The following is a 54,586-nucleotide window of genomic DNA, read 5'->3' on the forward strand; positions in this document are numbered from 1 at the left end:
CTCGGGCGGGGGGCCCGTGCCGCGTTAGGGGCCGGATCAGCCCGCCGCCGGGCTCGGCTGCGGCCGGGCGGGCTCGGGCTCCGGCGCGGGTTCCGGCTTCGCCGGCCGGGCCTCCGCGGGTTCCGCGGGTTCCGCGGGCTCACGGGGCTCCGCGGGCTTGGAGGGCTTCGCCGGCTTCGGTTCGGCCGGCTCCCGCTTCGCCGTCGGCTTCGACGGCGACGGCGACGGGGTCGGCGAGGGCTTCGGCAACTCCGGCGCCACCCACGGCGCCGTCGGCTGCACGTTCTCCGGCCCGCCCGGGGGCGGCTGCCCGATCGCCGCCAGCGCCTGCGCGGCCAGCGGCCCCCGCACCGGTGAGAACCGGGGGTTCGTCCGCACCGCCTCCTGAAGGTGCCGCCGCGCCGATGCGTGGTCGCCCAGGCCCTCCTCGATCATCCCGCGGTGGTAGGCGAAGTCCGCGCTCCGCAGCCCCCGGTCCGCAGCCTTCCGCGCGTACTCCAGGGCCGCCGCGTCATCGCCCAGCCGGTGCAGCGCCCACCCCAACGCATCGGCCACCTGCACGTTCTTGTGCCGCGCCCACTCCACCGTCAGCCGCCGCACCGCCGCCGCCGGATCCCCGTGGTCCGCCTCGAACAGGCCGAGGACCACCGATTCGTTCACCCCGCCGCGCCCGCTCGCGGCCGCCGCCGCCCGCAACATGTCGAACGGCGCCTTCGCCTCGTCCCCGCGCCCCAGCGACTCCAGCAGCTCGGCCAGCTCCAGCGCCAACCGCGGCGACTGCGCCCGCCCCAGCGCCAGCCGGTAGTCCCGCACCGCCTCGCCGCCCCGCCCCAGTCCCGCAAGGGCCCGCGCCCGGCCGCCCAGGGCCTCCGCCCGTGCCGGGTCCGCCCGCAGCGCCCCCTCGTACTGGCGCAGCGCCTCCGCCGGCTCGCCCCGCTCCCACAGCAGCTCCCCGCGCCGGTACAGCACGTACGCCTTCTCCGCCGGGGACTTCGCCGCGGCCGCCGCGTGCTCCAGCGCCACCGCCGCGTCCTCGCGCCAGCCGCGGTCCCGGTACACCTGCGAGGTCTTCAGGTACGCCGTCAGCCCCGGCCGGACCTCGTTCAGCCGCTCCATCGCCTTCTCGGCCGCCTTGTAGTCCCCCAGCCCCGAGTACGCGTCCACGAGCACCGGGTACGCCGTCCACTGCTGCGGCGCCTGCGCCCGTACGAGCTCGCCCCACTTGCGACCGGTCCCGTAGTCCCCGCGGGCGTTGGCCAGCGCGCCCATGCCCGTCATCGCGTCGAGGTTGCCCTTCTCCGCCGGGCGGAGCTCCAGCGACCTCTTCAGCGCCTTCTCCGCCTTCGGGTACCAGGTGGGGTCCGCGGTGCGCCGCGCCTGCTCCAGGTACGCCGACCCGAGCACCGCCCACGACGCCTCGTCCCGCGGATGCGCCCCGATCCACTTCTCCCGGTCCGCGATCAGCGCCGACAGGTCCACCGTCGCCGCCGGCGCCCCCATCCGGACCGCCGACGCGGCCCGCTCCATCGGCCTCGGGGGCCGGGCGTCGTCGCCCGTGCGGGCCGGCCGGATCACCAACGCCCCCACGATCAGGACCACCGCGACCGCGGCCGCCACGAGCGTCTTGCGGCCGGTGAACGTCACGGCCGGCGCAGCCTCCTGCGCTTCCTTGTCGATACGGTCCATGCGCTCACTGTGCGTCAATATGAATGGGCCGTCGCAGTGTCCGAAGCCCACCGCGGGCGTGTTCACACCGATGGCCCCCGGTGCCACGCTGAGCCCATGGAACTCAAGGACGACGAGCTCACCGCACGGCTGCGCACGCGCCTCCTCGAAGGGCTGCCGGCCGAGGCCCTCCTCACCGACCCCCGGGTAACCGCCTCCTACGCCACCGACATGGCGAACTTTTGCCCGGCCGGCACCCCGGCGGCCGTGGTCCTGCCCCGCACCGTGGAGCAGGTGCAGCACGTCCTGCGCACGGCCACCGCCCTACGGGTCCCCGTCGTCCCGCAGGGTGCCCGCACCGGCCTGTCCGGCGCGGCCAACGCCACCGACGGCTGCATCTTGCTCTCCCTGGTCAAGATGGACCGCATCCTGGAGGTCAACACCGTCGACCGGACCGCCGTCGTCGAACCGGGCGTCGTCAACGCCGTCCTCTCACGGGCCGTCGCCGAACAGGGCCTGTACTACCCGCCCGACCCCTCCAGCTGGGAGCAGTGCACCATCGGCGGCAACATCGGCACCGGCTCCGGCGGCCTGTGCTGCGTCAAGTACGGGGTCACCGCCGAGTACGTGCTCGGCCTCGACGTGGTCCTCGCCGACGGCCGGCTCCTGCGCACCGGCCGGCGCACCGCCAAGGGCGTCGCCGGATACGACCTCACCCGGCTCATCGTCGGCTCCGAGGGCAGCCTCGGCGTCGTCGTCCAGGCCGTCCTCGCCCTGCGCCCGGCCCCGCCCCGGCAGCTCGCGCTGGCGGCGGAGTTCCCCTCCGCCGGGGCCGCCTGCGCCGCCGTGTGCGCCGTCATGGAGGCCGGGCTGACGCCCTCGCTGCTGGAGCTGATGGACCGTACCACCGTGCGGGCCGTCAACGCGCTGGGGCGGATGGGCCTGCCCGAGACCACCGAGGCCCTGCTGCTCGCCGCGTTCGACACCCCGCACGCGATCGACGACCTCGCGGCCGTCGCCGCCCTGTGCACGGCCGCCGGCGCCACGGCCGTCGTGCCCGCCGACGACGAGGCGGAGTCGGAACTGCTGCTCAAGGCCCGCCGGATGGCGCTGACCGCCCTGGACACCCTGCGCCCGGCCACGATGATCGACGACGTCTGCGTACCGCGCTCGCGCCTCGCCGAGATGATCGACGGGACCGCCCGCATCGCCCGGGCCCACGGCCTCGTCGTCGGGGTCTGCGCCCACGCCGGCGACGGCAACACCCACCCCGTGGTCTGCTTCGACCCCGCGGACGAGGAAGAGACGCGGCGGGCGCGCGCCTCCTTCGACGAGATCATGGCCCTCGGGCTGAGCCTGGGCGGGACCATCACCGGGGAGCACGGGGTCGGCGTCCTGAAGAAGGAATGGCTCGCCCGCGAACTGGGACCGGTGGGGCTGGAGGTGCAGCGGGCGGTCAAGCACGCCTTCGACCCGCTGGGCCTGCTCAACCCCGGCAAGCTCTTCTGACCGCTTCCCCCGCCCCGGCCCGCGGCGGTGCGGCCCGCGGCTGCGGCCGTCCCGCGTCACAGGTCGCCGTCCGTGATCTCGTCCGACGGCCACGCATCGCGCATCCACAGGTCGTCGGCCGGGGTCGGGGCGAGCAGCTCGGCCAGCGCGGCGTCCAAGCCCAGCAGATCGGCCTCGGAGCCGGGCGGGACCACCCGCAGCGTGCGCTCCAGCCACGCCGACACCAAGGCGGCCGGCGCCTGCAGCAGGGCGTCGCCGTCGGGGGAGGTGAGCGCCAGGCACAGCACCGACCGGTCCTCCAGCTTGGCCGGCCAGATCCGGACGTCCCCGTGCCCGCAGGGGCGGAACACCCCTTCGACCAGCAGCTCGCGGGCGAAGGTCCAGTTGACCGGGGCGCTGGAACCGGTGTGGAAGGTGACGTGGACGGCGTACGGGTCGTCCGCGCGGTAGACCAGCCGGGCGGGGACCGGGACGCTGCGGTCGGGGGACAGGACGAGCCTGATCTCCAGCTCGCGTTCGACGACGGGGTGGTGGTGCATGGCGGCCTCGCTTCGGTTCGGTGTGCGGGGCCGGGTCGTCGCCCCACACCCGCAGAGAGCACCGGTGCGCCCGGGTATGACGCGACTTCGCGCACCGGATCGCACTATGGCGTGAATATTTCGGTGGCCGAAAACAACCCTCCGGAGGGATGTTCGCCCGAAGGCTTGGATTCTCCCGTTACCGGACCTCTCGGGGGGCGGTTCTTGGCTATGGTCCTCCCCTTGCACAAGCCTCAAGCCCACGATCGGAGTTGGGGACATGACGGCCTCCCCTGGTGACGGCGAGCACGCGGCCCGCGAGGGCTACTACCCCGATCCGTCCATCCCCGGCTACGTCCGGTACTGGAACGGCCTGTCCTGGGTGCCGGGCACGAGCCGGCCCGCCACCCCGGCCGACCGGCCCGGCCCGGCCCCGCTGGACGAGACCTCCGTGACCGAGGCGCTGCCCGAACCCGAGCCGGAACCCGAGTCCGAGCCCGAGCCCGGGCCGGAGCCGTTGCCGTCGCCCTCGTTGCCGTCGGCGCGTGCCGCCTGGCAGGCCGATCCGCTGCGCCAGTCGGGCTTCGGCGGCCCGCACGACCACCGGGTGTCCTGGGGCGGCGGCCACGACCCCGCCGGGCGGCCCGAGCCGGAACCCGAGCCGGAACCCGACCCGGGGCACGCGCCCGCACGGCCCGCGGGTACCGCCCCGGGCCGCGGCCCGCACCCGCACCCGGAGCCGCCGGGACGCGCAGCCGCAGCCGCAGCCGGGGTGCGGGGCGCGGACAGCGGTGTCGACAGAGGCCCCGGCAGCGGCCCGGACCGGGTGCCGGGCGCTGTGCAGGAGCGCGGGCCGGGCGTCTCCTTCGCCCGTACCCCGGCCGCATCCGCGGCGGCCGCCGAACGGTACCCGGCACAGGGCGTGGGCATCCTGTCCGCCCGCTCCCCGGTCACCGGCACCGCCACCGGTGGCGCCGCCGCGTCGGTGGCCCCGGCCCCGCCCTGGCCCACCGTCCCCGGGAGCGGCGCCGACTCCGGGATGACCTCCTCGTGGCCCGAAGCGACGGAGCGGCGCTCCCCGGCGGCGCCGGCGGCCCCGTCCGCCCCCCGCGCGGAGCCGCGCCCGGGGGCCCGGCCGTCCCCGCCCACCGCCGCGGGCCGTGGAGCCGCCGTGTTCTCCGAAGCTCCCGAGGCCCCCGCACCGCCCGGGCCCACCGCGCCGGCCACCTCCTCCGTGCCGCCGGGCGTACGGGGCTTCCCCGCCGGGGAGACCCCCTCGTCCGTTCCGGCGCAGGCGTCCCGCCCCGTACCCGAGGCCCCCGCTCCGCACGGCGCTCCGGGGCCCCGGCAGACCCCCGTCACCGCGCCCGCCACCGCAGCCCCGGCGGCCCCCGCAGCCCCTGCCGTTCCCCTCGCCCCCCAGCCCCCGGAGCGGGCCACCGACCGGGCCGTCTTCGAGGAGATGGCGGAGCGGGCCGTGCGCCCGGCCGGGCCGGCGCGCCGGTTCGCGGCCCGCGCCCTGGACACCGTGGTGTTCGGCGCCGTCGCCGCGGCCACCGCCCGGCCCCTCGTACCGGCGGCCACCGCCCACCTCCAGTCCAAGGTGGACGCGGCCCGGGGCACCGGCAGGGTCACCACCGTCTGGCTGCTCGACGCGACCATCACCGGATACGCGGGCGTGGTCCTGGGCGTCCTCGTGGTCTTCGGACTGCTCTACGAGGTGCTGCCGACCGCCCGCTGGGGCCGGACCCCGGGCAAGAGGCTCCTCGGCGTCCGCGTCCTGTCCGCCGCGACGTACCGCCCGCCCGGCTTCGGCGCGGCCCTCTCCCGCTGGCTGGTCGGCGCGTTCCTCGGCCCCGTGGGTGCGCTGTGGTGCCTCACGGACCGGCCCCGCCGCCGGGGGCCGCACGACCGGGCCGCCGGGACGTACGTGGCCCGCTGACCCCCCCCTCGGACGGGCCAGCAGGAGGGGCTCCCCCGAACGGACTCCGCGGCGTTGCGGGGGCGGCGGGGCCGGGTTCGACTCGGGGCATGAGCACCGACCAGCCGCCGCCGGAGCAGCCGCCGGAGGACGATCCGTTCCGCAAGAAGCCCCAGGGCCCGCCGCGCCCGTCGAACGGAACGCCCCCCGGTGGAACACCGCCCGGTGGAACACCGCCCCCGGGAGGTCCGCCGCCCCCCGGCGGCCCGTACGGCGGCGGGCCGGGCGGCGCCGGCCATCCGCCCCCGCCACCCCCGTACGGCGGCGACCCCTTCGGCTCGGGCGCCGGCGGCGGTTACGGCATGCCCGACCCGCTCGCGGGCATGCCGCCGCTCGCCGACTTCGGCAGGCGGCTCGCGGCCCGGCTCATCGACGTGATCGTCGTCGCGGTGCCCCTCGTCCTCATCGTCATACTGGTCGTCGACATCGAATGGTTCAGGGCGGAGGGCGACGCAGCCTCCCGCAACGCTCTGGTCACCATCCTGATCGCCATCGCCGCTTTCGTCCTGTACGACTGGTGGTTCCATCAGAAGAGCGGTCAGACGTTGGGCAAGAAGATGTTGGGCCTGCGCGTCGCGATGCTCAATGACGGAAGCGTCCCGAAGGGCAGCCCCGCCCTGGTCCGCGCGGTCATGATCTGGGTGCCCGGGCTGATCTGCTGCTGGCTCAGCCTGATCTTCTGGTCGATCGCGCTGGTCATCTCCGTCGTGGTCGACAAGCCCTACAAGCAGGGTCTGCACGACAAGGCCGCCAGAACGGTGGTGGTCAGGACGTCCTGACCCCTCTTCTCCGGCGCTGGCGGGCGGTCTGCCCCGGCGGAGCCGCCGGTGGTGCCGGGGCCGCGGACGCGGTGCTCTCCCGGCCGACCCTCAGTGGTGGACGGGTTGTTCGGCAGCGACCGCCCGGGGTTCCGGCACCCGGGCGGCCGCCGCCGTGTCTTCTCCGGCGCCCTCGGGCGCCACCAGCGGCGTGACTTCGGTAACAGTCACGGCCTCCGGCCGGCCGCCACCTGCGGACCCGGGACGGGCAGCGTGCCGGCCGCGGCGGCGCGGGGCGGCGGCGGCGAGCGCGACGAGCAGGCCGAGGACGAGGGCGGCCGTGGCGATGACCGCGACACCCGCTCCGGAGCGGGTCTGCGAGAGCAGCAGCATGGCGATCGTCGAGGCGACGACGGCAGCGGACCCGTAGAGGAACTGGGCGGCGGTCGGGCGCGGCATGGCGGTTTCCGTCCTCGGGGCGGGGTGGGGGGAGTCTGCTCAACTGGGTCGCGCGTCAAGCGACTCTACGATCGGACATGCCCGGACGGAACGGGCCGTAAGCGTGACCTGACCCACGGTGCCCGGTGCACGGGGGGCGCACTGGGTCACACCCCGTCCCACATCGTGGGCACGGCGCGTCCTTCGTCCCGTATGGCTGCGTAACGTCCGGATAGCGGAACTCCCCGACCGCATAGTGCAGTTGTAAGGAAGAAGTCAAGGTCTGTCTTTTCTTTAGACTCTCCGGTCAAATGTCGTCACTTGAGACGCGCGCCGCGCGGAACCCCCCACTCCTACGGAGACGTTCCGACCTGTGTCGCGGCCGCGGGAGGGGAACGACATCAAGTGACCAGCAATTCCTACCGCCGGCGTGCGCTGCGCACGGCGGCCATCGGCGTGACCCTGGCCGCCACCGCGGCCTCCGGCGCCTTCTTCACCGCCGCCCAGGCTCACGAGGCGCCCTCGGCCGCGCCCGCCGCGGACCGCCCGGACCCGACCGCTCCGGCGAAGGAGAAGGTCAAGCACGACCTTGAGGGACCGTTCAGCAAGCAGCAGGCGCAGGCGCGCGAGGCTGCCCTTGACCAGGTGCTGGCGGGCAAGAAGGGCGTGGAGCAGCGGGGCGCCTCCAAGGTCGTCAAGCTGGACGACAAGAAGTACGTCGAGCTCGGCCGCGAGAAGACCGACAAGATCTTCACGATCCTCGTCGAGTTCGGCGACCAGGTCGACAACCAGACCATGTTCGACCCGGACGGCCCGGAGGGCCCGAAGCCCCCGGTCGTGAAGTACGGCGGCACCCCCGGCCCGCTGCACAACACGATCGCGCAGCCGGACCGCGCCAACAACAACAGCACCGCCTGGCGCAAGGACTTCAGCCGCGAGTACTTCCAGGAGCTGTACTTCGGTACGGGCCAGGGCAAGCACTCCCTGAAGACCTACTACGAGAAGACCTCCTCGGGCCGGTACTCGGTCGAGGGCGAGGTCTCCGACTGGGTCAAGATCCCGTACAACGAGGCCCGTTACGGCTCGAACTACTGCGGCCAGAGCAACTGCTCCAACGTGTGGGACACCGTCAAGGACGGCGTCACCGCGTGGGTCGAGGCGCAGAAGAAGGCCGGCAAGACCGACGAGCAGATCAAGGCGCAGCTGTCCCAGTACGACCAGTGGGACCGCTACGACTTCGACGGCGACGGCAACTTCAACGAGTCCGACGGCTACATCGACCACTTCCAGATCGTCCACGCGGGCGAGGACGAGTCGGCCGGCGGCGGTGTCCAGGGCAAGGACGCGCTGTGGGCGCACCGCTGGTACGCCTACGGCACCAACGCGGGCAAGACCGGCCCGGAGAACAACAAGGCCGGCGGTACCCAGATCGGCAACTCGGGCATCTGGGTCGGCGACTACACGATGCAGCCGGAGAACGGCGGCCTCGGCGTCTTCGCGCACGAGTACGGCCACGACCTCGGCCTGCCGGACCTGTACGACACCTCCGGCGGCGGCGAGAACGGCGTCGGCTTCTGGTCCCTGATGTCCGCCGGCTCCTGGCTCGGCGAGGGCAAGGACTCCATAGGCGACCTCCCGGGCGACATGACCGCCTGGGACAAGCTCCAGCTGGGCTGGCTGAACTACGACACGGCCAAGGCCGCGACGAAGTCCACCCACAAGCTCGGTGTGGCGGAGTACAACACCAAGGACAAGCAGGCGCTGGTCGTCGAGCTGCCGAAGAAGAAGGTCAAGACCGACATCGTCGCCCCCGCCGAGGGTTCCTCGCAGTGGTGGAGCGGCATGGGTGACGACCTCAAGAACACCCTCACCCGCTCGGTCGACCTGACCGGCAAGACGTCCGCCGCCCTGTCCCTCAAGGGCTGGTGGGACATCGAGAAGGACTACGACTACCTCTACACCGAGGTGTCCACCGACGGCGGCGCCACCTGGACCGCCCTCGCGGGTACCGCGGGCGGCAAGGCCCTCCCGGTCGACGCCGCGGGCGCCCCGGCCCTGACCGACGTCTCCGGCGGCTGGCAGGACCTGAACTTCCCGCTGGACGCCTACGCCGGCAAGAAGTTCGACCTGCGCTTCCGCTACCAGACGGACGGCGGCGCGGGCGGCAAGGGCTTCACGGCCGACGCCGTCACCGTGACCGCCGACGGCTCCGCGCTGTTCACCGACGGCGCCGAGAACGGCGACAACGGCTGGACCGGCAAGGGCTTCTCGCGCATCGGCGCCGGCTTCACCAAGGAGTACGAGCAGTACTACATCGCGGAGAACCGCCGCTACGTGTCGTACGACTCCACCCTCAAGGTGGGCCCGTACAACTTCGGCTGGGCCAACTCCCGCCCGAACTGGGTCGAGCACTACCCGTACCAGGACGGCCTGCTGATCTGGCTGTGGGACAAGTCCCAGAAGGACAACAACACCAGCCAGCACCCGGGCCAGGGCCTGATCCTGCCGATCGACGCCAACGCCAAGCCGATGAAGTGGTCGGACGGCACCCTGCTGCGCAACAAGATCCAGCCGTACGACGCCACCTTCAGCGCGTACTCGACGGACGCGTTCACGCTGCACAACAAGGGCGAGTCGCTGTTCCTGAAGCCGAAGCCCGCAAACCTGGTCTTCGACGACCACAAGGGCAAGTACTACTACGACGAGAACCCGACCGGCTCGGTGAAGGTCACTGACACCAACACCAAGATCAAGATCGTGAAGGAGGCCTACGACGGTCTCCAGATGACGGTCGAGGTCGGCCCGTCCACCAAGTGATTCGGTAAAATCGCTGGTCACAGCATGATCGGCCGTCGCCCTCTAGCGGGCGGCGGCCGATCGCGTTTAGATGCGGAAGCGACCTGTGTTGACCAGCGTTATTGACATCAAGCTGACGGGGGAGACGTACAGCATGCCTGCAGGAGGTTTCACCAGGCTCCCGAACGGGAGCGTCGTCGTCGCACTGACCCTGCCCAGGCCGGCGGGGAGCAGCGACACGGGACCCGTCCGGGTCCTGGTCCACGCGGCGAACCGGGCCCGCGCCCTGACCAGGCTGCGGAACCTCGGCCTGCGCGCGGTGTACCTGCGCGGCAACACGGAGCCGCCGACCCCGGACGAGGTCACGGCCGTCCTGCACCACCCCGACGGCCTCCTGTGGCGGGCCGTCCCCGACCACGCGGGCGAGCTCTGGCACCCGATACGGACCCTGCTGCGCGGAGCCTGAGCCGCCATCGCAGCGCCCGGCCGCAGCGCCCCGCCGCAGCGCCCGCCGGAGGGGCGGAACGGTCGGCCGCGACGTCCGCGCCACGGGCGGCCCTCGGGGGCCCGCCCCCGGGCGGCCTCAGCCGGCCCGGACGACCGGGGTGCCCACCAGGTCGACCCCGGCGGCCCGCAGCTCGTCCAGGGCCCGCTCCGTGGTGTGCGGGGCCACGCCCGCGGTGAGGTCGAGCAGGACGCGGGTGTGCAGGCCCTCCCGGGCGGCGTCCAGGGCCGTGGCCCGCACGCAGTGGTCGGTGGCGATGCCCACGACGTCGACCTCGGTGACGTGCCGCTCGCGCAGCCAGTCGGCCAGCGGGGTGCCGTTCTCGTCGGCGCCCTCGAACCCGCTGTACGCGGCCGCGTAGGCCCCCTTGTCGAAGACGGCGGCGACGGCCCCGGACGCGACGGCGGGCGCGAAGTTCGGGTGGAACCCGACGCCCTCGGTGCCGGCCACGCAGTGGGCGGGCCAGGAGGTCTCGTAGTCCGGGTCGGCCGGCTGCCGCGCGAAGTGGGGGCCCGGGTCGATGTGGTGGTCGCGGGTGGCGACGACGTGGCGGTAGCCGGCGGTGGACTGCCCGATGAGCTCGGTGATGGCGGCGGCGACGTCGGCCCCGCCGGTGACCGCGAGGCTGCCGCCTTCGCAGAAGTCGTTCTGTACGTCGACGACGATCAGTGCGCGGTGCATGTCGCGTGCCCTTCGGCTCGGTGTGGTGTGCGGCGGCGGGCCCTGCGTGGGGCTCTTCCCCCACCCCGCCCCTTCCCGAAACGGGGCCGCGCCCCGTGGCCGCCCCGCCCGCACGGGGTGCGGGTGTTGGCGGCCGGGGGCCGGCCCCGCGTGGTGGCGGGGCCGGGGCCCGTGGCCTCCTAGACGTACTCGGTCGGGATCACGGCGTCGCCCCGCGACAGCTGCGTCGCGGAGATCGGCAGCCCGGCGCGGGCCTCGCGGTGGCGGTCACGGGCGGCCTGCAGCGGCTCGCGGGCGACCACCTCGCCGCCCTTGACCAGCTGGACCAGCAACTGCCGGTTGGCCAGGGCCGCCGGGACCGGCCCGGTCCCGACCACCTCGGCCTCCGCGACGCCGTCCGCGTCCCGTCGGCGGGCGGCCCACTTGCGGCCGCCGATGGAGGTCTTGCCGCCCGTGGCCTTCTTCGCCACCGGCACCAGCGGTGCCTTGGGGTCGGCGGACTCGGCCCGCGCGACCAGCTTGTAGACCATGGAGCAGGTCGGGTGCCCGCTGCCGGTGACCAGCTGCGTCCCCACGCCGTACGCGTCCACCGGGGCGGCCGCCAGCGAGGCGATCGCGTACTCGTCGAGGTCGGAGGTGACCACGATCCGCGTCCCCGTCGCGCCCAGCTCGTCCAGCTGCTGGCGCACCCGGTGCGCGACCAGCAGGAGGTCGCCGGAGTCGATCCGGACGGCCCCCAGCTCCGGGCCGGCGATGTCGACGGCGGCCCGGACCGCCTCCGCCACGTCGTACGTGTCCACCAGCAGGGTGGTGCCGCGGCCCAGCGAAGCCACCTGGGCGGTGAACGCGTCCCGCTCGGCGTCGTGCAGCAGGGTGAAGGCGTGCGCGCTGGTGCCGACGGTGGGGATGCCGTAGCGGAATCCGGCCGCCAGGTCCGAGGTGGAGGCGAAGCCACCGACGTACGCGGCCCGCGAAGCGGCCACCGCGGCCAGTTCGTGGGTGCGGCGCGCGCCCATCTCGATCAGCGGCCGGTCGCCGGCGGCCGAGGCCATCCGGGAGGCCGCGGCCGCGATCGCCGAGTCGTGGTTGAGGATCGACAGGATGACGGTTTCCAGCAGCACGCACTCCGCGAAGCTGCCCTCGACGCGCAGGATCGGCGAGCCGGGGAAGTACACCTCGCCCTCCGGGTAGCCCCAGACGTCACCCGAGAAGCGGTACGAGGAGAGCCAGTCCAGGGTCCGCATGTCGACGACGGCCCGCTCGCGCAGGAACTCCAGCACGGCGGTGTCGAAGCGGAAGTTCTCCACCGCGTCCAGGACGCGGCCGGTGCCGCCCACCACGCCGTAGCGCCGCCCCTCGGGCAGCCGGCGGGTGAACACCTCGAAGACCGAGCGGCGATCGGCGGTGCCGTTCGCCAGGGCGGCCTGCAGCATCGTGAGCTCGTAATGATCCGTGAAGAGCGCTGTCGACGGCACGTCCACCGGCAGGCCCAGGTCCGCAGGGTTCATGCCAGGGATGCTAGCGCACATTTCGTCAGAGTGACGAAATGTGGGTCCTGTTTGTGCGACGGGCCCGTCACAGTGGCAGCATGGGACGGGTGAGTGTTGCTCCCATTGAGATCGAACGCACCGAATCGGCCGAAGAGGCATCCGCGGTCCCCGAACCCGACGTCCCCTGGGTGACTCTGGTGCACAACGACCCGGTCAACCTCATGAGCTACGTGACGTACGTGTTCCAGGCGTACTTCGGCTACTCCAAGGACAAGGCGCACAAACTGATGCTCGACGTCCACCACAAGGGACGGGCTGTCGTGTCCAGCGGCACCCGCGAAGAAATGGAGCGCGACGTGCAGGCCATGCACGGCTACGGCCTGTGGGCGACCCTCTCCCAGGACCGGATGTGATGGGGCGGACCGCCGGAATGTTCGAAGCCCGCAAGGGCGGCGGGGCCGCCATCGCACTCGACGAGATCGAGATCTCCATCCTGCGCTCGCTGGCCGTACAGCTGCTGGAGCTCATCGGTCCCGGACCCGAGTCCGATGCCGATGCCGACCCGCTCGCCGCCCTCTTCGCCGAGGGCCCCACCGAGCGCCCCTCCGACCCCGCCCTCGCCCGGCTCTTCCCCGACGCCTACGGCGGCGGCCCCGGCCCCGCGCAGGAGGGTGCCGACCCGGACGAGCTGGCGGCCCGGTCGGCGGAGTTCCGCCGCTTCACCGAGAACGACCTGCGCGCCCGCAAGCGCCGGGACGCGCTCGCCGTCGTGCACAGCCTGAACGACCTCACCCCGGGCGGCGACGGGGCGGCGGTGCTGGAGCTCACCGGCGAGCTGCCGCTGCAGTGGCTCGGCGCCCTCAACGACCTGCGGCTGACGATCGCGGCCCGGCTGGACATCACCGAGGACGACGAGAGCACCGCCCTCTACCGGCTGCCCGACGACGATCCGCGCAAGCCGATGGTGATGGCGTACCTCTGGCTCGGCGGACTGCAGGAGACCCTCATCGAGACGCTCTGACGCCCCCTCGGTGAACGCGCAGCACACCCGCGGCGCACCGGCGGCGAACCCGCGCCGAACCCTCAGCAGACGCTCAAATCAGGATAACGATCAGATCACCGCCATGCGGTGATCTGATCGTTTTCTTATCTCTTGTCCTGTTTTTATCGGGCACAGTGCCACTTTTGCTCCCTTCGACCGTCCTCGAACCGTGATAGATCTTCACGACTGCCGAAGGGGCGCCACCCATGTCCCCGCCGGCCTGCTTGAACCGGCTGACCGCCGGCGTGCAACTCCATCCGTATCCGGGGGGATCGAGGACCCGATCCGCAGCCGTCAAGGCGCGGGTCGGCGTGGAGAAAGGCGCACCAGAACATGACCTCAGTGCAGGTCGAGCAACACCACGAGGCACCCGGCGAGGGAACCGGGGCCGACGCCGGGGAGGGGTACCACCGCACGCTCGGCGCCCGCCAGATCCAGATGATCGCGATCGGCGGAGCCATCGGAACCGGCCTCTTCCTGGGCGCCGGCAAGGCGATATCGAAGGCCGGACCGAGCCTGATCCTGGCCTACGCCATCGCAGGCCTGGCCATCTTCTTCATCATGCGCGCCCTGGGCGAACTGCTGATGTACCGACCGGTCTCGGGCTCCTTCTCGGACTACGCCCGCGAGTTCCTCGGTCCGTTCTGGGGATACGCGACCGGGTGGACGTACTGGCTCTTCTGGGTGGTCACCGGCATCACCGAGGTCACCGCCGCCGCCAAGTACATGTCGTACTGGACCCACGACAGCTTCCCGCAGTGGGCCTACGCACTGATCTTCACCGTCATCCTCTACGGCGCCAACCTGATCTCCGTGAAGCTCTTCGGCGAGCTGGAGTTCTGGTTCTCCATGGTCAAGGTCACCGCCATCGTCGGCATGATCCTGATCTGCGCCGGCATCCTCACCATCGGCTTCTCCGACGCCGCCGCCGGCGCATCCTTCTCCAACCTGTGGAACGACCGCGGCTTCTTCCCGAACGGCATCGGCGAGACGCTGATGACGCTCCAGATCGTCGTCTTCGCCTTCCTGGCCGTCGAACTGGTCGGCGTCACCGCGGGCGAGTCCAAGGACCCCGAGAAGACCCTGCCCAAGGCCATCAACACCGTGCCGTGGCGCATCGCCGTCTTCTACGTCGGCGCCCTCATCATGATCATGTCGGTCATCCCGTGGTCCAACTTCAAGGCCGGCGAGAGCCCCTTCGTGCTGGCCTTCGAGAAGATGGGCCTCGGCATCGGCGCCGCGATCGTCAACTTCGTCGTCCTGACCGCCGCCCTGTCCTCCTGCAACTCCGGCATGTACTCCACCGGCCGCATGCTGCGCGACCTCGCGCTCAACGGTCAGGGCCCCCGGTTCTTCACCAAGCTCACGAAGAACGGCACGCCGCTGGTCGGCACCACCTTCTCCGCCGGCCTGATGCTCCTCGGCGTCTGGATCAACTACGTCGCCCCCGGCAAGGCCTTCGACTACGTCGTCTCCTTCGCCACCATCTCCGGCATGTGGGCCTGGATCGTCATCCTCGTCTGCCAGATCCGCTACCGGGCCAAGGTGCAGCGCGGCGAACTGCCCGCCTCCCCCTTCCGGACGCCGGGCGCGCCCTGGACGAGCGCCCTCTCCCTCGCCTTCATCGGCACGGTCATCGTGATGATGGGCGTGGACGCCGACGCGCGGGTCTCGCTGTACTGCGCCCCGGTCTGGGCCGCGATCCTCGGCGTCTCCTACCTCGTGCTCAAGCGCCGCAACCCGGCCGGAGCCGCGTTCAACAAGGTCGGCAGCAAGACCTCCTGACCGGCGCCCGACCGGCGGCGACCAGCGCCCTGACCGGCGCGCCGATCGCCGCCCGACCGCGGCCCACGGGCCACCTGTCCAGCATGCGGGCCCCCGCGTACCACACCTCGGTACGCGGGGGCCCGCATGCTTATCCTGTCGCTCATGCTGACCCTCACCCAGGCCCTGTACGACCAGATCGTCGCGCACGCGCGCAAGGACCACCCCGACGAGGCGTGCGGCGTCGTGGCCGGCCCGGCGGGCACCGGTCGCCCCGAGCGGTTCATCCCCATGCTGAACGCGGCCCGCTCGCCCACGTTCTACGAGTTCGACTCCAAGGACCTGCTGAAGCTGTACCGCGAGATGGACGACCGCGACGAGGAACCCGTGATCGTCTATCACTCCCACACCGCCACCGAGGCCTACCCCTCGCGCACCGACGTCACCTACGCCAACGAGCCCGGCGCCCACTACGTCCTCGTGTCCACCGCGGACACCGACGGCCTCGGGGAGTTCCAGTTCCGCTCCTACCGCATCGTCGACGGCGTCATCACCGAGGAAGAGGTCGAGGTCGTCGAGGCCTACTGACCAGGATGTGAGCCGGATATGTCCACGATGCGGGATCACACTCCAAAGGCCGGACCGGGAATCGTTAACATGACCGCATGGTTCCTCCCGACGTGAGCATCGAGACGCCCGGCAGACTGCTGCTCGTGGCGCGGCTGCACGTCGACCTGTGCCGCCTCGCCAGCAGCATCTGTCCTGCCGCCTGAGCACCGCAGCCCCTCGCGCGGGGGCCTTGAGCCGCGCCCCCTCAACCCCTCCCCGCACCACTTCACACTGGAGCCTGCCATGGCCATCGAGGTCCGCATCCCCACCATCCTCCGCACCTACACCGACGGCGAGAAGGCCGTGACCGGTGAGGGCGCCACCCTTTCCGAGCTCTTCGCGGACCTGGAGACCCGGCACAAGGGCATCGAGGAGCGACTCATCGACCAGGCGGCCGGCGGCAAGCTGCGCCGCTTCGTGAACGTCTACCTCAACGACGAGGACGTCCGCTTCCTCGACGGCATCGCGACCCCCCTCAAGGACGGCGACAGCGTCACCATCCTCCCCGCGGTGGCCGGCGGCGCCGCCTGATGCGCTACGACTCCCCGCTCGCCGCGGTCGGCAACACGCCGCTCGTCCGGCTGCCCCGGCTGTCGCCCTCCGAGGGCGTCCGCATCTGGGCCAAGCTGGAGGACCGGAACCCGACCGGCTCGATCAAGGACCGCCCGGCGCTCCACATGGTCGAGCAGGCCGAGAAGGACGGCAGGCTGTACCCGGGCTGCACGATCCTGGAGCCCACCTCCGGCAACACCGGCATCTCGCTGGCCATGGCCGCGAAGCTCAAGGGCTACCGGATCGTCTGCGTCATGCCGGAGAACACCAGCCAGGAGCGTCGCGACCTCCTCACCATGTGGGGAGCCGAGATCATCTCGTCGCCCGCGGCGGGCGGGTCCAACACCGCGGTCCGGGTGGCCAAGGAGCTGGCCGCCGAGCACCCCGACTGGGTGATGCTCTACCAGTACGGCAACCCGGACAACGCCGGTGCCCACTACGCCGGCACCGGCCCGGAGATCCTGCGCGACCTGCCGTCGATCACCCACTTCGTGGCGGGCCTGGGCACCACCGGCACCCTCATGGGCGTCGGCCGGTACCTGCGCGAACACAAGCCGGACGTGAAGATCGTCGCTGCCGAGCCGCGCTACGACGACCTCGTCTACGGCCTGCGCAACCTCGACGAGGGCTTCGTCCCCGAGCTGTACGACGCCTCCGTGCTCACCACCCGCTACTCGGTGGGCTCCGCGGACGCCGTCACGCGCACCCGCGAGCTCCTCCAGCAGGAGGGCATCTTCGCCGGCGTCTCCACCGGGGCCGCACTGCACGCGGCGATCGGCGTGGGCCGCAAGGCGGTGGCCGCCGGCGAACCGGCCGACATCGTGTTCGTCGTCGCCGACGGCGGCTGGAAGTACCTGTCGACCGGCGTCTACACCGCCCCGACGACGGAAGCGGCCATCGAAGCCGTCCAGAACCAGCTCTGGGCCTGACGCCGACCGGCTCCGCCCGCCGCCCGAGCCGCCCGAGCCGCCCGAGCCGCCGGGCCGCGCGACGCCCCGCGCGGCCCGGCCGGACACGCCGGACACGGGGTGCGCGCGCTGCGTCGCTGCGTCGCTGCGGTGCCGGGGTGCGGGCTACCCGGACAGCAAGTCCGCCAGGACCGCCGCGTGGCTCGACTCCGGATCGCGGACCGCGGTCAGCAGCGTCACCGTGCCGCGGGCCGCGAGCCCCCGCAACCGCTCCAGTTCCTCCGCCGCCTCCGGGGCCGCCAGCTCCGCCTCGTACCGCTCCCGGAACTCCTCCGGCGTTCCCCCGCCCCCGTGGTACCAGGTCCGCAGCTCCCCGGACGGGGTCACCGCCTTCGGCCACTCGTCCACCACCGCCGCCGCCTTCGCCAGGCCCCGCGGCCACAGCCGGTCCACCAGCACCCGCACCCCGTCCGCCTCCGGCTCCGGCGGATCGTAGACGCGCCGCACCCGCACCCCGCCCTCTGCCGCTGCCATCAGCCGCCTCCTCCGAGCCCCTTGACCTCGTCCCACACCGCGGGGTCCAGCATCCCCAACCGGGTCCGGAACTCCCACACCCACACCTCCGACGGCCGGTCCGCCTCCAGGTAGCCCACCCGACCCGGCGTCACCCCGACCGTCCCCGGCGGCAGCGGGATCACCCCCGCCCGCCGGTCGTCGTACTTCCCGGTGATCCACGCGACCCGCGCCCGGTGCCCCCGCACGGACGCCGCCGCCAACACCAGGCACGACCGCCCGTCCGCCAGCGTCCACAGCTCACCCGCCCGCGGCCGCGGCGCCGGACCCGGCCCGTGCGGCGGCGGTGCCCGCCGGTCGATCCCCGGCCGACGCCCCGCGACCAGCACCAACAGCATCACGGCGACCACCGCGAGGGCGGCGGGCCACCAGGACGTATCCATAGTCCGACGGTAGCCGCGCCCGCCGCCCACGGCACGCAACCACCCCCGGACGGCCCCGGCACGCCCGTGCACCCCGTCGCTCCCCCGGGTGACAGCACAGGTGATTCCCCCCACAACGGCCTGCCGCGGAGGAGCGACCCGACGTTTCGCGCCTTACGCTCGACCCACGCACGGCCCGCATTCCGTCCACGGACCGTCCCCGGAGGTTCTCGCTCCATGAAGCTCACCGTCGTCGGCTGCTCGGGGTCGTTCCCGTCCGCGGAATCGGCCTGTTCGAGCTACCTCGTCGAGGCCGACGGCTTCCGGCTGCTCCTCGACATGGGCAACGGCGCCCTCGGCGACCTGCAGCGCCACTGCGGCCTCTACGACCTCGACGCGATCTTCCTCAGCCACCTGCACGCCGACCACTGCATCGACATGTGCGCCTACTTCGTGGCCCGCTACTACCGGCACGAGGGCGGCCGCTGCGGCACCATTCCCGTCTACGGCCCCGAGGGCACCGAGAAGCGCCTCACGACCGCGTACGAGGACGTCCCCGACGAGCGCTCGATGAGCGAGGTGTTCGACTTCCGCACGCTCAAGTCCGGCACCTTCGAGATCGGCCCGTTCCAGGTGCGCACCGAGCGCGTCAGCCACCCGGTCGAGGCGTACGGCATCCGCATCGAGCACGGCGGCCGCTCGCTGGCCTACTCCGGCGACACCGGTGTCTGCCCCGAGCTCGCACAGCTCGCCGACGGCGTGGACCTGTTCCTGTGCGAGGCGTCCTTCACGCACGGCAAGGAGGACATCCCCGACCTCCACCTCAACGGCCGCGAAGCGGGGGAGTACGCGCACCGCGGCCGCGTCGGCCGGCTCGTCCTGACCCACATCCCGCCGTGGACGGACCCCCGGCAGAACCTCGCCGACGCCCGCGCCGTCTACGCCGGCCCGGTCGACCTCGCACACGCGGGCGCCGTCTACGAGGTCTGACGCGTCCGACCCCGGCACCGCGGCGGCCCCTGCGGCCCGCACGGCCGCCCCGACGTACGGCGGAGCCCCCGCCCTCCCTTCCGGGAGAGCGGGGGCTCCGCGGTGTACGGCAGCCGGCTGCGCCTACTTGGCCTCGGCCTTCTGCAGCTCGGCCAGTTCCTCGTCGGACTCGCGGCCCGGCGTCGGCAGGTTCCACTTGGTGATCGCGAACCGGAAGATCGCGTAGTACAGGACCGCGAAGCAGAGGCCGACGAGTGCCAGGCCCCACGGGTTGGTCGCGATGCCGAGGTTCAGGAGGTAGTCGACCAGGCCGGCGGAGAAGCCGAAGCCGTCCTTCATGCCGAGCGCCCAGGTCAGGGCCATCGAGACACCGGTGAGCGCCGCGTGGACCGCGTACAGGACCGGCGCGATGAACATGAACGTGAACTCGATGGGCTCGGTCACGCCGGTGACGAAGGAGGTCAGGGCGAGGGAGAACATCATGCCGCCGACGGCCTTGCGGCGCTCGGGCCGGGCGCAGTGGACGATCGCGAGGCAGGCCGCGGGCAGGGCGAACATCATGATCGGGAAGAAGCCGGTCATGAACTGGCCGGCGGTCGGGTCACCGGCGAGGAAGCGGGCGATGTCACCGCTCTTGCCGTTGTACTCGCCCGCCTGGAACCAGGGGAAGGAGTTCAGCAGGTGGTGCATGCCGATCGGGATCAGCGCGCGGTTGGCGACGCCGAAGATGCCCGCGCCGACGGCGCCGGAGCCCACGAGCCACTCGCTGAAGCCGTGCAGACCAGTGCCGAGCACCGGCCAGATGAGGCCGAAGACGATGCCGATCAGCAGGCCGGCGAAGGCGGAGAGGATCGGGACGAGGCGGCGGCCGCCGAAGAAGCCCGCCCAGTCCGGCAGCTTGGTCCGGTAGAACTTCTGGTACAGCAGGGCGACGACGATGCCCATGACGACGCCGCCGAGGACGCCCGCGTTGACCGGGGCCTCGACGTTCACGATCTTGCCGTCGACCACCTTGGCGACCTTCGGCAGGTTCGAGTCGGTGAAGGTGGCGAGGACGTTCTTGAAGACCAGGTAGCCGGTGACCGCGGCCAGCGCGGTGGAACCGTCCGACTTCTTGGCGAAGCCGATGGCGATGCCGACGCAGAACAGCAGGGCCATGTTGCCGAGGATGGCGTCGCCGCCCGCGGCCATGTACCCGCCGAGCTTCTGGACGAGCTCGGGCAGCGACTTGTTGGCCAGCATGTCGTCCTGGCCGAAGCGGACCAGGAGCGCGGCGGCGGGCATCACCGCGACGGGCAGCATGAGGCTGCGGCCGATGCGCTGCATGACAGCCATCGCGCCGGCGCCCTTCTTCTTCTCGGCCGCGGGGGCGGCAGCCGTGGTCACAACTTCCTCCAGGGGGCAAGGCGCCGCCAGAGGACACGGGGACGGCGACGTCTTCGATCGGGGGTGGCGCGGGCCCCGGAAAACTGGCCCGCGCGTGGTCTACACCAATGGCGTGGTGTAGACCAGTTGTAGCACGGTGAGGGTTAGATAAGGAACCTTCGATTTTTTGTGGCGTGCGCCACATCCTCCACGGCTCCCTCCGGGAGCCGCCCCCTCCCCGCCGCCCCGAACCGGAACAAGTCCGAGAGCCTGGATCGGGCCGGCCCGGCCGCCTCCGGGGCAACGGGCGGAACCACCCCCGGGGCCGGTCTACGCCTTCGTGTTCTCCTGCTCCATCCGGTCGATCTCCTCGTCCGACTCCCGCCCGATGGTGGGGAGGTCGAACACCGTGATCGCGAACCGGAAGATCGCGTAATACAGCACCGCGAAACCCAGGCCCACCGGGATGATCAACCACGGCTTCGTCGCCAACCCCCAGTTGATGACGTAATCGATCAGCCCCGCCGAAAACGTGAACCCGTCCTTCGCACCCACCGCCCACGTCACCGCCATCGACACACCCGTCAACAGGGCGTGGACCACGTACAACGCCGGCGCCACGAACAGGAACGAGTACTCCAGCGGCTCCGTGATCCCCGTGACGAACGACGTCAGCGCCACAGACAGCATCAGGCCGCCCACCTCCTTGCGCCGCCGCGGCTTCGCGCAGTGCGTGATGGCCAACGCCGCCGCCGGCAGCGCGAACATCATGATCGGGAAGAAGCCCGTCAGGAACAGCCCCGCCTCCGGGTCCCCGGCCAGGAACATGTTGATGTCACCGTGCACCGTCGTCCCGTCCGGCTTGGTGTAGCTGCCGAACTGGAACCACATCGGCACGTTCAGGAACTGGTGCAGGCCGACCACCAGCAGCGCACGGTTCGCCACCCCGAAGATCCCCGCACCCCACGAACCCAGCCCCACCAGCCAGTCCGAAAAGCCCTCCAGCCCACTACCGACCGGCGGCCAGATCCACAGGCACAGCGCCGCGAACCCGATCGCGACGAACGACATGATGATCGGCACCAGCCGTCGACCGTTGAAGAAGCCCAGCCAGTCGACCAGCTTCACCCGGTGGTACCGCTGCCAGAACCACGCCGACAGCAGACCCATCACGATGCCGCCGAACACCCCCGGATTCTGGTACGTGAACTCCACGAACGTGTCGTTCGGTCCGATGCACCCCGCACCGATGTCCCGCGTGTCCCGCGGGCACTCATCGGGGAACGCGTGCAGCACCCCCCGGTACACCAGGAAACCCGCCACCGCCGCCAGCGCCGTCGAACCGTCCGCCTTCTTCGCCATGCCGATCGCCACGCCGACGCAGAAGAGGAGGGGCAAGCCCAGGTCCGGGTTCAACAGCGCGCCCCCCGCCCCCGCCATCACCCTGGCCACCGCCTGCCAGTCCAGGCCCTCCGCACCGAACACGTCCGGCTGCCCCAGCCGGTTGAGGATCCCCGCCGCGGGCAGGACCGCGATCGGCAACTGCAAACTCCGCCCCATCTTCTGCAGACCCTGGAACAAGCCGTTCCACCCCTGCTGCCGCGGCGCTGCGGCCGCGCTGCTCGCACTCATCGGCTACCTCCCTGGCGGGCCTGTTTGAGGCAGGTGCACCCCGTGCGGCACACTGGTGTAGACCACTTCGGTGCGGTCCCACACGCCCGCACCAGAAGGCAGGTTGCCGCTGACCGTCATCCTTCGGTACGAGCGGCACCCGCGCTCGCGTAGCTGGGCCAACAGTGGGCTACCGTGACAAACCGGAGCGCACTGGCCGGACCAGGGCCGCCGAGACTCGTTCTTCGACAGAACTCAGGGAGAGACACATGGCCACCAAGGCTGAGAAGATCGTCGCCGGGCTCGGCGGCATCGACAACATCGAAGAGGTCGAGGGCTGCATCACCCGCCTGCGCACCGAGGTCGCCGACCCCGGCCTCGTCGACGAAGCCGCCCTGAAGGCCGCCGGCGCCCACGGCGTCGTCAAGATGGGCACCGCCGTCCAGGTCGTCATCGGCACCGACGCCGACCCGATCGCCGCCGAGATCGAAGACATGATGTGAGACCACCCGCCGCGGCCACCCCGCCGCGCCGGACGCGCCGGACGCGCTGACCGCCGCAGACCACCGCAGACCCCGTCCCGAGCACGCCCGCCCGGCCGACGGGGTCTTCGCGTACCCCCGCACCCACTAGGCTCGGACCCATGTCACGCATCGACGGCCGCACGCCCGAACAGCTCCGCCCGGTCACCATCGAACGCGGATGGAGCAAGCACGCCGAGGGCTCCGTCCTCATCTCCTTCGGTGACACCAAGGTCTTCTGCACCGCCTCCTTCACCGAAGGCGTCCCGCGCTGGCGCAAGGGCAGCGGCGAAGGCTGGGTCACCTCCGAATACTCGATGCTCCCCCGCTCCACCAACACCCGCGGCGACCGCGAATCCGTACGCGGCAAGATCGGCGGCCGCACCCACGAGATCTCCCGCCTCATCGGCCGCTCCCTCCGCGCCGTCATCGACTACAAGGCCCTCGGCGAGAACACCATCGTCCTGGACTGCGACGTCCTCCAGGCCGACGGCGGAACCCGAACCGCCGCCATCACCGGCGCCTACGTCGCCCTCGCCGACGCCGTCGCCTGGGGCCAGCGCAAGAAGCTGATCAAGGCCGGCCGCAAGCCCCTCACCGGCACCGTCGCCGCCGTCAGCGTCGGCATCGTCGAAGGCGTCCCGCTCCTCGACCTCTGCTACGAAGAGGACGTACGCGCCGAAACCGACATGAACGTCGTCTGCACCGGCGACGGCCGCTTCGTCGAGGTCCAGGGCACCGCCGAAGGCGAACCCTTCGACCGCAAGGAACTCAACGCCCTCCTCGACCTCGCCGCCGGCGGCTGCGCCGACCTCGAAGCCATCCAGCGCAGCGCCCTGGCCCAGGAGCTCTGACCGGACCCGGGCCGCCGCGCCCAGGCCGCCGCGCGAGCGGCGAGAACCGCGGGCCGCGCTCCTGCGTCCTCGTGATCAACGGGTGCACGGCACTGCCACCGTGCACCCACAGCCAGACCACAGACACACAGACAGCCGTGCATCCACACATCCGTGTTCGTGAGGGGACCCGCATGAAGCTCCGCATAGCCGCCGTCGCCGTGGCCGCCGCACTGACGCTCCCGGCCCTGACGGCCTGCGACGCGATCTCGACGGCCATGGACTGCGCCAACACGGCCGTGGCCATCACCGACGGCGTCGGCGAGCTCCAGCAGTCGGTCTCCAACGCCGGCAACAGCCCGCAGGACGCCCAGAACGCCCTCAACAAGATCGAGCAGAACCTCAAGAAGATCGGCGACCAGACGGACAACACCGACCTGGGCAAGGCGATCGACTCGATGAACACCGCGGTCAAGAACGTCCGCGACTCCATCCAGAGCGGCAACAAGACCCCGGACGTCACCCCCGTCGCCGACGCCGCGAAGGAAATCTCGAAGGTCTGCACCCCCAGCTGACGCCGGCCCGGCCAGGACGAACGGCGGGCGGAAGGGTGCCGTGACGGCGACGCGATAATGGACGCCATGACCTCGACGCCCTCCGCCCCCCGCCTCGTCCTCGCCACCCGCAACGCGGGCAAGGTGGCCGAGCTGCGCCACATCCTGTCCGCCGCCGGCCTGCCGTACGAGCTGGTCGGCACGGACGCGTACCCGCACGTCCCGGACGTCAAGGAGACCGGCGTCACCTTCGCCGAGAACGCCCTCCTCAAGGCCCACGCCCTGGCACAGGCCACCGGCCTGCCCGCCATCGCCGACGACTCCGGCCTCTGCGTGGACGTCCTGAACGGCGCCCCCGGCATCTTCTCCGCCCGCTGGGCCGGCACCCACGGCGACGACAAGGCCAACCTGGACCTGCTCCTCGCCCAGCTCTCGGACATCGCCGACGAGCACCGCGGCGCCCACTTCGCCTGCGCCGCGGCCCTCGCCCTCCCGGACGGCTCCGAACGCGTCGTGGAGGGACGCCTCCAGGGCTTCCTGCGCCACAGCCCGGCCGGCGCGGGCGGCTTCGGCTACGACCCGATCTTCCAGCCCCTGGAGGAGACCCGCACCACCGCGCAGCTCACCCCGGACGAGAAGAACGCCATCTCCCACCGCGGCCAGGCCTTCCGCGCCCTGATCCCGGTTATCCGCGAACTCCTGGGCTGACGGTCGGACCGCGGGAACGCCACGGGCCCCGTGCGCTGGTGCGCACGGGGCCCGTGTGCGTTGTGGTGCGGTCGGGGGGACTCGAACCCCCACGGGTATTACCCCACTGGGACCTAAACCCAGCGCGTATCGCCTATTTCGCCACGACCGCGACAAACTGGCCAATTTGGACATCTGGCCCGGTGTTGCTGCGGCTAGTCTACGGCCCGGACGTTCCGATGGGCGACAGGCCTCCGGCGTCCTCCCCGGCACCAGGTGCTGGTGATCGCATGGCAGTTGGGGCAGAGCAAGCGGAGGTTCTCACGCCGGTCGTCGCTCCAGTCGCCGTTGATGTGGTCGATCTCCAGTGTCATGGGGCGGCCCCGCCATGAGGGTGTCACGCCGCATCGGTCGCAGCGCTCGGGCATGCCGACCTCTCCGAGGGCGCGCCGCAGCAGACCCGTCTGCGTACGCCGCGTCCCGTCGTGCTTCACGAGGATGTTCGCGGCTGGCTTCAGTGGCGTTGGTCCGGGCTTGCCGCGCTGGTGGCCTTGTCCGAGGAAATGCTCGGTCGAGAGGCCGTCCTCACGGATCCACCGCTTGAGGGAGGCGCGCTGACTGCCGGAGACGGCTATCCCCAGCCGCCGTAGCGCCTCCGCCAGTGAGTGCGAGGCGGCAACCGCGTCGCGCAGGGTCGTGCTGTCGGGCCTCGTATGGCGTTGGTGCTTCCGGCGGCCGAAGTGGGAGATGTCGATGCCGAATTTCCGGAACCGCTCTCTGAGGTAGGAGTCGAGCCTGGGGTACCTCTTGGTGCCCAGGAAATCGATCGCTTCGTCCATGCTCGTGCACCGGGTCGCGGCTTCGGCGAGGCGCTCCCGCGTGTAGCCCGCGCCCGTCATGACCGACGCCCCTTGGCGCGACCCCGGTAAGTGTCCGTGGTGGAGTGGCAGTTGGGGCAGAGGAAACGCAGGTTCTCGCGGCGGTTGTTGCGCCAGTCGCCGTCGATGTGGTCGACCTCCAGGGCGAGCGGTTCTCCCAGCCACACGGCCCCGATGCCGCAGTCGGCACAGCGCTCCTCGATGCCGGTCTCCAGCAGGGCGCGCCGCAGGCGTGTGTTCGGCACGCGCCCGGCGTGCAACGAGCGGTCCTCCTGCAGGATCTCGTCCGCGGACCGACGGCGCCGGTTGTCCCGCATGCGTTCGGTGCGGCGGGGCTGGGTGAAGTGTGAGGTGTTGATGCCGAAGGCCTTCACCTTGCGGCTGATGTGGGTGTGGTGACCGCCCACCGGGTCGAGTCCCAGGCGGCGCAGGACCTCGTACATGCTCGTGGACGCGGCGACGGCCCCGGCGAGCACCTCCCGCGTCCACTTCACCCCGTCCCGCTCGAAGTGGGAGGTGTCCACCCCCAGCTTCCGCATGCGGTCGTGGACGTACCGGCGTGTTCCGCCGTGCGGGTCCGCGCCCAGCTTCGCCACCGCCTCGCTCAGTGTCCGCGACGTGCGCGCCGCCTCCGTGAGTCGTTCCCGCGTGTACCGGGTCGCCGGCATGGGTCACCCCGCCCTTTCGCTTCCGCTCTCGTCACCGCCCGTGTGTGCGGCTCCCGGACGGAGTAACGAACCGCTGGGCGAGACGTCACGTCCGATAAGCGGAACGGCCCGCACCGGTTTGGTGCGGGCCGTTCCGGGGCGGACGTCAGATGCCCAGGTCCTTGATGATTTTGGCGACGTGGCCGGTGGCCTTCACGTTGTACAGGGCGCGTTCTACCTTGCCCTCCTCGTCCACGATCACCGTGGAGCGGATGACCCCGGTCACCGTCTTGCCGTACAGCTTCTTCTCGCCGTAGGCCCCGTACGCCTCCAGGACCTGCTTCTCCGGGTCGCCGACGAGGGTGACCTTCAGGTGCTCCTTCTCGCGGAACTTCGCCAGCTTCTCCGGCTTGTCCGGCGACACGCCGATGACCTCGTAGCCGGCGCCGGCCAGCACGTCCAGGTTGTCGGTGAAGTCGCAGGCCTGCTTGGTGCAGCCCGGGGTCAGTGCGGCGGGGTAGAAGTACACGATCACCTTGCGGCCCTTGTGGTCGGCGAGCGAGACCTCGTTGCCGTCCGCATCGGGCAGGGTGAAGGCAGGGGCGGTGTCGCCCGGCTGGAGTCGCTCGCTCATCTCGACAGTCTCCTCGGGAGGTGGATCGCTACGGCACGAGACTAAGCTGACAGACTGTCCATGGCGGATCACGCCCCCATGCGACCAGACCATGGGCACGACCACGACGACGGAGGCAGCGCGGTGCCGGAAGCCAGGACCCCCGCACAGATCGAGGCGGACATCGTCCGCCGCCGCGAGCAGCTGGCCGAGACGCTCGACGAGATCGGTGTGCGCCTGCACCCGAAGACGATCGTCGGGGACGCGAAGGCCAAGGTCGTGTCGACGGTCGACCACACGGCGGGGCGGGCGGTCGTAGTGGTGAACCGCTTCGTCACGGACGTGCGGGACGGCCTGCGGGACGAGGACGGTGCCCCCCGCTTGGACCGGATCGTGCCGGTCGCCCTGCTGGCCGTGGGCGTGGTCGGACTGATCGTGGTGTCGGCGCGCCGCAAGCGCTGACGACCCTGCGGCGGACAGGTCGGGCGCGGGCGGGTAGTTTCGTGGCGTGAGCGACAACACCAACACCACCACCCACGACAAGCTGCCCATCCGCATGCTGCACGACCGCGTGCTCGTGAAGTCCGACACGCCCGAGGGCGAGCGGCGCTCGGGCGGCGGGATCCTGATCCCGGCGACCGCTGCCATGGGCAAGCGGCTGGCCTGGGCCGAGGTGGTCGCGGTCGGGCAGAACGTGCGCAGTGTGGAGCCGGGCGACCGGGTGCTGTACGACCCCGAGGACCGGGCCGAGGTCGAGGTGCGGGGGGCGACGTACGTGCTGATGCGCGAGCGGGACCTGCACGCGGTGGCGTCGGAGCGGCTGGAGGGGTCGAAGGACTCCACCGGTCTCTACCTCTGATCGTTCGCCTCTGATCGTCCCGCCTTCCCGATCGTTCCGGCCCGGCCCTGACCGGTTCCCGTCCGGTCTGTTTCCCCTCACCCCCACCCGCAGCCGCACGCAGCCGAAGCCGCACCCACAGCCGCAGCTGCAGTCGCGTCGCGGTCGGCCCGTGGGCCGGTGACCTCGGTCACCGGCCCTTTCGCCGTTCTCCCGCTTTGCTACGGTGGGGAGCGGACCACCCCGACGAGACGCGCCGTACCGGGTTGACGACAAGACGACGCACCCCCGTTTCCGCTCTCGTTTCCGGAGGTGTCCGTCGTGGCGTGGGTTCTCCTTCTCGTCGCCGGTCTGCTCGAAGTCGGCTGGTCGATCGGCATGAAGTTCACCGACGGGTTCACCCGGTTGTGGCCGAGCGTGTTCACCGGTGCGGGGATCGTCGCCAGCATGGTGCTGCTGTCGTACGCGGCGAAGACCTTGCCGATCGGGACCGCGTACGGGGTGTGGGTGGGCATCGGTGCGGCCGGGGCCGCGGTGCTGGGGATGGTCGTGCTCGGTGAGCCGGTCACCGCGGCCCGGGTGTTCTTCGTCGTGCTGTTGCTGGTGGCCGTGGTCGGTTTGAAGGCGACCTCCGGGCACTGAGCGTCCGGTACGCCGCCGGCCTGGCGCCCGCGGGCCGTCACTCCAGGTATTCGGAGGGCGGACGGGTGCGGGTGCGGGGGAGTGGGCCTTCGCCCGTGCCGCCCGGGGCGCCGGTGGTCCAGCCGCCACCCCCGGTCCCGCCGGTGACGGTGCCGCCGGTGGTCCCGCCTTCCGCGGTCCGACCGCCGGTCGTCTGCCCGCCCTGCTGCTGCCGCTGGTCCTGGTCCTGGTCCTGGTCCTGGCCTTGGTTCTGTCCCCGGTCCTGGTTTTCGTCCCGCCCCCGGTCCTGGTCTTCGTCCTGCTGCTGGTCCTGTCCGTCCCGCGGTCCGGTCGGCAGGCCGGGGCGGTCCGGTGGGAGGGGCGTGCCGGGGGTGGGCCCGCCGGGCTCCTGGGGGGTTTCCGGTGCGAAGGGCGGCGGGGTACTGGCAGCGCCGGGTTGGAGGTCCAGGTCGAAGTCGACGGGGTCGGTCGCCTCCAGGGCCGTCTTCGTGTATTGGGCCCAGATCCGGGCCGGGTAGCCGCCGCCTCCGATGCGGGCCTGGCCGAGTGCCCCGTACAGGGACTGGGGGGTGCCGGTGTCGGGGTCCTGGCCCATCATGGCCACGACGGTGACCAGGTTCGGGGTGTACGCCGCGAACCAGGCGGCGCGGTCGAGTTCGGCGGTGCCGGTCTTGCCGGCGGCCGGGTGCCCGGCGGCGAGGGCGGCGGTGCCGGTGCCGTTGTCGACGACGCTGATCAGCATGGAGGTGGTGGTGTCGGCGGCTTCGCGGCTGACGGCCTGCCGCGGGGTGCGGTCGGGGAGCGGGACGGTGTCGTCCCCCTTGGTGATCTTTTCCAGGAAGGTGTACGGGGTGTACTGCCCGTGGTCGGCGAGGGTCGCGTAGGCCTGGGTCATGTCGAGTGCGCTGGCCTGCATGGTGCCGAGGGCCATGGCCGGGGTGGCGGTGAAGTTCGGGGTGCTCTCGGGGATGCCGAGGGCGGTCGCGGTGCGCTTGACCTTGACGGTGCCGACGTCGACGACCATCTGGGCGAAGACGGTGTTGACGGAGAGGTCGGTGGCGGTGGTGACGGGGATGGGGCCGTAGCTGATCTGGCCCTCGTTCTCGGGTGCGTACGGGATGCGCGTGCCGACGACGCGGCGTTTGTTGTCGCCGTTGTAGAGGGTGCCGGGGGTGATCGGGCGGCCGTCCTGGGTGCGGGAGTCGTTCTGGACGGCGGAGGCGAACACGAACGGCTTGAAGGTGGAGGCCACCTGGTAGTCGTGCCGGGTCGCGTTGTTGACGTACTGCTTGGTGTAGTCGATGCCGCCGTACATGGCGACGACCTTGCCGGTGGCCGGGTCGATGGAGGTGGCGCCGGCGCGGACGAAGCGGTCCACGGGGCGCTGTTCGGGGTCGAGTTTGCTGACCACGTGGTTGTCGACGGCGTCGACGAGGGCGTTCTGGCGGCGGCGGTCGATGGTGGTGGTGATGCGGTAGCCGCCTTCGGCGAGGGTGTTCTCGTCGAGGATCTCGTGTTCGGTGATGTAGTCCTTGATGGCTTCGACGAGGTAGCCGCGTTGGCCGGAGAGGCCGGGGGCGGCGCGGACCTTGCCCGGTTCGGGGAAGCGGATGGCGGCGCGGTCGGTTTCGGTGAGCCACTTCTTCTTGACCATGCCGTCGAGGACGTAGTTCCAGCGGGCGAGGGCGCGGTCGCGGCTGCGGGGGTGGGTGATGACGTCGAAGGTGCTGGGGGAGTTGAGGAGGGTGGCGAGGTAGGCGCCCTCGGCGGTGGTGAGCCGGCCGACGTCCTTGTTGTAGTAGGCCTGGGCGGCGGCTTGGATGCCGTAGGCGTTGCGGCCGAAGTAGCTGGTGTTGAGGTAGCCCTCCAGGATGTAGTCCTTGGACTTCTCGCGGCCCAGTTTGATCGCGATGAAGAATTCCTTGACCTTGCGCTTGATGGTCTGTTCCTGGCCCAGGTAGTAGTTCTTGACGTATTGCTGGGTGATGGTGGAGCCGGACTGCTTGCCCTTGCCGGTGAGGGTGTTCCAGGCGGCGCGGAGCATCGCCTTGGGGTCGACGGCCCGCTCGGAGTAGAAGTCCCGGTCCTCGGCGGCGAGTACGGCTTCCTGCGCCGTGCGGGGGATCTGGGAGAGCGGGACGTTGACGCGGTTGATTTCGCCGTCGTGGGCGAGTTGGGTGCCGTCGGAGTACAGGTAGACGTTGGACTGGGCGGTGGCGGCGGCGTTCGCGGGTGGGATGTCGACGAGTAGGTAGCCGGCGACGAGGGCGCCGCTGAGGAGCAGGGCGAGCAGGAGGGCGCAGCCCATGACTCCGCGCCAGGTGGGGGCGAGGCGCCGCCAGCCGGTGTGCGGGCGCTCGGAGTTGGGTGCGGTCCGCTGTCCGGCGGGGGGTGGTGCGGGGTGCCCGGTGGGGGCGTCCGGGTTACGAGGGGTCCAGCCAGGGGGCGGTGACTGGTGGCTCATTGCCGGGACTCCTCGTAGCTGTTCGAAATATCCGGATCTGTACTCCATGCTGTCTACCCGATGGCTGGGCATTCCGCCTTGGACGGGCGTAATTCGGTCGCATGGATCGCTCCTCCGCACTAAGCTCGCGCGGCTTCGACCGGGGCACGGACGACGTGGGAACGACGCGGGAAATCGGAGGGATACGGTGCGCCAGCGGGTGGGGGTGCGGGCGCGGCTCTACCTGGCCGTCGCTGCCGGGGGGTTGAGGCGGTACGCCACCTACGGAACGGCGACGGCGGCAGGGGTGTTCACGAACACCGTCTTCGGCTTCATCCTGGCGTACACGTACGTCGCGCTGTGGGACGAGCGCCCCGGTCTCGGTGGTTACGACCAGGCGCAGGCCCTGACGTTCGTGTGGGTGAGCCAGGCGATGCTGGCGGCGACGGCGCTGATGGGTGGGGGGTTCCAGGAGGAGCTCCAGGAGCGGATCCGGACCGGGGACATCGCGGTGGACCTGTACCGGCCGGCGGACCTGCAGATGTGGTGGCTCGCCGCGGACCTGGGGCGGGCGGCGTTCCAGTTGGTGGCGCGGGGGGCGGTGCCGCTGGTGGCCGGGGCGCTGGCCTTCGAGCTGGCGCTTCCCGTCGATCCGCTGCGCTGGCTGCTGTTCCTGGGGTCGGTGCTGCTGGGGCTGGTGGTGAGTTTCGCGCTGCGTTTCCTGCTGGGGTTGGCGGCGTTCTGGCTGATGGACGGGGCCGGGGTCAATCTGATGGCCACGGTGGCCGCGATCTTCTTCTCCGGGATGTTGCTGCCGCTGACGGTGTTCCCGGGTGGCTTCGGGGAGGTGGTGCGGGTGCTGCCGTGGTCGGCGATGCTCCAGGTGCCGCTGGACGTGCTGCTGGGCCGGTACGCGGGGGCTGGGGACGTGGCGCGGGCGCTGGCGTTCCAGGCGGGTTGGGCGTGCGTACTGCTGGCGCTCGGGCGGCTGATGCAGTCGGCCGCGACGCGGAAGGTGGTGGTCCAGGGTGGCTGAGGGGGTTCGGGGGGTTCCTGGGTTTCCGGCGGGGCGGGGCGGGCGAGCGGTGGAGGGGTTGCGCGGCTACGGTCTGATCGCGGCGATGTGGATCCGGTCGACGATGGCGTACCGGGCGTCGTTCGTGCTGTCGACGGTCGGGAACGCTGCGATCACGCTGCTCGACTTCGTCGCGATCTTCCTCATGTTCTCGCACGTCGACGCGCTGGGAGGGTTCACCCTGCCCGAGGTCGCGCTGCTGTACGGGACCTCGGCCGCCTCGCTCGGGCTCGCCGACCTGCTGCTCGGCAACCTCGAGCGGGTCGGGCTGCGGGTCCGTGACGGCTCGCTGGACACGATGCTGGTGCGGCCCGTGCCGGTGCTCGCGCAGGTCGCGGCGGACCGGTTCGCGCTGCGCCGGCTGGGCCGGGTCGTGCAGGGGCTGGGGGTGACGGCCTGGGCGGTGGCGGTGCTGGACGTGGAGTGGACGTTCGCCAAGGCCCTGCTGCTGCCCGTGATGGTCGTGGCCGGGGCGGCGATCTTCGGGGCGGTGATGGTGGCCGGAGCGGCGTTCCAATTCGTCGCGGGGGACGCGGCGGAGGTTCAGAACTCCTTCACGTACGGCGGCAACACGATGCTGCAGTACCCGCCGACCATCTTCGCGAAGGACCTGCTGCGCGGGGTCACGTTCCTCGTGCCGCTCGCCTTCGTCAACTGGCTGCCCGCGCTGTACGTGCTGGGGCGGTCGGACCCGCTGGGACTGCCGGGGTGGCTCGCGTTCATGAGCCCGGTGGTGGCGTTCGCGGTGCTCGTGCCGGCGTCGCTGGCCTGGCGGGCGGGCCTTCGTTCGTATCGGAGCACGGGGAGCTGAGGCGTGGTGGACGAGGAGGGAGACGAGGGCATGGACGGGGCCGCGGAGGTGCTGATCGAGCTGGACGGGGTCGAGAAGGTTTTCGACGTCCGGCGCCGGGCCGGCCTGGTGCGCCGGGAGAAACACCGGGTCAGGGCCGTGGACGGGATCAGCTTCCGGGTGGCGCGGGGTGAGGTGGTCGGCTACATCGGGCCCAACGGAGCCGGGAAGTCGACCACGATCAAGATGCTGACCGGCATCCTGACCCCGAGCGGGGGCCGGCTGCGGGTCGCCGGCATCGACCCGGCGCGGGAGCGGATGCGGCTGGCCCACCGCATCGGGGTGGTGTTCGGGCAGCGCACCACGCTGTGGTGGGACCTGCCGCTGAAGGACTCGTACGGGCTGGTGCGGCGGCTGTACCGGATCCCGCGGGCCCGCTTCGAGGAGAACCTGGAGCGGTGCGTGGACCGGCTGGACCTGGGCCCGCTGCTGGACGTGCCGGTGCGGCAGCTGTCGCTGGGGCAGCGGATGAGGGGGGACGTCGCGGCGGCGCTGCTGCACGATCCGGACGTGTTGTACCTGGACGAGCCGACGATCGGGCTCGACGTGGTGAGCAAGGCGAAGGTGCGGGGATTCCTGCGGCAGCTGAACCGGGAACTCGGCACGACGGTGCTGCTGACCACCCACGACCTCCAGGACATCGAGCAGCTGTGCGAGCGGGTGATGGTCATCGACCACGGGCGGCTGATGTACGACGGGGCGCTGGCCGGGTTGCATGCGGCCGGGTCGGTGGGGGAGAGCGAGCGGATGCTCGTACTGGACCTGGAACGGGAGCTTCCGGCGATCAGCGTGCCGGGGGCGCGGGTGGTGAAGGTGGAGGGGCCGCGGCAGTGGTTGGCGTTCCCGGCGGGGGCATCGGCGGCGCCGCTGGTCGCGGAGGTGGCGGCGAAGTACCCGCTGTCGGACCTGTCGGTACGGGAGCCGGACATCGAGGACGTCATCGCGCGGATGTACGCGGGGCGGGGGTGAGGCGCGCTTCGTCCGCGGACGGTCCGGGGGTTGCGGTTCGGGCGATGCGGTTCGGGGGATGCGGTTCGGGGGTTGCGGTTCGGCCCCGTACGACGGTGCCGTGCGGTGGGGACTTCGTAGGGGGTCCCGGCCAGGGATGAATCAGGGGCGGATCAGGGGACAAGACGGGGGTCCGGGCCGTACAACTCCCGTGTCGGGCTGCATAGGCTGGACCCCATGACTGACGAGGGGCCGCAGAAGCCGTTGCCGGAACTCAGGGCGTCGGATGCCGACCGGGAGCGGGTGGTGGAGCGGCTGCGCGACGCCGTCGCCGAGGGCCGGCTCGACATGGACGAATTCGAGGAGCGACTGGAGGCTGCGTACACATCGCGCACCTACGCCGAACTGGAGCCGCTGACCAAGGACCTGCCGGCGCCCGGGGGTGCGACGGTCGGCGTGTCGTTCCCGGTGGCGGGGGCGGGGGAGGACCGCTCCTGGGCGGCACGGGTCGGCGTCGGGAGGCCCGAGGGGGCCTCCGGCACTGCCGTGGCCGTGATGGCGGGGTTCGAGCGCAAGGGCAACTGGACCGTTCCCGAGCGCTTCGACGCGGTGGCGTTCTGGGGCGGGGGCCAGCTCGACCTGCGCGACGCGTACTTCGCGGAGCGCGAGGTGGTGATCAACTGCGTCGCGATCATGGGTGGGGTCGAGGTCATCGTCCCGCCCGGCGTGGAGCTCGACGTACGGGGCGTCGGGATCATGGGGGGCTTCGAACAGAAGGGCGCCGCGGGCCCGCCGGCGCCGGGCGCCCCGCGGGTGGTCGTGACGGGCCTCGCCTTCTGGGGCGGGGTGGAGGTCAAGGTCAAGCCGCCGAAGACGCCGAAGCAGCCGAAGGGCCCGGAGGGGCTGGGCGGCCCGAGCCTGCGCAAGGAGCTGTGAGGGCGGTGAGAACGGCGCGCCGGGCGCGCCGGGAACTCTTCGGGCGCGCGGGGAGTCGGATCCTATGCAGACAAAACCGGCGCCCGGGGGAAGGCAGGAGCACGTGAACGACCGCACCGCACCCGAAGGCGGCGCCCCGGCCGGCCCAGACCCGGGCCGCGGCCCGGGGACGGGCCACCCGGGCCCGGATCCCGGCTCCGGGGCGAGCAGTGCTGCCTCCGGGGCCGGCTCGGCCTCCGACTCCGACTCCGGCTCGGGGACGGGCGGTCCCGGCCCGGGAACCGGATCTGGCGCCGGCCCCGGCCCCGGCACCCCCGAACCCGGTGCCGGCACCCCCGGCTCCGGTGCCGGCACCCCGGAACCCGGTGCCCCTCCCGGCTCGGGAGCCGGGGCGGCCTCTGGGAGCGGCCCCGGGCGTGGCGCGGAGCCTGGGCGTGGCGCGGATTCCGGGCATGGCGCGGATTCCGGGCGTGGTGCGGGCGCCGGGGCGGGAACCGGCCGTCACTGGGGCGCCCACTCCGAGCCGGGGCCCGACCCCAGACCGGACCCCGATCCCGACCCCGATCGCGATCCCAGTTCCAGTTCCGACCCCAGCCCTACCCCGAAGCCCGGTAGGGGTGCCGGTGCCGAGAGTCCCGAGGTCGGTGCCCGCCCGGCGGTCGGCCCGCGGCCCGGGGCGGGAGCCGGAACTGGCGCAGGGGCGCGCACCGGCACGGTGCTGGCCGTTGCCGGAGGCACCGGCACCGGCGGCGGCGGCCGGGGCGACAGGTCGGCGGCCCGCACCGCCACCCTCAGCGGCTTCGTGTTCAGCGCGGCGGACGAGGAGCGCAGGCGCGGCGTACGCCGGATGAAGGCCACCGCCACCGGCCTGCTGCTCCTGGTCGCGCTGGTGTACGTACTCGCCACCTGGGCGGAGCACACCGGCGCCAGTGCCTGGGTCGGCTACGTCCGGGCTGCCGCTGAGGCGGGCATGGTCGGTGCGCTCGCCGACTGGTTCGCGGTCACGGCGCTGTTCCGCCGCCCGCTCGGCCTGCCCATCCCGCACACCGCGATCATCCCGACCAAGAAGGACCAGTTCGGTGCCTCGCTCGGCGAGTTCGTCGGCGAGAACTTCCTCTCCTCGGCCGTGGTCCGCGCCCGCCTGCACGCCCTCGGCATCGGCCGGCGGTTGGGGGTCTGGATGGCCGAGCCCGCGCACGCCGACCGGGTCACGGCCGAGCTCGCCACGGCGTTGCGCGGGGCCTTGACCGTACTGCGCGACTCCGACGTCCAGGCGGTCGTCGGGGAGGCCATCACGCGGCGCGCGGAGTCCGCCGAGATCGCGCCGGGCATCGGCAAGACCCTGGAACGGGTCGTCGCGGACGGCGGCCACCACAGGGTCGTGGACCTGGTGTGCGCGAAGGCGCGCGACTGGCTGGTGACCCACGGGGACTCGGTCATGGGCGCCGTCCAGGGCGGTGCGCCGGGCTGGACCCCGCGGTTCGTGGACCGCAAGGTCGGCGAGCGCGTGTACAAGGAGCTGCTGCGCTTCCTCACCGAGATGCGGGACATGCCGCAGCACCCGGCGCGCGGGGCGGTGGACCGGTTCCTGACGGACTTCGCGGCCGACCTCCAGGCGGACACGGACACCCGGGTGCGGGTGGAGCGGCTCAAGGTCGAGATCCTGGAGCGGGAGGAGATCCAGGACGTGATCGCCTCCGCGTGGACGGCGATCCGGTCGCTGATCCTGTCGGCGGCGGAGGACGAGCGCAGCGAGCTGCGGCTGCGGGTGCGGGCGTCGCTCCTGTCGCTGGGGGCGAGGCTGGCCACGGACCAGCGGCTCCAGGACAAGGTGGAGGGGTGGATAGAGGGCGCGGTGGTGTACGTGGTGACCACGTACCGGGCGGAGATCACCTCGCTGATCACGGAGACGGTGGCCGCATGGGACGCGGAGCAGACCACCCGGAAGATCGAGGCCCACATCGGCCGCGACCTCCAGTTCATCCGCATCAACGGCACGGTCGTCGGTGCCCTGGCGGGGCTCCTGATCCACACGGCGTCCCGCGTGCTCGGCGCGTAGCGCGACGCGCCGGGGGCCCTCCCGCTCCACCCGACGCCCCTCTCCCGGGAGCTGGGCGGCCGCCCCTCCACGGCCTTCCGGCCCGACCGCCGAGGAGGGGCGCCCGTCCCGCCGTACGCGAGCGGCTGCCTGGTGCGTAGCCCGTCGACAGCTGCGCGATCCGGCCGCACCGGCGGGTCGGGGGCGGGGGCGGGGACGGCGGCCGGCGATGTGGCTGCTGCGCAGTACCCGGCCTCGGGGTGCCCGGAGGCACGCCGACCCGCACCTCCGGGCCACCTCCGGGTGCTGCTCGGGCCGGGGCGGGGAGGGCCGGCGGGTCCCCGCTCCCGGTGCTCAGCTGCGGTCGGCCACGGCCCAGGCGGTGGCGGCCACGACCGCGGTCGCGCCGAGCACGGCCGGCCATGCCCCGACCTTCTTAGCCAGTGGGTGCGCACCGGCGAAGCCGGCCAGGTACAGCGCCCCGAGCCCGGCCGCCGCGGGGACACCGCCGCGCCGGTGCCACTCGCGTCCGGCCGCGATCCCGGCCGCGCCCAGTACGACACCGCCCAGCGGGCGCTTCTTGGTCCACCGGGCGACGGCGTAACCGCCGACCAGCCCGGCGGCCGCCACTGCGGAACTCGGTACCCGCGCCATGCCCAACTCCCTCGTACGTTCGTCGAATCGAATCCGTGTATCGGTGTGTGCGTGTGCGGCGCGCCGCACCATCCGCGCCGGGGGCGGCGGGGTCCGTGCTCCGGTCCCGAGCCCCTGCCCGCCGTGCACCCGTGCGCACACCGGTCGCGCCGCAGGGCCGGTGCGCCGGCCGGTTCGCCCGTCGGACGTAGGCCGCCCGTACGTGTGTACGCCGCGTCGCCCGCCCTACGAGGCTAACGCGGCCGCTTCGGCACCCGGCGGGCGGCAGCCAGTGCCCCGAGCACGAGCACGACCCCGCCGATCACCGCATCCGGTACGGCCTCTTGCACGGCATTGGGCAGCAGCGCCACCACACCCAGCACGAGGAGGAAGGCGAGCGCGCACCGGCCGGCCGCCCGAAGCAGTCTGTCCACGGGCTGCTCAACGCCGCTGCCCCGTCCGCCGACACGGAGGCGGGGAGGGGATTTGTCGCCCACTCGCCGGATCCGTGCGATACGCGCCCCGTGGTCCCGGACGGGCATACAGTCGCCCTCCCACCCCAAACGGGACGAAGAGAGAGGCGGACATCGTGATCTGCTACGGAGAGGCCGTCCTCGATCTCACGGACGAACTGGTCGACGCCTACGCCGAGGTGTTCTCCGCCCCGCCGTGGAACGAGGGTGCGGAAACCATTCGCCAGTTCGCGGCCCGCCTGCACTCCGACAGCCGGCGCCCCGGATTCCGTACGGCGATCGCCCAGTCCGCCGCAGGCGTAGACGGCTTCGCCACGGCCTGGCTCACCCCGGCCGCCCTCCCCTCGGACCGCGGGTACGCCCAGGTCGCCAAGCAGCTCGGCCCCGACCGGGTACGGGACCTCCTCGCGGGCGCGCTGGAGATCGACGAGCTCGCCGTACGACCGTACGCGCGCGGCCGCGGCACCGGCCGCGCCCTGCTCGCCGAGGTCATCGCCGACGCCCCGGACCGGCGGGCCTGGCTGCTGACCTCCCGCCTGGCGACGGACACCGTGGCCACGTACCGCCGCCTGGGCTGGCACGAGGTCACCCCCCTCCCGGGCACCCGCACCACGGCCGTCATCGTCTTCCTCTCCCCGGATCACCCGGGCCGCTAGAAGGACCGCCGGGCGGGCCGGACGGGTTGGACGGGCCGGACGGCTCGGTATGGGTCGAGAGGTCGACACGTCTTGAGGTCGACACGTCTTGAGGTCGGGGCAGGTCGGGGCCGCCCAGGCGTCCGGCCGTTCCCGGGCGGGCATACCGCCGGCATGATCACACCGAACCCGCACCGCCGTCCCGGTCCCCGACCGCAACCCCGTCCCCGCCCCCTCCTCCGTCCCCGGGCACGGGTCGGCACGCCCACCCCGCCCCCGCCCCCGACCCCGTTCCGCAGGCAGCTCAACCTCGCCACCCGTCGCCAGCTCACCGCATCCGGCGTCCCGGACGGCACCGTCACCTCCCGCACCCGCCCCGGCGGCCCCTGGCAGCGGTTACTGCCGCGCGTGTACCTCCTGCAGACCGGCCCCCCGGACGACCACCAGCGCGCCCTCGCAGCCGTCCTGTACGCAGCCGAGCCGGCCGCGGACCCGCTGTCCGGTACGACGGCCGCCCTCACCGGCGGCGCCGCCCTGGCCCTGCTCGGCATCCGCGACGCCCCCCGGACCCCGGCCGAGGTCCTGGTCCGCGCCCCGCGCCGGCCGGCCGCCACTCCCGGCGTCCGGCCGGTGCCGACCGCCCGCTGGCCCCGGACGATCACGGTGGCGGGCATCCCCTCCACCCGGCCGGTCCGCGCGGCGGCCGACTTCGCCTCCCGCGCCACCGACCCAGACCGGGTCCGCGCGGTCCTCGCCCACGTCGTCCAGTCCAGCTGGTGCCACCCGCAGGACCTGTACGCCGAACTCCGCACCGCGCGGCTCCTGGGACGCCCGGCGATCCGCGCCGCGGCGGCGGAACTCCTGGCGGGGGTCCGCTCCCCGGCCGAAGCCCGGGCGCGCGAGGCGCTCGACGCGACGGACCTCCCGACCCCGCTGTGGAACGCCCGCCTCCACACCCCGGACGGCACCTTCCTGGCCAGTCCGGACGCGTACTGGCCGGGCGAGGGCGTGGCCCTGGAGATCGACTCGGCGGAGTACCACTACACCCGCGACGCCTGGCAGGCCACCCTCCGCCGCCGGCTCCGCCTGGAGGCCCACGGCATCCTGGTGGTCAGCGCGACCCCGTCGATGGTCCGCGACAGCCCGCACGAGGTCACACGGGCCCTCCGCACCCTCCTGACCTTGGCCGCGTCCCGCCTCACCCCACCCACGGCCACGGCCCGCGGCCACCAACAGCTGGAGTTCCCCTTCGGGTGCTGATCAGGCGGCGTACGTCGGGCCAACGCGTTCGACGCAGGTCACGCCGTGTGGGGTCGGCCGTGGCATTCGGCGTAGGGCTTGGTCGAGGTGCACCAGCAGGCGGCGTTCGGGGCCGGGGGCCAGGGGGTTGCCTTGCCCCGGGCGGCCAGGGTCGTCGCGTACTCCGGGAGGAGGGACGGGGAGGCCGGGGAGGTCTTCTCCGATGCCGCGAACGCCTCGTACGAGGGGACGCTGGCCGTCACGATGCCGAGGTTCGTCGTGCCGGAGGCGGCCAGGGCGCGGAGGGACGTCTCGATCTGGGCCAGGTGCGCCTCGTGCGAGGGGTATTCCGCGGCCAGGGTCGGGTAACTGGTCAGCAGTTCGGCCAGCTCCCGCTGCGGCCAGTGCAGGATCGCCACCGGGAAGGGGCGCGACAGGGCGGCGCGGCGGTCGCCCAGCTCCGCGCGGAGGCGGGCGATCTCGGCGCGGAGCTCGGCCGGGTCGTCGGAGCCCAGGGCCCAGATGCGCTTCGGGTCGTGCAGCTCGTCCAGTGGGATCGGGCCGGTGTGGCGGGTGTCGGCGACCATGTCCCAGTCGTCGTGCGGGAGTCCGAGCAGGCGGCGCACCCGGTGGCGGCCCGTCAGGAGGGCCGTGGTGGCCGGGGTCAGCGGGGCGGCGTCCGAGATGAGGAGGGTGGCCGCCTGGGTGAAGCACTCCTCCGAGTCGATCAGCTCGTCGTGGGCCTCCAGGGCCTCCGCGATGACCTCCCAGGGGGCCGGGTCCGAGGGGCCCGCGGCCCGGATGCCCTGGATGAGGGCGCGCGCCTCGGGCTCGTGCCCGTATTCCCACAGGTTCGCGGCCTGAAGCGCCTTGATCAGGTGGACGTTGGCGGGTTTGCCGGCCAGGAGCTGGTCGTAGAGCGCGCTCGCCCGTTCTCGTGCGTCGGCCAGTTCGAGGTGGGCCGCGGCCTGGAGCAGCAGCGGCTCCTGGTCCTCGGGGTAGCGGGTCGCCGTGCGGATCAGGCGCTCGGCTTCGGCGATGTGCTCGGCAGGCGTGTCGGGGCGCATGGTTCACACCGTACTGCTGCTGGTCTGTTGGCGGGGGAGGTCTTAAGGTGCGCCCCGTGCGGGATCACATGCGTGTGGTGGTGCACGGCCGCGGAGCGGGGTCCTACCGGGCCGGGTTGAGGGGCTTGCTGTGGGTGGCGGCCGAACTGGCCGTCACGGGGGGCGTGGTGGTGTTGCTACTGGTCGTGCACCAGGTGTGGTGGACCAACCGGCTGGCGGCTGCCTCGGCGGAGCGGCAGGTCGCGGCGTTGCAGAGGGGGTGGGCGGCTGGGGCGGGGGACCGCGGTTCCGGGCCTGGGGGGTCCGGGGGCGCCGGGGGGCTCGGAGGGTCCTCGCCTGCGCCTGCGCCTGCGCCTGCGCTTTCGCCCTCGCCTTCGACGGCGCCTTCCGCTTCGGTTCCGGCTGCTGGTGGTTCTGCCTCGGCTGGGGCTGCCGGTGGTCCAGGGGTGCCGCCGTCGCCGGGGGCTTCTTCCGCGTACGGGGTGCTGCGGATTCCACGGCTCGGTGTGGTCGTGCCCGTCGCGCACGGGGTCGACAAGCGGGCTGTGCTCGACAAGGGGTACGCCGGCCACTACCCCGGTACCGCCCAACCCGGCGCGGAGGGGAACTTCGCACTGGCCGGGCACCGCAACACGCACGGGGAGCCGTTCCGGTACATCAACCGGTTGAGGGTCGGGGACGAGCTGATCGTCGAGGTGCGCGGGCGCACGTTCACGTACGCCGTGCGCAAGACCCTGGCCGAGACGAGTGAGCGCGATGTCGGGGTGATCGCGCCGGTGCCGCGGAGTGCGGTCCGGCCGGAGCACGGTTTCAGCGAGCCCGGCGCCTACATCACGCTCACTACGTGTACGCCTGAGTACTCCTCCAAGTACCGGCTCGTGGTGTGGGGGACGCTCGTGCGTTGACGGCCGGTGTGGGCGCTGACCGGTTAAGTCGGCTGGTGGGTGCGGGCGTTGTCGGTGGGGGTGGTTAGTATCGGGGGTGGGATCGCCGCGTCTGTACGGGCGTTGTGCGTTGTGCCTTGTGCGCTGTGCTGCGGCGGGCTCGTGACGTTGAGCGTTGTGCGTGAGTGTGCGCGACTGCGCGACTGCGCGGAGTCGAGTGGGCGAAAGGGGGTGGATTCGTGGACGGGCAGGGCGACAAGCGTTGGGTGTCCTCGTGGTCCGCCTCTGCGGCCGGTGCTGTCGCGGCGCGGCTGGCGCCGCTGCTGCTGCTCGCGGGAGCCCTCTGGCTGTTCGCCGGAGAGAGCGGGCCGGGTGCCGTCGTGGTCGGTCTGGCGGCCATCGCCGCCGCCGTCACCATGGGGGTCGCAGCCCTGGTGGCGCGCCTCGTACGGCCGGTGCCGCCGCACCGCATACGTACCGCGATCCGTGATCGCGAGCAGCGTACGGCGTTCCTGCCCCAGCGTGATCCCGATGCCTCCGGCCGGTCACGGCCCAGGGCGCCCGGCCGTCTTGTCCTGACGGCCGCGTAGGGACGCGTAGCGTCGCTGCTCCTCCCCTCCCCTTGCTCCGGCCCCATGGTTTGGCCGGCCTGGGCTTTTGCTGTGCGTCCCTCGTGGGTCGTCGCGCCGAAACGCATGTCCGTCTTCGACGTTCGACGAGACCCTTCGGAGGGCCCGCGTGTCCGTTTTCGCTGATCTTGTTGTCGAGCTGGGCCGGCTTTTGGAGCCGGTGCTGGCCGAGTCCGCGACCGCTGCGGCGATCGTGCTGTTCACCGTCCTCGTGCGGCTCGCCCTGCACCCGCTGAGCCGGGCTGCCTTCAAGGGCGCCACCCCGGCGGCCGGGTGCCTGCCGATGCTGCTGCAGTTGCCGGTGTTCCTCCTGATGTACCAGGCCTTCACCTCGCCGGGTGAGCTGCTGGACCACCGGCTGTTCGCGGCCCCCTTGGGTGCGCGGTGGGGTGATGCGCTCGGCGCCGGGGGTGTGTTCGGGGCGCAGGGGGTGGTGTTCCTCGCGCTGTTCGCGGTCATCGCGGTGGTTGCCGCCTGGAGTGCGGTGCGGGGGCGGCGGACCGCTGCTCTGGTGGGAGCGGCTGCTGCCGGCTCTGGTTCTGGTTCTGGTTCTGGGGTTGGTACTGGTTCTGGTTCTGGTTCTGGTGCCAGGGTCGGTGCTGGTTCTGGTTCCAGGGGTGGTGCCGGTGCTGGGTTCGGTGTCCGTTCCGGTTCCAAGGCGTCGGCTCCGGGTGCGGTGGGGGTCGAGTTGAGTGCGGAGCAGCAGGAGATGTTGCGTCGGATGGGGGGCGTGCTGCCGCTGTTGTCGTTCGGGACGCTGATCACCGCCGCCGTGGTGCCGTTGGCCGCCGGGGTGTACCTGGCGACCACCACTGCCTGGTCCGTCGCCGAGCGGGCTTGGCTCCAGTACCGGAAGGAGCGGGGCGAGGCGGTGGGCGGGGCTTAGGGCGTCGCCGTCGTGCTCCGGGTCCGGCGTTCCAGTCCGTGAACAGGGTCTTGCGGATCGGTCGGGTGTCTTGGAGGATCAGCCAATCCTCCGATGGCCGCACCCCATCGTCCGGCCCGGGGCACGCCCGTGGGCCGACCACCTTCGACCACGGGAGAATGCCCATGAAGCTGCTGCGTGTCGGACCGGTCGGGGCGGAGCGCCCCGCGCTGCTCGACCACGACGGGGCCCTGCGCGACCTGTCCGGCCTGATCACGGATGTGGACGGTGCCCTGCTCGCCGACGCCTCCGTGCTGGGCCGGGTACGGGAGGCGGCGGCGTCCGGGGCCCTTCCGGTCCTGGAGGCGGAGGGGCTGCGGATCGGCGCGCCGGTCGGTCGTACCGGCAAGGTCGTGGGCATCGGGCTGAACTACTTCGAGCACGCCGCCGAGATCGGTGCCGAGCCGCCCGCCGAGCCGATCCTGTTCCTCAAGGCCGCGGACACCGTGGTCGGTCCGGACGACACCGTCCTGATCCCGCGCGGCAGCGTGAAGACGGACTGGGAGGCCGAGCTCGGTGTCGTCATCGGCAGCACCGCCCGCTACCTGGCCACCGACGAGGAGGGGCTCGCCCATGTGGGCGGGTACGTGCTCGTGAACGACGTCTCGGAGCGCGAGTTCCAGATCGAGCGCGGCGGCACCTGGGACAAGGGCAAGAACTGCGAGACCTTCACCCCGCTCGGCCCCTGGCTGGTGACCGCCGACGAGATCCCGGATCCGCAGGTGCTGGACGTCAGGCTGTGGGTCAACGGGGAGCTCAAGCAGGACGGCAACACCGCCGACCAGATCTTCGCGGTCGGCGAGGTCGTGCGCTACCTGAGTCAGTTCATGACGCTCCACCCCGGCGACGTCATCGTCACCGGCACGCCGGCGGGCGTCGCCATGGGCCAGCCGGAGCCGAAGCCGTATCTGCGGGCCGGCGATGTCGTGGAGCTGGAGATCGCGGGGCTGGGGCGGCAGCGGCAGGTGTTCAAGAGCGCGTAGGGGGCCGGGCGCTGGGCGGCGGGCGGTTGGGCGCGGGGATGGGCGCGGGGATGGGCGCGGGGGATGGGCGTCGGGGGCTGGCGGCTTTCGCTTCGGGGTACGGGCTTCGGCCCGGCGTTCACGGCCCGGAGTCGGGGCCGGCTCGGGCGCAGCGGGGTGGGCCTGGACGGTCCGCCCCGCTGGGCCCTGGGCGTCGCCCGTCAGCCCTTGGCTGCCGTACGGCGGCGGCGTCCGGCGTAGAGCAGGCCCGAGCCCGCGCCCAGCGCGGCCGCGCCCGCTCCCGCCGCGACGGCCAGCTGTGCGTTGGCGCCCGTGCTGGCCAGCGGGCCGGAGCTGCCGGGCGGGGTCGCCTTGTCGGCGTCGTGGGAGCCGGTTCCGGAGCCGGTGTCCGAGGCGGACTTGGCGGTGGAGCCCTTTCCGCCGCTCTTGTCGCCGTCCTCGCCCCCGTCCTTGGCGTCCTTGCCGTTCTTGTCGCCCGTGGCCTTGTCCTTGGCGCGCGCGACGTGCTGGCCGTTCTTCAGGAACTCGGTGCGGTCGGCGGGCGTTCCCTTGAGGGCGGCGAGCGCGGCCTTCTTCAGTTCGGGTCCGGCGCCCTTCACCATCGCCGAGATCAGGACGGCGTTGTCGTCGTCGCGCAGCTGGTGCTGCGTCGTGGTCATGAAGGTACGCAGTTCGGCGGGCGTCGGGTTCTTTTCGAGGAGCTTGACGATGCCCTCCTTCAGACCCGGTCCGGCGTCCTTCAGCATGCCGAGCAGCGCGCTGCGGTCGTCCTCGGCACGGGCCTTGTGCTGCCCGTTCTGGACGAACTCGCGCACCTCCTCGCGAGTACCGCTGCCCAGCAGCTTGTTCACCGCCTCGGTGACGGCCTTGCCGGCGCCGTTGAGCATGCGTTCGAGCTCCGCCTTGTCGTCCTCGAAGCGGGCGACGTGCTGCCCGTTCTTCAGGAACTCGGTGAGCGCCTCGCGCGTGCCGATGGCCATGGCGGCGTCGCCGGCCTTGCGTACGGCCGGGCCGCCGGCCTCGGTGATCTGCGCGACCAGCACCCGGTCGTCCGCGAGCTGCTGCTTGGCCCACTCGACGTCGAGGAACTTCCGCATGTCCTCGGCCGTCCCCTTGAGCGCCTTCTCTGCGGCCTCGCGTACGCCCGGCCCGGACGCCGGGTCCGCAAGGATCGCCTGGATGGCGGCCCGGTCCTTGGCTGCCTGCGGGCCCTCGGTCGGCTTGCCCTGCTGCTGCCCGTCGGCCATCGGGTCCTGGTCGGGGGCGGTCGGAGCGGCGGGCTTGCCGACCGTCGCAACAGCGGATGCTTCGGCGGCGAAAGCCGGCGTGGCCAGCAGCACGGCCGGGGCGATCGCGGCCGTGGCGACGGCCGACGCGATCCGGGTCAGCTTCACGAGGCGAGTCCATTCTTCACAAGTGTGATGATCGTCAGATTGTGAAGGATAGATCGTTCGGTTCGGGAACAGCCGTCACCAGCGCCTTCGGAGCGTGGGGACCAGGTCTCAGAGCTCCACGGTGACGCCGTCCCGGGACGAGACGCGCGCGGCCTCCAGTACTGCCAAGCACTGCGCCGCCTCGTGGGCGGTGACGGGAGCCGGCCCGCCGTTGCGCAGCGCGGACGCCACTGCCGCGTAGTACGCCGGGTAGTCGCCGCGCAGGGTCGGGACCGGGGTTCCGCCGCCGGTCAGCGGGGACTCGCCGGAGCCCAGGAGGCCCCACAGGTGTTCGGGCTCCTCGCCCCACGGGGTGCCGTCACCCGGCCGGTGTCCCTCGCGCAGCGCGGCCTCCTGCGGGTCGAGGCCGTACTTCACGTAGCCGGCCCGGGAGCCGAGCACCCGGAAGCGCGGGCCGAGCTGGGCGGCGGTCGCGCTGACGTAGAGGTGGGATCGGACGTTGTTCGTGTGGGTGATGGCGATGAAGGTGTCGTCGTCCGTCTCGGCGCCCGGGCGGCGCACGTCGGTCTCCGCGTACACGCGTACGGCCGGGCCGAAGAGCAGGAGTGCCTGGTCCACGACATGGCTGCCGAGGTCGTACAGCAGGCCGCCGATCTCTTCCGGGGCACCGGACTCGCGCCAGCCGCCCTTGAGCTGCGGACGCCACCGCTCGAAGCGGGACTCGAAGCGCTGGATCTCGCCGAGCTCGCCGGAGGCGAGGAGATGACGGAGGGTGAGGAAGTCGTTGTCCCAGCGGCGGTTCTGGAAGACGGAGAGGAACGTTCCGGTCCGGTCGGCGAGCTCGGCGAGCTCGCGGGCCTCGGCGGCGGTCGCGGCGAGGGGCTTGTCCACGACGACCGGGATGCCCGCGTTCAGGGCGGTCGTGGCCAAGGGAACGTGGGTCTTGTTCGGGGAGGCGATGACCACCAGGTCCAGGGGGTGGGCCCAGAGCTCCTGGGGTGAGGCGGCGACGCGGACGTCCGGGTACGCCTCGCGGGCTCGCGCCTGCCGGTCGGGGTCGGAGGTGACGACGGTGTCGAGCACGAGGCCGTCGGTGGCGGCCACCAGGGGGGCGTGGAAGACGGATCCGGCCAGGCCGTAGCCGATCACGGCTACCCGGAGGGGGTCGGTGGGCGGTGTGGAGGGGGTGGGGACGGGGGGCGTGGGGACGGGGGGCGTGGGGACGGGGGGCGTGGAGTTCATACGGCTACTTTGGCAACAGTGTTTCTTAAGTGCAAGGACGGTGGACAATGGGCGGGTGGAGCGGGGTAGCAGGGGAAGTGTCGGTGGCAGCAGGGTTGGTGCGGGCGGCGTGAGCGGGGTGAGCGGCGTGAACCTGCCGGCGTTGCGTGGGCACAACGATGCCCTCGTACTCGCCTTGCTGCGCGGAGCCGGGGCCGCGGGCCTCGGGCGCGCTGACCTCGCCGTGCGTACGGGCCTCACCCCGCAGGCCGTCAGCAAGATCACGGCACGGCTGCGGGCGGAGGGGCTCGTCGCCGAGGCCGGGCGGGGCGCGTCCACCGGCGGCAAACCGCGGACGCTGCTGCGGCTCGTGGCGGAGGCCCGCCACGCCGTCGGCGTACACGCGGACCGCGACGAGCTGAAGGCGGTACGGGTCGACCTGGCGGGCCGGGTCGTGGACCGGTGCAGTGGCCCCCTGGACTTCGGGGCCGGTCCCGATGCGGTGGTGGAGGCGGTCGTACGGGCGGTGGGGCGGTTGGGCGGGGCTGTGGAGGGCCGGCCGCAGTTGCTGGGGGTGGGGGTGGCCGCGCCGGGGCCGCTCGACTGGCGGGCCGGGGTGATGGGGCGGGTCACGGGATATCCGGAGTGGGAAGGGTTCCCGCTGCGGCAGGCGGTGGCGGACGGGTTGGGGCCGGACGCGCCGCCGGTGGTGGTCGATAAGGACACCAACGCCGGGGCTGCGGCTCGCGGCTCGGGGCAGGGGCAGGGGGTGGATTCGGGGCAGGGGTTGGGGCAGGGGTTGGGGTTGGACGTTGCTGGGACCTCCGTGTACCTGCACCTGGGCAGTGGCCTTGGTGCCGGGCTTCGGCTGGCCGGCGAGGTGTACCGCGGGGCGCGGTCGGCGGCGGGGGAGTTCGGGCACCAGGTGCTGAGCCTGGACGGCCCGTACTGCCGGTGCGGCGGGCGGGGCTGCGCGGAGGTGCTGTGTCTGGCGGCGGTTGCCCGGGGGGACCTGGCGGAGGCGGCCCGGATCCTGGGCGAGGGGGCCGCGAACGTGGTGGCTCTGCTCGACGCGGACCGGGTGTGGCTCGGGGGACGCGTGGTGGACTCCGCTCCGGAGGTGTTCACGGCGGGAGTCCGCCGGGTGCTGGAGGGGCGCAGCCTCGGCGGTACCGCGCCGGCGGTCGGCGTTGCCGTGGGCGGAGTGGCGGAGGGGGCGGCGGAGCTGGCGTTGGCGCCGTTCTTCGGGCGCGGGGGGTAGCAGCCGGGCGGGTTCGGTGGTGAGCAGGATCCCCTTGCTCGGGGGCGGAGGGGCGACTGGGGTTTCCCGGCCGCCCATTGTCCTTCCGGGGCGGGCCCGTCAAGGGCGCTCCTCCTTCGTCGTCGCGTCGCGTTGCGATGGCCTTCGGCCACCCCTGACGGCCCGACCCGCCCCGGAATGCCAACAGACAGCCGGGAAGCCCCGAAGGACGGTCAGGGGGCACGGTGCCCAGATGCGGCCCCCGTCGGAGAGGCGGCGGCCGGGCTACCGCTGCCGAGGCGACCCCCTTCGGGGGTGGCTGACCTTCTCGGGGTGCGCGGCCCCTCGGGGGTGCGTGACCCCCGTTGGGTGCGTGGCCCCCTCAGGGGTGCGTGACTCTCACCTGGGGCTACCGGTCCGTCGGCCTGCCTGTGACGTCGCGGCCCTCCGTCGGCCCGCCTGGCCGTTCGTGGTCCCGGCTCGTCGGCCCTTCCGTCTGCGTGTGGCCCGGCGGCTCGGCCGCCTGCCTGTGGCCGCCCCGCCCGCGGGTCTGGGCCGATCAGGCGTAAAGCGTGGGTGCTGTGGCGCGGCTGTGGCGGGAGTGCCTCGCGCGCGTGGCAGGGTGCGGGCAGGCCGTGGTGATTGTCGCCTCGTCCGACCGTCAGTCCGTCCGGCGAGCAGCGAAGCGAAGGTCTGCCATGCGACTGCGCAAAGCCCTTGCCCTCTCCGCCGTCCTGGTTGCCGTCTCCGCCCCGGCTGCGGGCGCCGACATCGGTACCGGCGGTGGTGCCCGGCCTGCGCCCGCGCTGCCGTCCCGGGCGCAGGCGGTCTGCGGGGACGGGAAGAGCAGCGCCTTTCCCATCGGGGCCCGGATCCGTGGCGGTCCGGCCGTGTACCGGACCGGCGGCGGGGCGCAGAGCTGGTTCCTCGACCTGACGAACACCACCGGCAGCGAGTGCACCTCCATCCATCCCGTCGTGGTGTTCTCGGACGAAGCGCGCGTCCTGCGGCCGGAGCACGTGCGGATGGAGTTCGAGGCGCCCGGCGGCAGGTTCCCGGTCAGCCTGGAACGGAGTGACCGGGACGAGATCATCGCCGTATTCGACGGGGGCTCGGCCTTCCCCGGCTTTGCCGTGGGGGCCGGCGGATCCCTGACCGTGCGGGTGCACCTGGCGTTCGCGCCCGATGCACCCCCCGGGGAGGTGGTGGTCGACGCGGCCCTCGTGCAGCGTCGGGCCGACGACGGGGACTGGGTCGGCGAGGCCGGGGGCTACCGGTTCTCCGTCGAGCCCGGCGGCACCGGCGGCACCGGCGACACCGGCGACACCAGCGACACCGGCCACACCGGCGAGGCTGCCGGGTCCCTTGCGCAGACCGGGACCCGGGGGCGGGCGTTCGGGGCCGGGGTGGCTGCTGCCGTGGTGGCGGTGGGGAGCGGGCTGGTGCTGGGCGGGCGACGGTTGCGGCGGTCGGGGGGTTCCGTGCGGTGACGGTGGGGTCGGGGTGCACGGCCGCCTCCACGGACCGCCCTGGCCCCGGCTGGTCCAGGTCCGACTTTCGGCCAGGTCGGCGCCGTCGGGCACTCCCACGGCGCCATCGCCCGCGTCGACGCCCTCGTCGGCCAGCTGCTGAAGGCCGGCCGGACCGCCTCTCCAGGTCCCCGGCCGGCGCCACGAGTCTGCTTACGGTACGGCTGACGTCCCGTGCCGGTGTCCGGGCTACGGACGGCCGGGGCGCCCACAGCCCGGCGCCGATAGGGTGGTACAGACCACGTTTGCACGGTCATCCGGGCCACCGAGAGCGGAGAACAGTCCTGTGGGAGAGCGCAAGCCGATCGAATCCTGGCTCACCGACATGGACGGGGTCCTCATCCACGAGGGCACCCCGATCCCCGGTGCCGATGCCTTCATCAAGCGGCTGCGCGAGTCCGGCAAGCCCTTCCTGGTCCTGACGAACAACTCGATCTACACCCCGCGTGACCTGCAGGCCCGCCTGAGCCGCATGGGGCTGGACGTCCCCGTCGAGAACATTTGGACGTCGGCGCTGGCCACCGCCAAGTTCCTCGATGACCAGCGCCCGGGCGGCACCGCGTACGTCATCGGCGAGGCGGGCCTGACGACGGCCCTGCACGACATCGGCTACATCCTCACTGACCACGACCCCGATTACGTCGTCCTGGGCGAGACCCGGACCTACAGCTTCGAGGCGATGACGAAGGCGGTCCGCCTGATCAACGCGGGCGCCCGGTTCATCTGCACCAATCCCGATGAGACCGGCCCCTCGACCGAGGGCCCGTTGCCCGCCACGGGTGCCGTCGCCGCCCTGATCACCAAGGCGACCGGCAAGCGGCCGTACTTCGCGGGCAAGCCCAACCCGTTGATGATGCGGACCGGGCTGAACGCCATCGGCGCCCATTCCGAGAGCAGCGCGATGATCGGCGACCGGATGGACACCGACGTCCTGGCCGGGCTGGAGGCGGGCATGCAGACCTTCCTCGTGCTGACCGGCCTGACCACGGTCGAGGACACCGAGAAGTTCCCGTACCGCCCGACCCGGACGGTGGACTCCATCGCTGACCTGGTCGATCTTGTGTGATCCGATCGGCGCAACGGCGTGTCGCTCCGGATGCGGAGGAGCCCGCCGCACGTGAACCTCCTTCATGAGGAGGTTCACCATGCGCAGTGCTCTGATCGCTCTCCGCGCCGGTGGGGTGGTGGCGGCCCTGTCGGCGTTCACCGCCGTCACCGCCGGGCCGGCCGTGGCCGAGCCCACCGCCTTCTTCGTGGGCGAGGAGGGCCGCGGCGGCGTCTCGGTCGATCCGCGCCAGGCCGAGCCGGGGGCGCAGGTCAAGCTGCGGGTCCACGGCTGCGACGCCCGGTGGGCGACCGCCAAGTCCTCCGTTTTCGTGGCCGAGGTCCACCTGTCGTCGGTCGGGGACAAGGCGCTGCGGGGCGACGCGATGATCAGCTCGCGTGCCGAGCCGGGCCGGTACGACGTCAAAGTCCGGTGCGAAGGCTCCGAGCTGCACGGCTCCGTCGAGGTCGGGCGCCGCGGCGGCCAGGGGCACGGGAAGGGCCCCGCGAAGGAGCACGGGAAGGACCCCGCAGAGGATTCCGGGAAGGACCCCGCCGAGGACCACGGCCGAGGGGACGAGGAAGAAGGCCGGGAGGGAGACCGGGAGGAGGACCGGGAGGAGGACCGGGAGGAGGAAGGGCGGGAGCGCCCGGGCCCCCACCAGTCGCCGGTCCGACCCGTCCACGCCGGGGGTGGCGGCATGGCCGCGGAGCTCGCGGAGACGGCCCGGGTCGCGGAACGGGCGGAGCAGAGCGCGGGCGGGGCCGAGGGGGCTCGGGTTGCCGCCGCCGCGAGGAAGGACCAGGACGACGGTCCAGGGCTGCGGCACACCGTGATCGGTGCCGTCCTCGCCGCCGCGGCCACCCTGGCCGTCGCGGGCCGGGCCCTCACCCTGCGCCGCCGCCGCAGCGGCGAGTGAGGCTCCGCCGGTGAGCGGCCCGGAGGAGCCGGGGCCGTCCGGGCGGCTGCTGACCTTCGCCGCCTGGTCGGTGCTGGTGCTCGGCCTGTGGCTGTGGGGCCGGGAGATCACCGGCGTGCCGCCGCTGCCGCAGTCCGCCCGGGCGGGTGGGGCCGCGTATCCCGTGCCGGGCCTGCCGGCCGCGCACGCCCCGATGGCCGCGTCGCCGCCGGTGCGGATCGACGTGCCGTCGCTGGGCATCCAGGCCCCGGTGGTCCCCCGCGGTCTGGACGCCCGCGGCGCGATCGACCCGCCCCCGTACGACCGCCCCGGCGCGGTGGGCTGGTGGCGGGCGGGCGCGGAACCGGGCGGGGCCGGGGCCGCACTGATGGTCGGGCACGTGGACACCGCGTCCAGGCCCGCGGTGTTCTACGGCCTCAGCTCGGCGCGTCCTGGGGGCAAGGTCCGCGTGGTCCGGGCCGACGGTTCGGTCGCCGAGTTCACCATCGAGGACGTCCAGGTGTACGAGCGCACCCGCTTCGACCCGGACGAGGCGTACGGCCGGCGGGTCCCGGGCCGGGCCGAACTGCGGCTGGTGACCTGCGGTGGTGCGTACGACAAGGTGGCGAAGGAGTACACGGCGAACGTGGTCGTCTCGGCGTACCTGACCGGCACGGGTAAGGCCGCGGGTACGGCCGCGGGGGTGGCACCGGCGGCGGGTGCGTCGGCCAGAGCCCCGGTCGGACCGCCGGTGCACCGGATCACCGCCACCGGCGCGCCGGGCGCCCCCTAGTGGCCGGAGGGGGGACGGGCCGGTACGACGAAGAAGCCCCTCGCAGTTCTCACTGCGAGGGGCTTCCTCTTGTCTGTGCGCCGCCAGGGACTCGAACCCCGGACCCGCTGATTAAGAGTCAGCTGCTCTAACCAACTGAGCTAGCGGCGCCTGCTGACAGAGAAAACTCTACCCCACGTTCGGGGGTGCCCATGACCAGCCGCGCCCACCTTGTCCGATTAGCCCATGTTTGAGGGGTTTATCGTGCACGATATGTCTGGGCGGAGCCGAATCTGATACCCCGACAGATCTCTGGCTGCCCGAAAAGTGGACGAGCAGGGGAGTGGACGGACCCGCATGACGATGCAGCCCCCGACGCATGTGCCGATGCCGATGCCGACGCCGGTTTTCGAGGAGTACGAGCCCGCAGGTGACTGCGGCTGCCCGGGATGTGTACACCGGCGCCGCTCCCTCGCCCGTACGCCGGCCATAGCGCTTCGCGACGGCGGCCACCCCGCCGCGCGCGGCGCACGCCGGGCACTGGTGCTGGCCACCGCGGCGGGTGTGGTCCTGACCGGCGGCGCGACCGTACCGGCAGCGGTGGCACGAACGCCGGCCGCCGACCCGGTTCCGGGCCCCCCGAAGACCACGCCCGACGCGACCGCCCGGGGCACGAAGGGCACGCGGCCCGGCACGCCGGCGAAGGGAGCGGAGCCCGCCGAGCCCGCCAAGGGCGGCGAGCACACCCGCCCCCACGGTCGCGACGGTGACGGCCCCGCCTCCCCGCAGGGTGCCCGGTCCCCGCTGCACGGACGGCCGGCCCCGGTCAAGCCGGGCGGCGCCCCGGGAGCACCGTCCTCGCTGAAGCGGATCGACCGCACGTCGATCATCAACCGGGCGCAGCTGTGGCTGGAGGCGAAGGTCCCGTACAGCATGTACAGCTATTGGAGGGACGGCTACCGGCAGGACTGCTCCGGCTACGTGTCCATGGCCTGGAACCTCGGTACGAACGAGTGGACCGGCAGTCTCGACAAATTCGCGACCCGGATCACGAAGGAGGAGCTGCTGCCGGGCGACATGCTCCTCTTCCACAACCCGGCGGACCCCAACAACGGCTCGCACGTCACCCTCTTCGGCGGGTGGGTCGACGAGACCCGCACGCACTACATCGCCTACGAGCAGACCCGCCCGTACACGCGGAAGCTGGCGACGCCGTACGGGTACTGGAACAACGCGTCGAAGTACATCCCGTACCGGTACAACGGGGTGTGGGGCGGGGGCACCGCGCCGGAGCCGTCCAGGGCCTACCCCGGGGTGGCGATGTTCGGCCCGGGCGCGGACAACCAGTACGTCGCCGAGCTCGGCAGGATGCTGATCGACCGGGGCGGCCGCCGCTTCTACCCCAACGGGCCCAGCACGAAGTGGTCCGACTCCGACCTGCTGGCCACCCAGGCCTTCCAGATCGCCCAGGGCTGGGACGGGGTCGACGTGGACGGCATTCCCGGCCCGCACACCTGGCAGCTGCTGGTCGACGGGCAGGGCAACGACATCCTGCCGACGCTGGAGGCCGCCCCCGACCCGTCCGGCTCCCCGGCCCGTCCGGGGACTCCCGGCTCCCCGGCTCGTCAAGCCCCGTTTGGCTCCCCGGCCCGTACGGGGCCCTCCGGGTCCCCGGCCCGTCCGGGGACTCCCGGCTCCGCGGCCCGTCCCGGCCCGCCGGCGGCCGCGGCCCCGCCGGGTGCTCCCGGTTCGGTGGCCCGCCCGGGCATTGCCGGTTCTTCCGTGCTCCCGGGTGCTCCCGGTCCGGTGGCCCGCCCGGGCACTGCCGGTTCTTCCGTGCTCCCGGGTGCTCCCGGTCCGGTGGCCCGCCCGGATCCGGCCGGTGTGCCGGCCTACCCGGGTGTGGCGGTGTTCCGGCCCGGGTCCTCCCACCCGTCCATCACCGCCCTCGGTCGCCGACTGGTGCAGAAGGGCTTCGGCAAGTACTACACAGCCGGTCCCGGCCCCCGCTGGGGTGAGGTCGACCGCCGCAGCGTCGAGGCGTTCCAGCGCGCCCAGGGCTGGCGCGGCGCCGCGGCCAACGGCTACCCGGGCCCGGAAACCTGGCGCCGGCTGTTCGCATGACGGAGGCAACGATGTACCCCACGCGCACCACCTCCACCACGGGCACCCTCTGCGTGCCCCCGGCGTCCCCCCTTGCCCCGACCTCCCAGACCACGGGCACGTTGTTGCTCCGGCTCCCGCCCCGGCCGCCCGCGGGCGCCCTGCCCCGGGCAGCCGGCCCGGTTCACGCCGCTGCGGCCGTGGCCCCGCCGCGGTCAGGGGCTCCGGTCCCGGCCCCGGCTGCGTGCCCGATCGGCCCGGACACCGCTGGAGGGACGGACCGCCCGTGCACCGCC

General features: G+C 72.5%; 55 protein-coding genes, 2 tRNA genes and 1 riboswitch. Of the genes, 37 read left to right on the plus strand and 20 right to left on the minus strand.

Translation table 11 applies throughout. The features are described 5' to 3' along the window. Nucleotides 1–36: 36 nt before the first annotated feature. Entirely contained in the window at nucleotides 37–1,686 is a 1,650-nt protein-coding gene (locus tag ACFV7Q_RS17565; protein WP_385429270.1) for a tetratricopeptide repeat protein, read from the minus strand. A 96-nt stretch (nucleotides 1,687–1,782) separates the two neighbouring features. On the opposite strand from ACFV7Q_RS17565, the gene ACFV7Q_RS17570 reads away from it, so the two are divergent. Next, nucleotides 1,783–3,174, plus strand: coding sequence for an FAD-binding oxidoreductase (locus ACFV7Q_RS17570; RefSeq protein ID WP_385429271.1), 1,392 nt, complete (start codon nucleotides 1,783–1,785; stop codon nucleotides 3,172–3,174). 56 nt (nucleotides 3,175–3,230) lie between these two features. Here ACFV7Q_RS17570 and ACFV7Q_RS17575 read toward each other — a convergent pair whose 3' ends face one another. Then, nucleotides 3,231–3,713 carry an SsgA family sporulation/cell division regulator gene (locus ACFV7Q_RS17575; protein ID WP_385429273.1) on the minus strand — a complete coding sequence of 161 codons (483 nt, stop codon included), beginning with the start codon at nucleotides 3,711–3,713 and terminating at the stop codon, nucleotides 3,231–3,233. A 259-nt stretch (nucleotides 3,714–3,972) separates the two neighbouring features. Here ACFV7Q_RS17575 and ACFV7Q_RS17580 point away from each other — a divergent pair, with 259 nt between their 5' ends. Next, entirely contained in the window at nucleotides 3,973–5,634 is a 1,662-nt protein-coding gene (locus tag ACFV7Q_RS17580; protein ID WP_385429275.1) for an RDD family protein, read from the plus strand. Nucleotides 5,635–5,723: 89 nt separating this feature from the next. Next, nucleotides 5,724–6,452 (plus strand): RDD family protein, encoded by a 729-nt coding sequence (locus tag ACFV7Q_RS17585; protein WP_385429277.1) that lies wholly within the window; start codon nucleotides 5,724–5,726, stop codon nucleotides 6,450–6,452. A 90-nt stretch (nucleotides 6,453–6,542) separates the two neighbouring features. Here the strand turns inward: ACFV7Q_RS17585 and ACFV7Q_RS17590 are convergent, their stop codons facing one another. Beyond that, entirely contained in the window at nucleotides 6,543–6,890 is a 348-nt protein-coding gene (locus ACFV7Q_RS17590; RefSeq protein ID WP_385429278.1) for a hypothetical protein, read from the minus strand. Between the two features lie 384 nt (nucleotides 6,891–7,274). Between ACFV7Q_RS17590 and ACFV7Q_RS17595 the strand changes: the two genes are divergently transcribed. Continuing rightward, nucleotides 7,275–9,686, plus strand: coding sequence for an immune inhibitor A domain-containing protein (locus tag ACFV7Q_RS17595; protein ID WP_385429280.1), 2,412 nt, complete (start codon nucleotides 7,275–7,277; stop codon nucleotides 9,684–9,686). A gap of 133 nt (nucleotides 9,687–9,819) precedes the next feature. Next, nucleotides 9,820–10,131, plus strand: a complete 312-nt coding sequence (locus ACFV7Q_RS17600; protein ID WP_385429359.1) for a hypothetical protein — start codon at nucleotides 9,820–9,822, stop codon at nucleotides 10,129–10,131. A gap of 117 nt (nucleotides 10,132–10,248) precedes the next feature. Here ACFV7Q_RS17600 and ACFV7Q_RS17605 read toward each other — a convergent pair whose 3' ends face one another. Both ACFV7Q_RS17605 and ACFV7Q_RS17610 read right to left on the minus strand, forming a co-directional pair. Continuing rightward, the gene (locus ACFV7Q_RS17605) at nucleotides 10,249–10,851 is read right to left on the minus strand and encodes a nicotinamidase (protein WP_385429282.1); all 603 of its coding nucleotides are present in this window, start codon (nucleotides 10,849–10,851) and stop codon (nucleotides 10,249–10,251) included. Nucleotides 10,852–11,030: 179 nt separating this feature from the next. After that, a complete protein-coding gene (locus tag ACFV7Q_RS17610) occupies nucleotides 11,031–12,359 on the minus strand; it encodes a nicotinate phosphoribosyltransferase (protein ID WP_385429283.1) in 1,329 nt (442 codons plus the stop codon). Nucleotides 12,360–12,439: 80 nt separating this feature from the next. Here ACFV7Q_RS17610 and clpS point away from each other — a divergent pair, with 80 nt between their 5' ends. The 7 genes from clpS (at nucleotide 12,440) to ACFV7Q_RS17645 (ending at nucleotide 17,237) form a co-directional block, all read left to right on the plus strand. Next, nucleotides 12,440–12,754 (plus strand): ATP-dependent Clp protease adapter ClpS, encoded by a 315-nt coding sequence (gene clpS, locus ACFV7Q_RS17615; RefSeq protein ID WP_179175915.1) that lies wholly within the window; start codon nucleotides 12,440–12,442, stop codon nucleotides 12,752–12,754. Further along, entirely contained in the window at nucleotides 12,754–13,362 is a 609-nt protein-coding gene (locus tag ACFV7Q_RS17620; RefSeq protein ID WP_385429284.1) for a DUF2017 domain-containing protein, read from the plus strand. The genes clpS and ACFV7Q_RS17620 overlap by 1 nt, the downstream gene beginning before the upstream one ends. Before the next feature lie 354 nt (nucleotides 13,363–13,716). Beyond that, nucleotides 13,717–15,168, plus strand: coding sequence for an amino acid permease (locus tag ACFV7Q_RS17625; protein WP_385429286.1), 1,452 nt, complete (start codon nucleotides 13,717–13,719; stop codon nucleotides 15,166–15,168). Between the two features lie 144 nt (nucleotides 15,169–15,312). Continuing rightward, a complete protein-coding gene (locus tag ACFV7Q_RS17630) occupies nucleotides 15,313–15,735 on the plus strand; it encodes a Mov34/MPN/PAD-1 family protein (RefSeq protein WP_385429288.1) in 423 nt (140 codons plus the stop codon). A gap of 77 nt (nucleotides 15,736–15,812) precedes the next feature. Then, nucleotides 15,813–15,920 (plus strand): putative leader peptide, encoded by a 108-nt coding sequence (locus ACFV7Q_RS17635; RefSeq protein ID WP_360637723.1) that lies wholly within the window; start codon nucleotides 15,813–15,815, stop codon nucleotides 15,918–15,920. 79 nt (nucleotides 15,921–15,999) lie between these two features. Then, a complete protein-coding gene (locus ACFV7Q_RS17640; protein ID WP_385429290.1) occupies nucleotides 16,000–16,287 on the plus strand; it encodes a MoaD/ThiS family protein in 288 nt (95 codons plus the stop codon). Then, a complete protein-coding gene (locus ACFV7Q_RS17645; protein WP_385429292.1) occupies nucleotides 16,287–17,237 on the plus strand; it encodes a PLP-dependent cysteine synthase family protein in 951 nt (316 codons plus the stop codon). The genes ACFV7Q_RS17640 and ACFV7Q_RS17645 overlap by 1 nt, the downstream gene beginning before the upstream one ends. Before the next feature lie 144 nt (nucleotides 17,238–17,381). Here the strand turns inward: ACFV7Q_RS17645 and ACFV7Q_RS17650 are convergent, their stop codons facing one another. Together ACFV7Q_RS17650 and ACFV7Q_RS17655 are read right to left on the minus strand one after the other, a co-directional pair. After that, nucleotides 17,382–17,750 carry a DUF488 domain-containing protein gene (locus tag ACFV7Q_RS17650; protein WP_385429294.1) on the minus strand — a complete coding sequence of 123 codons (369 nt, stop codon included), beginning with the start codon at nucleotides 17,748–17,750 and terminating at the stop codon, nucleotides 17,382–17,384. Further along, the gene (locus tag ACFV7Q_RS17655) at nucleotides 17,750–18,172 is read right to left on the minus strand and encodes a hypothetical protein (protein ID WP_385429296.1); all 423 of its coding nucleotides are present in this window, start codon (nucleotides 18,170–18,172) and stop codon (nucleotides 17,750–17,752) included. Before ACFV7Q_RS17655 ends, ACFV7Q_RS17650 begins: the two co-directional genes overlap by 1 nt. A 216-nt stretch (nucleotides 18,173–18,388) precedes the next feature. Here ACFV7Q_RS17655 and ACFV7Q_RS17660 point away from each other — a divergent pair, with 216 nt between their 5' ends. Continuing rightward, nucleotides 18,389–19,141 (plus strand): MBL fold metallo-hydrolase, encoded by a 753-nt coding sequence (locus ACFV7Q_RS17660; protein WP_385429298.1) that lies wholly within the window; start codon nucleotides 18,389–18,391, stop codon nucleotides 19,139–19,141. Nucleotides 19,142–19,264: 123 nt separating this feature from the next. Here ACFV7Q_RS17660 and ACFV7Q_RS17665 read toward each other — a convergent pair whose 3' ends face one another. Next, nucleotides 19,265–20,476: a PTS transporter subunit EIIC gene (locus ACFV7Q_RS17665; RefSeq protein ID WP_385429361.1), complete on the minus strand. Its 1,212-nt coding sequence runs from the start codon at nucleotides 20,474–20,476 to the stop codon at nucleotides 19,265–19,267. Between the two features lie 360 nt (nucleotides 20,477–20,836). After that, nucleotides 20,837–22,138, minus strand: a complete 1,302-nt coding sequence (locus ACFV7Q_RS17670; RefSeq protein WP_385429300.1) for a PTS transporter subunit EIIC — start codon at nucleotides 22,136–22,138, stop codon at nucleotides 20,837–20,839. Nucleotides 22,139–22,302: 164 nt separating this feature from the next. Between ACFV7Q_RS17670 and ACFV7Q_RS17675 the strand changes: the two genes are divergently transcribed. From ACFV7Q_RS17675 to rdgB, 4 genes are all read left to right on the plus strand, one after another. Beyond that, complete coding sequence (locus ACFV7Q_RS17675; protein ID WP_385429302.1) at nucleotides 22,303–22,620, plus strand: glucose PTS transporter subunit EIIB; 318 nt, start codon at nucleotides 22,303–22,305, stop codon at nucleotides 22,618–22,620. 140 nt (nucleotides 22,621–22,760) lie between these two features. After that, nucleotides 22,761–23,492: a ribonuclease PH gene (gene rph, locus ACFV7Q_RS17680; protein WP_385429304.1), complete on the plus strand. Its 732-nt coding sequence runs from the start codon at nucleotides 22,761–22,763 to the stop codon at nucleotides 23,490–23,492. A 173-nt stretch (nucleotides 23,493–23,665) separates the two neighbouring features. Continuing rightward, nucleotides 23,666–24,046: a hypothetical protein gene (locus ACFV7Q_RS17685; RefSeq protein ID WP_360637698.1), complete on the plus strand. Its 381-nt coding sequence runs from the start codon at nucleotides 23,666–23,668 to the stop codon at nucleotides 24,044–24,046. A 66-nt stretch (nucleotides 24,047–24,112) separates the two neighbouring features. Beyond that, nucleotides 24,113–24,733 carry an RdgB/HAM1 family non-canonical purine NTP pyrophosphatase gene (rdgB, locus tag ACFV7Q_RS17690; RefSeq protein ID WP_385429306.1) on the plus strand — a complete coding sequence of 207 codons (621 nt, stop codon included), beginning with the start codon at nucleotides 24,113–24,115 and terminating at the stop codon, nucleotides 24,731–24,733. A gap of 63 nt (nucleotides 24,734–24,796) precedes the next feature. On the opposite strand, the gene ACFV7Q_RS17695 is transcribed toward rdgB, so the two are convergent. The 4 genes from ACFV7Q_RS17695 to bcp form a co-directional block, all read right to left on the minus strand. Beyond that, nucleotides 24,797–24,884 (minus strand) — tRNA-Leu (locus ACFV7Q_RS17695). 43 nt (nucleotides 24,885–24,927) lie between these two features. After that, on the minus strand, nucleotides 24,928–25,611 hold the full coding sequence (locus ACFV7Q_RS17700; RefSeq protein WP_385429308.1) for an HNH endonuclease: 684 nt from the start codon (nucleotides 25,609–25,611) through the stop codon (nucleotides 24,928–24,930). Next, nucleotides 25,608–26,258 (minus strand): HNH endonuclease, encoded by a 651-nt coding sequence (locus ACFV7Q_RS17705; RefSeq protein ID WP_385429310.1) that lies wholly within the window; start codon nucleotides 26,256–26,258, stop codon nucleotides 25,608–25,610. Before ACFV7Q_RS17705 ends, ACFV7Q_RS17700 begins: the two co-directional genes overlap by 4 nt. A 145-nt stretch (nucleotides 26,259–26,403) precedes the next feature. Continuing rightward, the gene (gene bcp / locus ACFV7Q_RS17710) at nucleotides 26,404–26,871 is read right to left on the minus strand and encodes a thioredoxin-dependent thiol peroxidase (RefSeq protein ID WP_385429312.1); all 468 of its coding nucleotides are present in this window, start codon (nucleotides 26,869–26,871) and stop codon (nucleotides 26,404–26,406) included. Between the two features lie 78 nt (nucleotides 26,872–26,949). Between bcp and ACFV7Q_RS17715 the strand changes: the two genes are divergently transcribed. The 3 genes from ACFV7Q_RS17715 to ACFV7Q_RS17725 all read left to right on the plus strand — a co-directional run bounded on the left by ACFV7Q_RS17715 (nucleotide 26,950) and on the right by ACFV7Q_RS17725 (nucleotide 28,330). Further along, nucleotides 26,950–27,312 (plus strand): DUF3618 domain-containing protein, encoded by a 363-nt coding sequence (locus ACFV7Q_RS17715; protein WP_385429314.1) that lies wholly within the window; start codon nucleotides 26,950–26,952, stop codon nucleotides 27,310–27,312. Between the two features lie 94 nt (nucleotides 27,313–27,406). After that, nucleotides 27,407–27,709, plus strand: coding sequence for a GroES family chaperonin (locus ACFV7Q_RS17720; RefSeq protein WP_385429362.1), 303 nt, complete (start codon nucleotides 27,407–27,409; stop codon nucleotides 27,707–27,709). Nucleotides 27,710–27,908: 199 nt separating this feature from the next. Next, nucleotides 27,909–27,975: riboswitch (guanidine-III (ykkC-III) riboswitch) on the plus strand. 34 nt (nucleotides 27,976–28,009) lie between these two features. Then, nucleotides 28,010–28,330, plus strand: a complete 321-nt coding sequence (locus ACFV7Q_RS17725; RefSeq protein WP_385429316.1) for a DMT family transporter — start codon at nucleotides 28,010–28,012, stop codon at nucleotides 28,328–28,330. Between the two features lie 37 nt (nucleotides 28,331–28,367). Here ACFV7Q_RS17725 and ACFV7Q_RS17730 read toward each other — a convergent pair whose 3' ends face one another. Next, complete coding sequence (locus tag ACFV7Q_RS17730; protein WP_385429318.1) at nucleotides 28,368–30,794, minus strand: transglycosylase domain-containing protein; 2,427 nt, start codon at nucleotides 30,792–30,794, stop codon at nucleotides 28,368–28,370. A 187-nt stretch (nucleotides 30,795–30,981) separates the two neighbouring features. Between ACFV7Q_RS17730 and ACFV7Q_RS17735 the strand changes: the two genes are divergently transcribed. From ACFV7Q_RS17735 to ACFV7Q_RS17755, 5 genes are all read left to right on the plus strand, one after another. Then, nucleotides 30,982–31,809: an ABC transporter permease gene (locus ACFV7Q_RS17735; RefSeq protein WP_385429320.1), complete on the plus strand. Its 828-nt coding sequence runs from the start codon at nucleotides 30,982–30,984 to the stop codon at nucleotides 31,807–31,809. After that, a complete protein-coding gene (locus ACFV7Q_RS17740; RefSeq protein ID WP_385429322.1) occupies nucleotides 31,802–32,659 on the plus strand; it encodes an ABC transporter permease in 858 nt (285 codons plus the stop codon). The genes ACFV7Q_RS17735 and ACFV7Q_RS17740 overlap by 8 nt, the downstream gene beginning before the upstream one ends. Before the next feature lie 30 nt (nucleotides 32,660–32,689). Then, nucleotides 32,690–33,667 carry an ATP-binding cassette domain-containing protein gene (locus ACFV7Q_RS17745; RefSeq protein WP_385429364.1) on the plus strand — a complete coding sequence of 326 codons (978 nt, stop codon included), beginning with the start codon at nucleotides 32,690–32,692 and terminating at the stop codon, nucleotides 33,665–33,667. A gap of 216 nt (nucleotides 33,668–33,883) precedes the next feature. Further along, nucleotides 33,884–34,582 (plus strand): DUF1707 domain-containing protein, encoded by a 699-nt coding sequence (locus ACFV7Q_RS17750; protein ID WP_385429324.1) that lies wholly within the window; start codon nucleotides 33,884–33,886, stop codon nucleotides 34,580–34,582. Nucleotides 34,583–35,297: 715 nt separating this feature from the next. Then, a complete protein-coding gene (locus ACFV7Q_RS17755) occupies nucleotides 35,298–36,641 on the plus strand; it encodes a DUF445 domain-containing protein (protein WP_385429326.1) in 1,344 nt (447 codons plus the stop codon). Nucleotides 36,642–36,974: 333 nt separating this feature from the next. Here ACFV7Q_RS17755 and ACFV7Q_RS17760 read toward each other — a convergent pair whose 3' ends face one another. Together ACFV7Q_RS17760 and ACFV7Q_RS17765 are read right to left on the minus strand one after the other, a co-directional pair. After that, complete coding sequence (locus tag ACFV7Q_RS17760; protein ID WP_385429328.1) at nucleotides 36,975–37,274, minus strand: hypothetical protein; 300 nt, start codon at nucleotides 37,272–37,274, stop codon at nucleotides 36,975–36,977. 233 nt (nucleotides 37,275–37,507) lie between these two features. After that, nucleotides 37,508–37,687, minus strand: a complete 180-nt coding sequence (locus ACFV7Q_RS17765; RefSeq protein ID WP_385429330.1) for a hypothetical protein — start codon at nucleotides 37,685–37,687, stop codon at nucleotides 37,508–37,510. A 155-nt stretch (nucleotides 37,688–37,842) separates the two neighbouring features. Here ACFV7Q_RS17765 and ACFV7Q_RS17770 point away from each other — a divergent pair, with 155 nt between their 5' ends. Then, nucleotides 37,843–38,382 carry a GNAT family N-acetyltransferase gene (locus tag ACFV7Q_RS17770; RefSeq protein WP_385429332.1) on the plus strand — a complete coding sequence of 180 codons (540 nt, stop codon included), beginning with the start codon at nucleotides 37,843–37,845 and terminating at the stop codon, nucleotides 38,380–38,382. A 153-nt stretch (nucleotides 38,383–38,535) separates the two neighbouring features. After that, the gene (locus ACFV7Q_RS17775) at nucleotides 38,536–39,621 is read left to right on the plus strand and encodes a hypothetical protein (RefSeq protein ID WP_385429334.1); all 1,086 of its coding nucleotides are present in this window, start codon (nucleotides 38,536–38,538) and stop codon (nucleotides 39,619–39,621) included. A gap of 38 nt (nucleotides 39,622–39,659) precedes the next feature. Here the strand turns inward: ACFV7Q_RS17775 and ACFV7Q_RS17780 are convergent, their stop codons facing one another. Continuing rightward, a complete protein-coding gene (locus ACFV7Q_RS17780; protein ID WP_385429336.1) occupies nucleotides 39,660–40,667 on the minus strand; it encodes a hypothetical protein in 1,008 nt (335 codons plus the stop codon). Nucleotides 40,668–40,735: 68 nt separating this feature from the next. Between ACFV7Q_RS17780 and ACFV7Q_RS17785 the strand changes: the two genes are divergently transcribed. The 4 genes from ACFV7Q_RS17785 (at nucleotide 40,736) to ACFV7Q_RS17800 (ending at nucleotide 44,088) form a co-directional block, all read left to right on the plus strand. Beyond that, complete coding sequence (locus ACFV7Q_RS17785) at nucleotides 40,736–41,572, plus strand: class E sortase (protein ID WP_385429366.1); 837 nt, start codon at nucleotides 40,736–40,738, stop codon at nucleotides 41,570–41,572. Between the two features lie 218 nt (nucleotides 41,573–41,790). Next, entirely contained in the window at nucleotides 41,791–42,141 is a 351-nt protein-coding gene (locus ACFV7Q_RS17790) for a DUF6412 domain-containing protein (protein WP_385429338.1), read from the plus strand. Nucleotides 42,142–42,289: 148 nt separating this feature from the next. Beyond that, complete coding sequence (locus tag ACFV7Q_RS17795; RefSeq protein ID WP_385429340.1) at nucleotides 42,290–43,066, plus strand: YidC/Oxa1 family membrane protein insertase; 777 nt, start codon at nucleotides 42,290–42,292, stop codon at nucleotides 43,064–43,066. Nucleotides 43,067–43,230: 164 nt separating this feature from the next. Further along, a complete protein-coding gene (locus ACFV7Q_RS17800) occupies nucleotides 43,231–44,088 on the plus strand; it encodes a fumarylacetoacetate hydrolase family protein (protein WP_385429342.1) in 858 nt (285 codons plus the stop codon). Between the two features lie 200 nt (nucleotides 44,089–44,288). Here ACFV7Q_RS17800 and ACFV7Q_RS17805 read toward each other — a convergent pair whose 3' ends face one another. Further along, a complete protein-coding gene (locus ACFV7Q_RS17805) occupies nucleotides 44,289–45,482 on the minus strand; it encodes an ALF repeat-containing protein (protein ID WP_385429344.1) in 1,194 nt (397 codons plus the stop codon). Between the two features lie 108 nt (nucleotides 45,483–45,590). Continuing rightward, nucleotides 45,591–46,724: a Gfo/Idh/MocA family oxidoreductase gene (locus ACFV7Q_RS17810; protein ID WP_385429346.1), complete on the minus strand. Its 1,134-nt coding sequence runs from the start codon at nucleotides 46,722–46,724 to the stop codon at nucleotides 45,591–45,593. A gap of 109 nt (nucleotides 46,725–46,833) precedes the next feature. Between ACFV7Q_RS17810 and ACFV7Q_RS17815 the strand changes: the two genes are divergently transcribed. From ACFV7Q_RS17815 to ACFV7Q_RS17835, 5 genes are all read left to right on the plus strand, one after another. Beyond that, complete coding sequence (locus ACFV7Q_RS17815; protein WP_385429348.1) at nucleotides 46,834–47,964, plus strand: ROK family protein; 1,131 nt, start codon at nucleotides 46,834–46,836, stop codon at nucleotides 47,962–47,964. A 677-nt stretch (nucleotides 47,965–48,641) separates the two neighbouring features. Then, on the plus strand, nucleotides 48,642–49,433 hold the full coding sequence (locus tag ACFV7Q_RS17820) for a hypothetical protein (protein WP_385429349.1): 792 nt from the start codon (nucleotides 48,642–48,644) through the stop codon (nucleotides 49,431–49,433). Between the two features lie 325 nt (nucleotides 49,434–49,758). Then, nucleotides 49,759–50,538, plus strand: a complete 780-nt coding sequence (locus ACFV7Q_RS17825; RefSeq protein ID WP_385429351.1) for an HAD-IIA family hydrolase — start codon at nucleotides 49,759–49,761, stop codon at nucleotides 50,536–50,538. Nucleotides 50,539–50,617: 79 nt separating this feature from the next. Continuing rightward, on the plus strand, nucleotides 50,618–51,436 hold the full coding sequence (locus ACFV7Q_RS17830; RefSeq protein WP_385429353.1) for a hypothetical protein: 819 nt from the start codon (nucleotides 50,618–50,620) through the stop codon (nucleotides 51,434–51,436). A 10-nt stretch (nucleotides 51,437–51,446) separates the two neighbouring features. After that, complete coding sequence (locus tag ACFV7Q_RS17835; protein WP_385429355.1) at nucleotides 51,447–52,208, plus strand: class F sortase; 762 nt, start codon at nucleotides 51,447–51,449, stop codon at nucleotides 52,206–52,208. Nucleotides 52,209–52,284: 76 nt separating this feature from the next. Here ACFV7Q_RS17835 and ACFV7Q_RS17840 read toward each other — a convergent pair. Further along, nucleotides 52,285–52,358: transfer RNA gene (locus tag ACFV7Q_RS17840), tRNA-Lys, on the minus strand. 222 nt (nucleotides 52,359–52,580) lie between these two features. On the opposite strand from ACFV7Q_RS17840, the gene ACFV7Q_RS17845 reads away from it, so the two are divergent. Further along, complete coding sequence (locus ACFV7Q_RS17845; RefSeq protein ID WP_385429368.1) at nucleotides 52,581–54,311, plus strand: peptidoglycan-binding protein; 1,731 nt, start codon at nucleotides 52,581–52,583, stop codon at nucleotides 54,309–54,311. Nucleotides 54,312–54,586 lie beyond the last annotated feature (275 nt).

The sequence above is a fragment of the Streptomyces sp. NPDC059851 genome, assembly GCF_042732005.1.
Taxonomy (GTDB): Bacteria; Actinomycetota; Actinomycetes; order Streptomycetales; family Streptomycetaceae; genus Streptomyces.

Coding starts and splice junctions, on each gene's coding strand:
- ACFV7Q_RS17575 (WP_385429273.1), bottom strand. CDS start 3,713: ATGCACCACCACCCCGTCGTCGAACGCGAGCTGGAGATCAGGCTCGTC.
- ACFV7Q_RS17810 (WP_385429346.1), bottom strand. CDS start 46,724: ATGAACTCCACGCCCCCCGTCCCCACGCCCCCCGTCCCCACGCCCCCC.
- ACFV7Q_RS17590 (WP_385429278.1), bottom strand. CDS start 6,890: ATGCCGCGCCCGACCGCCGCCCAGTTCCTCTACGGGTCCGCTGCCGTC.
- ACFV7Q_RS17775 (WP_385429334.1), top strand. CDS start 38,536: ATGATCACACCGAACCCGCACCGCCGTCCCGGTCCCCGACCGCAACCC.
- ACFV7Q_RS17785 (WP_385429366.1), top strand. CDS start 40,736: ATGCGTGTGGTGGTGCACGGCCGCGGAGCGGGGTCCTACCGGGCCGGG.
- ACFV7Q_RS17715 (WP_385429314.1), top strand. CDS start 26,950: ATGCGACCAGACCATGGGCACGACCACGACGACGGAGGCAGCGCGGTG.
- ACFV7Q_RS17820 (WP_385429349.1), top strand. CDS start 48,642: ATGCGACTGCGCAAAGCCCTTGCCCTCTCCGCCGTCCTGGTTGCCGTC.
- ACFV7Q_RS17580 (WP_385429275.1), top strand. CDS start 3,973: ATGACGGCCTCCCCTGGTGACGGCGAGCACGCGGCCCGCGAGGGCTAC.
- ACFV7Q_RS17665 (WP_385429361.1), bottom strand. CDS start 20,476: ATGGCTGTCATGCAGCGCATCGGCCGCAGCCTCATGCTGCCCGTCGCG.
- ACFV7Q_RS17645 (WP_385429292.1), top strand. CDS start 16,287: ATGCGCTACGACTCCCCGCTCGCCGCGGTCGGCAACACGCCGCTCGTC.
- clpS (WP_179175915.1), top strand. CDS start 12,440: ATGGGACGGGTGAGTGTTGCTCCCATTGAGATCGAACGCACCGAATCG.
- ACFV7Q_RS17660 (WP_385429298.1), top strand. CDS start 18,389: ATGAAGCTCACCGTCGTCGGCTGCTCGGGGTCGTTCCCGTCCGCGGAA.
- ACFV7Q_RS17720 (WP_385429362.1), top strand. CDS start 27,407: ATGCTGCACGACCGCGTGCTCGTGAAGTCCGACACGCCCGAGGGCGAG.
- ACFV7Q_RS17650 (WP_385429294.1), bottom strand. CDS start 17,750: ATGGCAGCGGCAGAGGGCGGGGTGCGGGTGCGGCGCGTCTACGATCCG.
- ACFV7Q_RS17655 (WP_385429296.1), bottom strand. CDS start 18,172: ATGGATACGTCCTGGTGGCCCGCCGCCCTCGCGGTGGTCGCCGTGATG.
- ACFV7Q_RS17750 (WP_385429324.1), top strand. CDS start 33,884: ATGACTGACGAGGGGCCGCAGAAGCCGTTGCCGGAACTCAGGGCGTCG.
- ACFV7Q_RS17570 (WP_385429271.1), top strand. CDS start 1,783: ATGGAACTCAAGGACGACGAGCTCACCGCACGGCTGCGCACGCGCCTC.
- rdgB (WP_385429306.1), top strand. CDS start 24,113: ATGACCTCGACGCCCTCCGCCCCCCGCCTCGTCCTCGCCACCCGCAAC.
- ACFV7Q_RS17610 (WP_385429283.1), bottom strand. CDS start 12,359: ATGAACCCTGCGGACCTGGGCCTGCCGGTGGACGTGCCGTCGACAGCG.
- ACFV7Q_RS17830 (WP_385429353.1), top strand. CDS start 50,618: ATGCGCAGTGCTCTGATCGCTCTCCGCGCCGGTGGGGTGGTGGCGGCC.
- ACFV7Q_RS17565 (WP_385429270.1), bottom strand. CDS start 1,686: ATGGACCGTATCGACAAGGAAGCGCAGGAGGCTGCGCCGGCCGTGACG.
- ACFV7Q_RS17620 (WP_385429284.1), top strand. CDS start 12,754: ATGGGGCGGACCGCCGGAATGTTCGAAGCCCGCAAGGGCGGCGGGGCC.
- ACFV7Q_RS17585 (WP_385429277.1), top strand. CDS start 5,724: ATGAGCACCGACCAGCCGCCGCCGGAGCAGCCGCCGGAGGACGATCCG.
- ACFV7Q_RS17705 (WP_385429310.1), bottom strand. CDS start 26,258: ATGCCGGCGACCCGGTACACGCGGGAACGACTCACGGAGGCGGCGCGC.
- bcp (WP_385429312.1), bottom strand. CDS start 26,871: ATGAGCGAGCGACTCCAGCCGGGCGACACCGCCCCTGCCTTCACCCTG.
- ACFV7Q_RS17780 (WP_385429336.1), bottom strand. CDS start 40,667: ATGCGCCCCGACACGCCTGCCGAGCACATCGCCGAAGCCGAGCGCCTG.
- ACFV7Q_RS17605 (WP_385429282.1), bottom strand. CDS start 10,851: ATGCACCGCGCACTGATCGTCGTCGACGTACAGAACGACTTCTGCGAA.
- ACFV7Q_RS17630 (WP_385429288.1), top strand. CDS start 15,313: ATGCTGACCCTCACCCAGGCCCTGTACGACCAGATCGTCGCGCACGCG.
- ACFV7Q_RS17640 (WP_385429290.1), top strand. CDS start 16,000: ATGGCCATCGAGGTCCGCATCCCCACCATCCTCCGCACCTACACCGAC.
- ACFV7Q_RS17760 (WP_385429328.1), bottom strand. CDS start 37,274: ATGGCGCGGGTACCGAGTTCCGCAGTGGCGGCCGCCGGGCTGGTCGGC.
- ACFV7Q_RS17600 (WP_385429359.1), top strand. CDS start 9,820: ATGCCTGCAGGAGGTTTCACCAGGCTCCCGAACGGGAGCGTCGTCGTC.
- ACFV7Q_RS17670 (WP_385429300.1), bottom strand. CDS start 22,138: ATGAGTGCGAGCAGCGCGGCCGCAGCGCCGCGGCAGCAGGGGTGGAAC.
- ACFV7Q_RS17800 (WP_385429342.1), top strand. CDS start 43,231: ATGAAGCTGCTGCGTGTCGGACCGGTCGGGGCGGAGCGCCCCGCGCTG.
- ACFV7Q_RS17635 (WP_360637723.1), top strand. CDS start 15,813: ATGGTTCCTCCCGACGTGAGCATCGAGACGCCCGGCAGACTGCTGCTC.
- ACFV7Q_RS17625 (WP_385429286.1), top strand. CDS start 13,717: ATGACCTCAGTGCAGGTCGAGCAACACCACGAGGCACCCGGCGAGGGA.
- ACFV7Q_RS17730 (WP_385429318.1), bottom strand. CDS start 30,794: ATGAGCCACCAGTCACCGCCCCCTGGCTGGACCCCTCGTAACCCGGAC.
- ACFV7Q_RS17685 (WP_360637698.1), top strand. CDS start 23,666: ATGAAGCTCCGCATAGCCGCCGTCGCCGTGGCCGCCGCACTGACGCTC.
- ACFV7Q_RS17845 (WP_385429368.1), top strand. CDS start 52,581: ATGCCGACGCCGGTTTTCGAGGAGTACGAGCCCGCAGGTGACTGCGGC.
- ACFV7Q_RS17700 (WP_385429308.1), bottom strand. CDS start 25,611: ATGACGGGCGCGGGCTACACGCGGGAGCGCCTCGCCGAAGCCGCGACC.
- ACFV7Q_RS17745 (WP_385429364.1), top strand. CDS start 32,690: ATGGACGGGGCCGCGGAGGTGCTGATCGAGCTGGACGGGGTCGAGAAG.
- rph (WP_385429304.1), top strand. CDS start 22,761: ATGTCACGCATCGACGGCCGCACGCCCGAACAGCTCCGCCCGGTCACC.